General features: G+C 67.0%; 49 protein-coding genes (2 of these 49 cut by a window edge). 15 read left to right on the top strand and 34 right to left on the bottom strand.

What is annotated here, in order from left to right; genetic code table 11:
* From GJG85_RS31710 to GJG85_RS31700, 3 genes are all read left to right on the top strand, one after another.
* A protein-coding gene (locus GJG85_RS31710) for a YadA-like family protein (RefSeq protein ID WP_204384770.1) crosses the window boundary here: on the top strand, window positions 1-2,897 show its 3' portion. 976 nt of this gene lie to the left of the window's left edge; only the last 2,897 of its 3,873 coding nucleotides appear in the window; the start codon falls outside the window, past its left edge; it ends in the stop codon at window positions 2,895-2,897.
* Window positions 2,898-2,956: 59 nt separating this feature from the next.
* Entirely contained in the window at window positions 2,957-3,799 is an 843-nt protein-coding gene (locus tag GJG85_RS31705; protein WP_239469034.1) for an OmpA family protein, read from the top strand.
* A gap of 279 nt (window positions 3,800-4,078) precedes the next feature.
* Window positions 4,079-4,888, top strand: a complete 810-nt coding sequence (locus GJG85_RS31700) for an NYN domain-containing protein (protein WP_179233193.1) — start codon at window positions 4,079-4,081, stop codon at window positions 4,886-4,888.
* 37 nt (window positions 4,889-4,925) lie between these two features.
* Here GJG85_RS31700 and GJG85_RS31695 read toward each other — a convergent pair whose 3' ends face one another.
* Window positions 4,926-7,064: a HAMP domain-containing sensor histidine kinase gene (locus GJG85_RS31695; protein ID WP_239469033.1), complete on the bottom strand. Its 2,139-nt coding sequence runs from the start codon at window positions 7,062-7,064 to the stop codon at window positions 4,926-4,928.
* 663 nt (window positions 7,065-7,727) lie between these two features.
* On the opposite strand from GJG85_RS31695, the gene GJG85_RS31690 reads away from it, so the two are divergent.
* Entirely contained in the window at window positions 7,728-8,528 is an 801-nt protein-coding gene (locus GJG85_RS31690) for an EAL domain-containing protein (RefSeq protein WP_204384767.1), read from the top strand.
* Between the two features lie 322 nt (window positions 8,529-8,850).
* On the opposite strand, the gene GJG85_RS31685 is transcribed toward GJG85_RS31690, so the two are convergent.
* From GJG85_RS31685 to GJG85_RS31665, 5 genes are all read right to left on the bottom strand, one after another.
* Window positions 8,851-9,843, bottom strand: a complete 993-nt coding sequence (locus GJG85_RS31685) for a beta-ketoacyl-ACP synthase III (RefSeq protein ID WP_089490075.1) — start codon at window positions 9,841-9,843, stop codon at window positions 8,851-8,853.
* Window positions 9,844-9,909: 66 nt separating this feature from the next.
* Entirely contained in the window at window positions 9,910-10,239 is a 330-nt protein-coding gene (locus GJG85_RS31680; protein WP_050013525.1) for an acyl carrier protein, read from the bottom strand.
* 81 nt (window positions 10,240-10,320) lie between these two features.
* Window positions 10,321-14,199 carry a type I polyketide synthase gene (locus tag GJG85_RS31675; RefSeq protein ID WP_204384765.1) on the bottom strand — a complete coding sequence of 1,293 codons (3,879 nt, stop codon included), beginning with the start codon at window positions 14,197-14,199 and terminating at the stop codon, window positions 10,321-10,323.
* A 32-nt stretch (window positions 14,200-14,231) separates the two neighbouring features.
* Window positions 14,232-15,509, bottom strand: a complete 1,278-nt coding sequence (gene ccrA / locus GJG85_RS31670) for a crotonyl-CoA carboxylase/reductase (RefSeq protein WP_050013527.1) — start codon at window positions 15,507-15,509, stop codon at window positions 14,232-14,234.
* A gap of 74 nt (window positions 15,510-15,583) precedes the next feature.
* Window positions 15,584-16,342, bottom strand: coding sequence for a glucose 1-dehydrogenase (locus GJG85_RS31665; protein WP_176015979.1), 759 nt, complete (start codon window positions 16,340-16,342; stop codon window positions 15,584-15,586).
* Between the two features lie 253 nt (window positions 16,343-16,595).
* On the opposite strand from GJG85_RS31665, the gene GJG85_RS31660 reads away from it, so the two are divergent.
* Together GJG85_RS31660 and GJG85_RS31655 are read left to right on the top strand one after the other, a co-directional pair.
* Window positions 16,596-17,687 (top strand): carboxymuconolactone decarboxylase family protein, encoded by a 1,092-nt coding sequence (locus tag GJG85_RS31660; RefSeq protein WP_204384763.1) that lies wholly within the window; start codon window positions 16,596-16,598, stop codon window positions 17,685-17,687.
* Window positions 17,688-17,745: 58 nt separating this feature from the next.
* The gene (locus tag GJG85_RS31655) at window positions 17,746-18,216 is read left to right on the top strand and encodes a MaoC family dehydratase (protein ID WP_124555073.1); all 471 of its coding nucleotides are present in this window, start codon (window positions 17,746-17,748) and stop codon (window positions 18,214-18,216) included.
* Window positions 18,217-18,467: 251 nt separating this feature from the next.
* Here GJG85_RS31655 and GJG85_RS31650 read toward each other — a convergent pair whose 3' ends face one another.
* From GJG85_RS31650 to GJG85_RS31610, 9 genes are all read right to left on the bottom strand, one after another.
* Window positions 18,468-18,785, bottom strand: a complete 318-nt coding sequence (locus GJG85_RS31650; protein ID WP_124637480.1) for a high-potential iron-sulfur protein — start codon at window positions 18,783-18,785, stop codon at window positions 18,468-18,470.
* Window positions 18,786-18,841: 56 nt separating this feature from the next.
* On the bottom strand, window positions 18,842-19,183 hold the full coding sequence (locus GJG85_RS31645) for a cytochrome C oxidase subunit IV family protein (RefSeq protein ID WP_050013531.1): 342 nt from the start codon (window positions 19,181-19,183) through the stop codon (window positions 18,842-18,844).
* Between the two features lie 8 nt (window positions 19,184-19,191).
* Window positions 19,192-19,911: a heme-copper oxidase subunit III family protein gene (locus tag GJG85_RS31640; protein WP_050013532.1), complete on the bottom strand. Its 720-nt coding sequence runs from the start codon at window positions 19,909-19,911 to the stop codon at window positions 19,192-19,194.
* On the bottom strand, window positions 19,908-20,519 hold the full coding sequence (locus GJG85_RS31635; RefSeq protein ID WP_124637479.1) for a cytochrome c oxidase subunit 3: 612 nt from the start codon (window positions 20,517-20,519) through the stop codon (window positions 19,908-19,910). Before GJG85_RS31635 ends, GJG85_RS31640 begins: the two co-directional genes overlap by 4 nt.
* Window positions 20,516-22,270: a cytochrome c oxidase subunit I gene (gene ctaD / locus GJG85_RS31630; protein WP_089490081.1), complete on the bottom strand. Its 1,755-nt coding sequence runs from the start codon at window positions 22,268-22,270 to the stop codon at window positions 20,516-20,518. Before ctaD ends, GJG85_RS31635 begins: the two co-directional genes overlap by 4 nt.
* Window positions 22,271-22,283: 13 nt before the next feature.
* Entirely contained in the window at window positions 22,284-23,435 is a 1,152-nt protein-coding gene (locus GJG85_RS31625) for a c-type cytochrome (protein ID WP_050013535.1), read from the bottom strand.
* A 104-nt stretch (window positions 23,436-23,539) separates the two neighbouring features.
* On the bottom strand, window positions 23,540-24,055 hold the full coding sequence (locus GJG85_RS31620) for a hypothetical protein (RefSeq protein WP_089490082.1): 516 nt from the start codon (window positions 24,053-24,055) through the stop codon (window positions 23,540-23,542).
* Window positions 24,056-24,269: 214 nt separating this feature from the next.
* Window positions 24,270-24,779 (bottom strand): hypothetical protein, encoded by a 510-nt coding sequence (locus GJG85_RS31615; protein ID WP_050013537.1) that lies wholly within the window; start codon window positions 24,777-24,779, stop codon window positions 24,270-24,272.
* Window positions 24,780-24,927: 148 nt separating this feature from the next.
* Window positions 24,928-25,143: a DUF3820 family protein gene (locus GJG85_RS31610; protein WP_204384761.1), complete on the bottom strand. Its 216-nt coding sequence runs from the start codon at window positions 25,141-25,143 to the stop codon at window positions 24,928-24,930.
* 311 nt (window positions 25,144-25,454) lie between these two features.
* On the opposite strand from GJG85_RS31610, the gene GJG85_RS31605 reads away from it, so the two are divergent.
* Complete coding sequence (locus GJG85_RS31605) at window positions 25,455-25,643, top strand: hypothetical protein (protein ID WP_050013539.1); 189 nt, start codon at window positions 25,455-25,457, stop codon at window positions 25,641-25,643.
* Between the two features lie 266 nt (window positions 25,644-25,909).
* Here the strand turns inward: GJG85_RS31605 and GJG85_RS31600 are convergent, their stop codons facing one another.
* From GJG85_RS31600 to GJG85_RS31585, 4 genes are all read right to left on the bottom strand, one after another.
* The gene (locus GJG85_RS31600; protein ID WP_204384759.1) at window positions 25,910-26,227 is read right to left on the bottom strand and encodes a hypothetical protein; all 318 of its coding nucleotides are present in this window, start codon (window positions 26,225-26,227) and stop codon (window positions 25,910-25,912) included.
* A gap of 316 nt (window positions 26,228-26,543) precedes the next feature.
* Entirely contained in the window at window positions 26,544-27,206 is a 663-nt protein-coding gene (locus tag GJG85_RS31595) for an OmpA family protein (RefSeq protein WP_050013647.1), read from the bottom strand.
* Window positions 27,207-27,337: 131 nt separating this feature from the next.
* A complete protein-coding gene (locus tag GJG85_RS31590) occupies window positions 27,338-31,564 on the bottom strand; it encodes a YadA-like family protein (RefSeq protein ID WP_204384757.1) in 4,227 nt (1,408 codons plus the stop codon).
* Window positions 31,565-31,974: 410 nt separating this feature from the next.
* Window positions 31,975-32,391: a hypothetical protein gene (locus tag GJG85_RS31585; protein WP_179233194.1), complete on the bottom strand. Its 417-nt coding sequence runs from the start codon at window positions 32,389-32,391 to the stop codon at window positions 31,975-31,977.
* Window positions 32,392-33,033: 642 nt separating this feature from the next.
* Between GJG85_RS31585 and GJG85_RS31580 the strand changes: the two genes are divergently transcribed.
* Both GJG85_RS31580 and GJG85_RS31575 read left to right on the top strand, forming a co-directional pair.
* On the top strand, window positions 33,034-33,867 hold the full coding sequence (locus GJG85_RS31580) for a response regulator (RefSeq protein WP_050013542.1): 834 nt from the start codon (window positions 33,034-33,036) through the stop codon (window positions 33,865-33,867).
* The gene (locus GJG85_RS31575; RefSeq protein ID WP_204384755.1) at window positions 33,860-36,211 is read left to right on the top strand and encodes a sensor histidine kinase; all 2,352 of its coding nucleotides are present in this window, start codon (window positions 33,860-33,862) and stop codon (window positions 36,209-36,211) included. Before GJG85_RS31580 ends, GJG85_RS31575 begins: the two co-directional genes overlap by 8 nt.
* A gap of 34 nt (window positions 36,212-36,245) precedes the next feature.
* Here GJG85_RS31575 and GJG85_RS31570 read toward each other — a convergent pair whose 3' ends face one another.
* Genes GJG85_RS31570 through GJG85_RS31550 form a run of 5 tightly spaced genes read right to left on the bottom strand, consistent with a single transcriptional unit; the run spans window position 36,246 to window position 41,229 of the window.
* Complete coding sequence (locus GJG85_RS31570; RefSeq protein WP_235356196.1) at window positions 36,246-36,551, bottom strand: hypothetical protein; 306 nt, start codon at window positions 36,549-36,551, stop codon at window positions 36,246-36,248.
* A 15-nt stretch (window positions 36,552-36,566) separates the two neighbouring features.
* Window positions 36,567-37,655 (bottom strand): galactofuranose ABC transporter, permease protein YjfF, encoded by a 1,089-nt coding sequence (yjfF, locus tag GJG85_RS31565; protein ID WP_050013544.1) that lies wholly within the window; start codon window positions 37,653-37,655, stop codon window positions 36,567-36,569.
* Window positions 37,652-38,695 (bottom strand): ABC transporter permease, encoded by a 1,044-nt coding sequence (locus GJG85_RS31560; protein WP_050013545.1) that lies wholly within the window; start codon window positions 38,693-38,695, stop codon window positions 37,652-37,654. Before GJG85_RS31560 ends, yjfF begins: the two co-directional genes overlap by 4 nt.
* Window positions 38,692-40,206 carry a sugar ABC transporter ATP-binding protein gene (locus GJG85_RS31555; RefSeq protein WP_069619852.1) on the bottom strand — a complete coding sequence of 505 codons (1,515 nt, stop codon included), beginning with the start codon at window positions 40,204-40,206 and terminating at the stop codon, window positions 38,692-38,694. Before GJG85_RS31555 ends, GJG85_RS31560 begins: the two co-directional genes overlap by 4 nt.
* Window positions 40,207-40,266: 60 nt before the next feature.
* Window positions 40,267-41,229 carry an ABC transporter substrate-binding protein gene (locus GJG85_RS31550; protein WP_006481192.1) on the bottom strand — a complete coding sequence of 321 codons (963 nt, stop codon included), beginning with the start codon at window positions 41,227-41,229 and terminating at the stop codon, window positions 40,267-40,269.
* Between the two features lie 373 nt (window positions 41,230-41,602).
* Here GJG85_RS31550 and GJG85_RS31545 point away from each other — a divergent pair, with 373 nt between their 5' ends.
* Both GJG85_RS31545 and proP read left to right on the top strand, forming a co-directional pair.
* Window positions 41,603-42,631, top strand: coding sequence for a DNA topoisomerase IB (locus tag GJG85_RS31545; RefSeq protein WP_089490088.1), 1,029 nt, complete (start codon window positions 41,603-41,605; stop codon window positions 42,629-42,631).
* A gap of 277 nt (window positions 42,632-42,908) precedes the next feature.
* Window positions 42,909-44,378: a glycine betaine/L-proline transporter ProP gene (gene proP / locus GJG85_RS31540; RefSeq protein ID WP_089490089.1), complete on the top strand. Its 1,470-nt coding sequence runs from the start codon at window positions 42,909-42,911 to the stop codon at window positions 44,376-44,378.
* A gap of 148 nt (window positions 44,379-44,526) precedes the next feature.
* On the opposite strand, the gene GJG85_RS31535 is transcribed toward proP, so the two are convergent.
* A complete protein-coding gene (locus GJG85_RS31535; RefSeq protein WP_050013549.1) occupies window positions 44,527-44,760 on the bottom strand; it encodes a flagellar transcriptional regulator FlhD in 234 nt (77 codons plus the stop codon).
* Window positions 44,761-45,127: 367 nt separating this feature from the next.
* On the opposite strand from GJG85_RS31535, the gene galU reads away from it, so the two are divergent.
* The 4 genes from galU to GJG85_RS31515 all read left to right on the top strand — a co-directional run bounded on the left by galU (window position 45,128) and on the right by GJG85_RS31515 (window position 49,341).
* Window positions 45,128-46,012 (top strand): UTP--glucose-1-phosphate uridylyltransferase GalU, encoded by an 885-nt coding sequence (gene galU / locus GJG85_RS31530; protein WP_050013550.1) that lies wholly within the window; start codon window positions 45,128-45,130, stop codon window positions 46,010-46,012.
* A gap of 23 nt (window positions 46,013-46,035) precedes the next feature.
* Entirely contained in the window at window positions 46,036-46,623 is a 588-nt protein-coding gene (locus GJG85_RS31525) for a phosphatase PAP2 family protein (RefSeq protein WP_050013551.1), read from the top strand.
* 325 nt (window positions 46,624-46,948) lie between these two features.
* Window positions 46,949-48,142, top strand: a complete 1,194-nt coding sequence (locus tag GJG85_RS31520) for a hypothetical protein (RefSeq protein WP_089490090.1) — start codon at window positions 46,949-46,951, stop codon at window positions 48,140-48,142.
* Between the two features lie 62 nt (window positions 48,143-48,204).
* Window positions 48,205-49,341, top strand: a complete 1,137-nt coding sequence (locus GJG85_RS31515) for a sialidase family protein (protein ID WP_239469037.1) — start codon at window positions 48,205-48,207, stop codon at window positions 49,339-49,341.
* A 24-nt stretch (window positions 49,342-49,365) separates the two neighbouring features.
* Here the strand turns inward: GJG85_RS31515 and GJG85_RS31510 are convergent, their stop codons facing one another.
* The 9 genes from GJG85_RS31510 to GJG85_RS31470 form a co-directional block, all read right to left on the bottom strand.
* On the bottom strand, window positions 49,366-50,301 hold the full coding sequence (locus GJG85_RS31510) for a KpsF/GutQ family sugar-phosphate isomerase (RefSeq protein WP_124630067.1): 936 nt from the start codon (window positions 50,299-50,301) through the stop codon (window positions 49,366-49,368).
* Complete coding sequence (gene kdsB / locus GJG85_RS31505) at window positions 50,279-51,085, bottom strand: 3-deoxy-manno-octulosonate cytidylyltransferase (RefSeq protein ID WP_050013555.1); 807 nt, start codon at window positions 51,083-51,085, stop codon at window positions 50,279-50,281. Before kdsB ends, GJG85_RS31510 begins: the two co-directional genes overlap by 23 nt.
* Window positions 51,069-51,608, bottom strand: a complete 540-nt coding sequence (locus GJG85_RS31500) for an HAD-IIIA family hydrolase (RefSeq protein ID WP_204384810.1) — start codon at window positions 51,606-51,608, stop codon at window positions 51,069-51,071. Before GJG85_RS31500 ends, kdsB begins: the two co-directional genes overlap by 17 nt.
* 8 nt (window positions 51,609-51,616) lie before the next feature.
* Window positions 51,617-52,462, bottom strand: coding sequence for a 3-deoxy-8-phosphooctulonate synthase (gene kdsA, locus GJG85_RS31495; protein ID WP_050013557.1), 846 nt, complete (start codon window positions 52,460-52,462; stop codon window positions 51,617-51,619).
* A gap of 100 nt (window positions 52,463-52,562) precedes the next feature.
* The gene (locus GJG85_RS31490) at window positions 52,563-53,645 is read right to left on the bottom strand and encodes a glycosyltransferase (RefSeq protein ID WP_050013558.1); all 1,083 of its coding nucleotides are present in this window, start codon (window positions 53,643-53,645) and stop codon (window positions 52,563-52,565) included.
* A gap of 51 nt (window positions 53,646-53,696) precedes the next feature.
* Window positions 53,697-54,689, bottom strand: a complete 993-nt coding sequence (locus tag GJG85_RS31485) for a glycosyltransferase (protein ID WP_204384751.1) — start codon at window positions 54,687-54,689, stop codon at window positions 53,697-53,699.
* A complete protein-coding gene (locus GJG85_RS31480) occupies window positions 54,686-55,216 on the bottom strand; it encodes a DapH/DapD/GlmU-related protein (RefSeq protein WP_050013649.1) in 531 nt (176 codons plus the stop codon). Before GJG85_RS31480 ends, GJG85_RS31485 begins: the two co-directional genes overlap by 4 nt.
* Window position 55,217: 1 nt before the next feature.
* On the bottom strand, window positions 55,218-56,417 hold the full coding sequence (locus GJG85_RS31475) for a capsular biosynthesis protein (RefSeq protein WP_204384750.1): 1,200 nt from the start codon (window positions 56,415-56,417) through the stop codon (window positions 55,218-55,220).
* A 28-nt stretch (window positions 56,418-56,445) separates the two neighbouring features.
* Window positions 56,446-57,671: the 3' portion of an oligosaccharide flippase family protein gene (locus GJG85_RS31470; RefSeq protein ID WP_204384748.1), read on the bottom strand. Its footprint extends 7 nt past the window's final position; the window shows 1,226 of its 1,233 coding nt (coding positions 8-1,233); its start codon lies beyond the right edge, outside the window; the stop codon is at window positions 56,446-56,448.

The following is a 57,671-nucleotide window of genomic DNA, read 5'->3' as shown; positions in this document are numbered from 1 at the left end:
CCTCCAGCAATTCCGCGACGGCGCTCGGCGCCGGCAGTACGGCATCGGGCGATCATTCGACCGCGTTGGCGACGATGTCCACTGCGGCGGGCACCTATTCGATCGCCGCGGGTTTCGATGCGATCACCACCAACACCGCCGACGCCGGCATCGCGTTGGGTTCGGGCGCGTCGGTCAGCGGCGCGTCCGGCGTCGCGATCGGCGTCAACAGCGGCGCGTCGGGCGTCAACGCGGTCGCGCTCGGCCCGGGCGGCACAGCGGGCGTGCCCGGTTCCGGCACGCAGGCGACGGGCGCCCAGGCCGTATCCATCGGCTACAACGCGCTCGCGAGCAACACCTACGCACAGGCGTTCGGCAGCCAGGCGACGGCGAGCGGCACGAGTTCGATCGCGATCGGCAACACGGCCACGGCGTCCACCCTGTTCGGCATTGCGCTCGGCAACCTGGCGACGGCTTCCGGCATTTCCGGCGTCGCGCTGGGCGCCGGCGCGACCGCAGGCGGCGACAACTCGGTGGCCCTTGGCGTGAATGCCGGGGTATCGGCATACGGCGGCGTCGCGATCGGCACCGGCTCGCAAGCGCTGGCCGGTTCTACCGTCGCGTTCGGCGACACCAGCACGGTGGCCGCGGCCGCAGGCGCGGGTTCCATTGCCGGCGGTCACAACTCGCAGGTAACCGGCGGCACCGGTGCGGTCGCACTCGGCGAAGGGCAGACCGCGAACGGTAACGGCGCGGTGGCGATCGGCGATCCGAACACGGCCACCGGCAACGGCGCGGTAGCCGTAGGCGCCAACAACACCGCGAACGGCAATGGCGCGATCGCGCTGGGCAATACGAACGTCGCGACCGGGCAGGGCTCCGTCGCGCTCGGCAACGCATCGCAGGCCAATGTCGCGGGCGCGATCGCGATCGGCGATTCGGCCAACGTCCAGGCCGCCGCAACCGGCGGCGTCGCGATCGGCACGGGCGCGATCGCGAGCGTGGCCAACAGCGTCGCGCTCGGCGCGAATTCGTCGACCGTCGCCGCCACGCCGACTTCGAGCGCCGTCATCGGCGGCGTGACCTACAACTTCGCGGGCGCGGCACCGGCCGGTGTCGTGAGCGTCGGCGCGCCGGGCGCGGAGCGCCAGATCCAGAACGTCGCGGCCGGCCAATTGAGCGGCGCCAGCACCGACGCGGTCAACGGTTCGCAGTTGTTCGCGACCAACCAGCAAGTAACGGCGAACACGACCGCGATATCGAACATCAACAATGGCGCAGGCATCAAGTACTTCCACGCGAACTCGACGCTGGCCGACAGTCAGGCGACCGGGACGGACAGCATCGCCGTCGGCCCTCAGGCAGTCGCGAGCGCAGCCAGCAGCCTGGCAGCCGGCACCGGCGCGCAGTCGAGCGCGGCGAACGGCGTGGCGCTCGGCGCGCAGACGGCCGTTTCGATAGCCGGCGGCGTCGCGATCGGCTCGGGCGCCGTATCGGATCGCGCCATCGCGGCCGGCAGCGGCACGATTCCGGCCGGCAGCCACACCGTCCCATTCAACACGTCCGACGCGACGCTGCTGGGCGCCGTGTCGTTCGGCAGCGCGTCGGGCAACACGTACCGCCAACTGATCAACGTCGCCGACGGGACCGACGCGCACGATGCGGTCACGGTCCGGCAGTTGACCGGTGCGCTGCAATCGTTCGCCGTCACGCCGACGATGTACTTCCATGCCAACTCGACCGCCGCCGATTCGCTCGCGGTAGGCGCCGAGTCGATCGCGGTGGGGCCGACCACCGTCGTCAACGGAGACAACGGCGTCGGGATCGGCAACGGTGCGATCGTCCAGCAAACGGCGCCCGGCGGCGTGGCCATCGGCCAGGCCGCGAACGCCGGGCAGGCCGATGCCATCGCGCTGGGCAGCGGCGCGAACGCGACCGGGCCGCAATCGATCGCGCAAGGCGCGAACGCGGTTGCCAGCACGTCCGGCGGTATCGCGATCGGCTCAGGCGCGAACAGCAGCGCAGCCGACGCCATCGCTCTGGGCTCGGGCGCCAGCGCGAGCTTCGCGAACAGCATCGCGCTCGGCGCCGGCTCCGTCACGACGGTGGGCGCGCAGTCCAACTACATTGCATACGGCTTGAGCAGCCCACAGTCGTCGGCCGGCGAAATCAACGTCGGCAACCGCAAGATCACCGGTCTCGCAGCCGGGTCGGCCGGGACCGACGCGGTCAACGTCAGCCAGCTCGACGCGGTCAACCAGAACCTGACGACGTTGATCCAGAACCTCAGCAATACCGGCGGTACCGGCGGCTTCCCGTCGACGCCGGGTTCGTCGACCCCGCCGGCATCGACGGGCTCGAACTCGTCGGCAGGCGGCAACGGCGCGGTCGCGTCCGGTTCGAACAGCACGGCGGTCGGCAACGGCTCGACCGCATCGGGCACCGGCTCGACGACGATCGGCGCGGGTTCGACGTCGTCCGGCAACGGCTCCGTGGCCATCGGCTCGGGGAGCGACGACGGCGGGCGCAACAACGTCGTATCGATCGGCACGGCGACTTCGACACGGCAACTCACGAACGTCGCGGCCGGCACCGCGCCCACCGATGGCGTCAATGTCCAGCAACTGAATGCCGCGGTCGGCAACGCGAACGCGTACACCGACGCGAAGATCCAGTCGCTGCGACGCGACGCGGACGGCGGCACCGCGAGTGCGATGGCCGTCGCGGGCCTGCCGCAACCGTCCGGGCCCGGCAAGAGCATGGTCGCGATCGCCGGCAGCGTCTATCGCAGCCAGTCGGGACAGGCGATCGGCATCTCGACGATCTCCGAAAACAATCACTGGATCTATAAGGCCGCCATCACGACCAACACGCGCAACGACTACGGCGCCGTGATCGGCGCGGGTTATCAGTGGTGATGGCGGAATAAACGGCTGCACTGCAGCGATAGGCGGCGGCTGCGCGTAACGATCGATCGTTGCCGCAGCGCCTGATACGCGGCTCCTTATACGATGAGAGACTGATCATGAAAATCCAATGGGCACTTGCGCTGTCCGTCAGTGTGCTTTCCGTTGCATCCCTGGCAGGTTGTGCGGCCGACGGGCCGCCCCGCTTCCCGGATCCGCAATCCGCCAGCCCGAAGGGTGGCACGTTCGTGAACGTGGCGAACCTGCGTAACGTCGGGCCCGGCCTGAACAAGGACCAGATGTTCGATCTGCTCGGCCCTCCTCACTTCAACGAGTGGTTCGTCGGCAGCCACACGTGGAACTACCTGTTCGACTTCCGCCGCGGCAACGAAGTCGTCTCGTGCCAGTACCAGGTGCGCTACGACGAGCACATGAAGGTGAGCAACACCTACTGGCGCGACCCCGCGTGCGCGGACTTCGTGCGCACGCCATCCGCCGCGCCGGTGGCCGCGGCAGAACCGCCGGCCGCGCCGATCGAGCAATTCACGCTGCAGAGCGATGCACTGTTCGCGTTCGGCCAATCGAGCCTCGAATCGATGCAGCCCGGCGGCCAGGCGCAGCTCGACGATGCGGTCGAGCGGATCAAGCGCCACAAGGCGATTACGCGGATCGTCGTGGTCGGGCACACCGACCGGATCGGCACCCCCGCGGTGAATGACCCGCTGTCGCGCGCGCGGGCCCAAACGGTTCGCCGTTATCTGATCGCGCATGGCCTGGACGGCAACGTCATCGAGGCGGACGGCGTGGGATCGCGCGAACCCGTCACGCATTGCCCGCCCGGCCAGAGCCGCGCCGTGATCGCGTGCCTGCAGCCCGATCGCCGGGTCACGATCGCGGTCAGCGGCCGCGACTGACGGGCCGCGACGCGGGTGGCGTCATTCACGCGATGCCCGCGTGACAGGCGCCACCGTTGACCGACCGGCAAACCGGCAGCGCGCACCGGCTGGCGGCGACGCGCGCGTCGTGCTTCCCGGCAGCGCGCGCGGCATTCCGTTTCCCGCCGTATCGGCGCCGGGCCGGCACGATCGTGCGGCCGCCAACCGCCGTACCCGTGCAGAAAGCGCGCGACGCGGCACGACGGCGCTTGATTCGAACACCTGAGCGACGAGCTACCAGCAATCCGGATGACGACGATGAGAAGGGTCGGGGTGTACGTGGATGGAAGCAGCATGGACGCGAATGGCGGCCACCTGATGCGATACGACGTGCTGCGCGCGCTCGCCGGTCGGGCCGGCGCCACGATTCAGCGGCTGCACGCGTACCTGAGTTTCGACGCGCGCCGCGCCGCGCGCTCCGCCGATTACGACGCGCGGATCAAGGGCTATCAGGCGGCGCTGCGCGACAAGGGATTCCGCGTCACGGTCAAGCCGCTCAGACACTTCGCCGACGAGGACGGCACCGAAACCGTCAAATCGAACTCGGATCTCGGCATGGCCATCGACGCGCTATCCGAATCGGACCGGCTCGACACCGTGCTCGTCGCCACCAGCGACGGCGATTTCGTCGAAGTCGTGCGCGCGCTGCAGAAGAAGGGATGCCGGGTCGAAGTCCTCGGTTTCGACAACGTGCCGCTCGAGTTGCGCGATGCCGCCGACCAGTTCATCAGCGGCTATCTGGTACCGGGCCTGCTGCCGGTCCGCGATGCGGCCGCCGGCTCGCCAGCCTGGGGCCAGGTCGGGTCCCGCGTGCGCGGCGTCTGCAACCGGTTCGAGCCGGACGACGGATACGGCTTCATCGCGTTCTGGGCCGCGTTGCCCGATACGCCGCTGCTTGCGGCAGCCGAGACCAGCCCTGCCTACTTTCGCGCCAGCAGTTTTCAGGATCCGTCGATCCTCGCCCGGCTGCCGTCCCGCAGCACGATCCTCGAATTCGACCTCGCAACGCCCGCGAAACACGCGGGCGCGCCGGAAGCGCGCCGGATCCAGATCGTGTCCGCTGCATAGCCGGCGATCGGTCGGCGGCGGCCGAATCAGCGGCGCATCAGTGCCCCAGCGCCGCGTCGTGATCGTGCTTCGACAGCAACATGAGGAAGGTCGTCCCTTCGCCGAGCTTCGAGCGGACCTGCAGCTTTCCGCCGAGCGAATCGACGACCGTCTTGACGAACGCCAGGCCCAGACCATGCCCGGACATCGACGCGCCGCCGTCCAGTTGCGTGAATTCGCGAAACAGCTTTTCCTGATCGCGCTCGGAGATGCCCGTTCCGTAATCGGTCACGGCGATCTTCACGTGCTGGTCCGTGGCCGACAGCTCCACGTCGACCGTGGACGCTTCGCGACCGAACTTGATCGCGTTGCCGATCAGATTGACGAACGCCCGCCGCAGCAATTGCACATCGGCGATCGTGCTGAGCCCGGGCTCCGCCGTCAGGTTGACGATCGTCGATTTCGCGCTCGCCTGCGGCAGCAGATCGTCGACGGCATCGCCGAGCACCAGCGCGGGATCGACCGCGGCCAGCTTCGGCGGCAGATTCTCGGCCCGGGCAAGAAAGAGAAAATCGTCGGACAGGCTGAGTGCGCGCGTCGCATACTGTGATACCAGTTCGGCGAAGCGCTGCGGCGTGTACCGCGACGGCTCCCGCTGAATCTGCGAAACGAGCGCGAGAATCGACGCCTGCGGAGACCGCATGTCATGCGACAGGAATCGCAGCGCCATGTCGCGCTGCCGCTCGGCCATCCGGACGGACGAGACGTCCGCGACATGAAAGACCAGCGCACGCTCGCCGTAGACGGACGGGCGGATCGGCGCGCACTTGATCAGCAGCGAACGACCGCACCGGGCATTGGCGATCTCGATCCCCTGATCGAGTTGGGATTTCGTCTGGGCCGACAGCGCGTCGCCGTCAGACCAGTGATCGAGCGACGTCAACGCCTGCGCGGCGAATTCATTCGCCCGATGCGAAGCGGTGATTTGAAACAGCACGTCCGAAACCGGACGCCCCACCGGCGCCCGCCCAGCCCCAGGATGCTCGTCGGGCTCCGCGCACCACGCGGCAATCCGCTGGTTCGCCAGCAGCACCACGCCGGCAGCCGACGCAATCAACGTCGCTTCCGGAAGACTGTCGACCCATGCGTCGATCAGCGCACGATAGCGACGTACCTGCGCATCCAGATTCGCAGTCCTCTCCAGTTGCCGCCGAACCGGGTCGATGTACGGCGCGGTGTTCGCCGATTCCGCATGCAGCGACGGATCGGCCGCCATCCGGTCGCCCAAGAGGCCGATGAAGCGCAACGACACTTCGGTACGCCGCCAGAACACCAGCAGGCAGGCGAGCACGCACATCAGCATGCCGATGGCGGGCGGCAGCGCCTCGCCGCCGACCGCGAACATCACATACGCAATCGCTGCAACCGCTGCTGCCACGACGAGCGATGCAACGAGGCCTGCGCGCGGACCGAACCGGTAGAGCAACGCGCAGATCACGCAGACGACGGTCTCGTTGAACAACAGCGCCCATGCGACACCGGTCGGGTGAAGCGGTGCCGTCATGGCCAGCCCAGCCGATGCATTCGCTGTCGCGGCCCAGTCTCCGCTCGGCAGCGTGCCGGCCGACGACACGCCGGGCCGGCCGTGCCCGAGGTCGACCGCCGCGCGAATCAGGACCGCGCGGCCGCTCAGCCGGCTCGACGGCACCGCGCCGTCCAGCACATTGACGTACGAGTAGCGCTCGCAAGGCCCATTCCAGCGAAATGCAGCATCGCGCGCGCAGGCTTGGCCGGTATTGCCGACGTTGCCGGTCCCCGCCTCCATGCGTGCAGTGCCGCGGCTTGCCGTCTCGCCGGCTGCCCGGCGCCCGGCGCGCGTGCGCGCGGCGTCCCGCAAACCGGTCAGGTCGATACTGACGACTGCGACGCCACTTCTGGCAAGCCGCTCCATCATCCGTTCGCGTGTTTCGATGCTGAACGGCCAGTTGCCCAGACGCGCGGTCGTGCGTTCGTCGACCACGATCATCGCCAGCGGCTTGACGGGCCCGCGGCGAACCGACTGCGAAACGAACTCGAACCACGCGCGGTCGACACGATGCAACGCCTCTGTCGCCGTGAGCACCGCGCAGACCAGCACCAGCGCAAACGTCAGGCGTATCCAGTCGGTCGCACAATGCGCGGACACGTTCCCGGCCATCTGTCTGCCCTCGTCACATGAACGGCGCCGCCACAGCCCCAAAAATCTTCCGAACATGTCGATCAGATGATGCTCCATCGATATCGCATTGATCGGCATCTGCAATGCCTGCATCAAACACCGCAACCTACTTCAGACAGCGTTGACGGGCGCCTCAGGCGTCGGCCCCCTTCACCTGCCGATCGCCCGTCCTGCATACCCACGCCGACGTACCGGGCAAATCGGCCCGCCACAATGAACCGGAATTTAAGATGTAGAAATTATACTGCAATTTTTATATGAATAATGTAAGGCATCTATTGTAATTGCACTTGCATTCATTTCGAATCCGAGCCCGCCTTTCTCACCAGCAAAAATTACCGCCTCAATGCCATTTCCGTCATTTATTCGGATGATTCGCACCCGCCAGCGGCTGGCATACCCGCGGCGCAAGACCGACATCACCGAAATGATTAATGATTTGGATTTTCCAATATGGAAATACAATAACCTGATACGATTTTCACGAAATAACCGCCAACATAAATCCACAACCAATATACAAATCAATATACGAATTTACATTTGTTTGTTTTTCGCGAGTTGAAAATTTGCGTTCCGCTCCATAGAATCGATCAATCAGAGACATGCGGCCGACATTTCACTCGGCTTACTCCGATATTCATGAATGCCCCCTTTGCGTCACCCGATCCGCTCGACGATGCCGAACGCGGACTTCGCCAGGACGAGTTCTTTTTCCTCCTGCAACCCAAGTTCGCACTCCGGGGAATTCGTCTGGCCGGGTTCGAATGTCTGATGCGCTGGCATCATCCGGCGCGCGGCATCCTGGAGCCGGCGTCGTTCATCAGCCTGATCGAGGATTCATGCCTGGCCACCCGCTTCACGGACCTGCTCACCCGGCGCGCGGCGCACCTGCTCGCGCAGTGGAAGGCAGCCGGTCGCGGCGAGTTGTCGCTCGCGATCAATCTGTCTCCGTCGGAGCTGGGCCACCCGGATTTTCCCGCGCAGCTTTCCGCGCTGCTGACGTCGCTCGCGCTCGAACCGGCTCGCGTCGAAATCGAGCTGACCGATGTCGTTCCGCCTGCCCGGCTCGACTGGCTCGTGGAGGCCATCCACGCGACGCAGGCAATCGGCGTGCGCGTCGCGCTGGACGACTTCGGCGCAGGCTTCAATTCGCTGACGCTGTTGCAGCAGTTGCCGGTGGATATCGTCAAGTTCGATCGCTCGCTGATCCGCGATGTCCTGCAGAACAGCGAATCCATGCGGGTCGTTGAAACCCTGGTGCAGATCGCGCAAGGTCATGGCAAGCATATCGTGATGACCGGCATCGAAACCGCCGAGCAGTTCGAGTGGGCTGGCACGCTGCCGGACGTCGACGGCCAAGGCTTCTACCTCGGCGAGCCGCTGCACGAAGCGGCGGTCGCGACGTTCATCACCGATTACCATGCGCGGATCCCCTCGTAGCCCTGCGTGCACCGGTCGCGCCATGGGCGACGGGTAGGCGCCATTCGTGCTTCAGGCTCGCGGCTGCATGCGTCATGCGCCGGGCCGGCATGCCGGACGCCGCAGCATCCCGGGATTCATCCAGAACATCGACGGCCATCTACGCTCCGATCGGGCTGTTTGTTCGCGCCGCCGTGTGCGACATGCAGCCAGCATAGAACGGCGGCCCGAGCGCTCAAAGTGAACTTTTGTCACTTTCGCGAGCATTTCCACAGCGCGCCCACATTTCGGGAAAGGCGCCGATCGGCCGCGCACCGGCGCGCGCCGGTGCGTCGCGCGTGAATCACCAGCGAATCAACGCCGAGCCCCACGTGAAGCCCGAGCCCATTGCGGGCGTCAGGACGAGGTCGTTCTCCTTGATGCGCCCGTCGGATACCGCTTCGCTGAGCGCGAGCGGAATCGACGCCGCCGACGTGTTGCCGTGTTTGCTGACGGTAAGCACGACCTTCTCCATCGGCAGATTCAACTTCGTGCCGACGGTTTGCACGATGCGCTGGTTCGCCTGATGCGGAACGATCCAGTCGACGTCGTCCCGGCTCAGGCCATTCGCCTCCAGCGCTTCCTGCGACGCGTCGGCGAGATTGACCACCGCATGCAGGAATACGTCGCGGCCCTCCAGATGCATCTTGCCGGCGCTCTGCGTCGACGATACCCCGCCGTCCGTGTGAATCTTGTCCCAGTACCGCCCGTCCGAATGCAGATGCGTGGAGAGCACGCCGCGCGGCTTGTCGCCTTCGCGCCGTTCGCCGCGCAACACCAGCGCGCCCGCACCGTCGCCGAACAGCACGCAGCTGTTGCGGTCCTGCCAGTCGACGATACGCGACATCGTTTCCGCGCCGATCACCAGCGCTGTGCGCGCCTGGCCGAGCCGGATCATGTTGTCGGCGACCGAAAGCGCGAAAACGAAACCGGAACAGACGGCCTGCACATCGAACGCGGCGCCGCGCGGCATGCCGATCGCCTCCTGAACACGCACGGCCGTCGCGGGCATCGTGCGGTCCGGCGTGCAGGTCGCGAGCACGATGAGATCGACGTCCGTCGCGGCGATCCCGGCGTGACTCAGTGCGGCGCGGGCCGCGCCGATCGCGAGATCGGACGTGTTCTCGCCGGGCGCCGCGATCCTGCGCTCCTTGATGCCGGTGCGCTGCGTGATCCACTCGTCCGTGGTGTCGACCCTGAGCGCGATGTCATGATTCGTCATGCGGTGTTCGGGCAACGCGGAACCGCAGCCGACGACGCGCGACGTCCAGTGGCCCGCGCGATTGATTTCCACCATCTTCGGTACTCCGATCAAAGTCGATGACGCGCCGGCCGCCCGATCTCTCGAACCGGCGCCGTGGCGTTACCAGCTTCCGACGCTCGCGTCTTCGCCCGGCCTGGCGGCAGCGCTCGTGTCCTGCCGTTGCAGCGAGACGAGATGCTCGGCCAGCGCATTGAAGGTCGGATAGTCGTAAAGGACGGTATCGTCGATCTTGATGTTGAGCCGCTCTTCGAGGAAGAACGCGAGTTCGACGGAATGCATCGAATCGAAACCGGCGTCGGCGAAGGTCTGTTCGAGATCGGTCGGCACCTGCAGATTGTTCGCTTCGGTCCACTCCTGGATCCACGCGAGAATGGTTGCGGCGGTGACCGTCGGCGCGTTGACGGTGGCGGCTTGAATGTGATCGCTCATGGCATCGATTCCTTGAAGTCGGGTTGAGAACGATGAAGGCGCGGCGGCGACGCCGCACCGGGGAAAACGGCAAGGGAGCGTCTATGCGGGCGTCGCGCGCATCAGCGGTTCTGGCTCGGCATGCGGCTCATCGGTATCGCGTCCACCGAAAAGGTGCGCCAGGCGCCGCGCCGAAGGTTCACGCACGATGGAGTTGTGGTCGTCATCGAACACGCTGACCGTGACGCCGCCGTGCCCGAGACGGCCCAGTTGCTGCTCTGCCAGCGTGCTCGACATCCCGCGCTTGTCGCGTGCAGCGAGCGCGTATCCGATGCGCGTTTGCACCTGTTGCGGGTAATGGCGTGCGAGCGCCACCGCGCTCACGGCATGCAGCCGCGCGATGTGGTCGAACATCGCGGGCTGGGCCCGGCGGCGCACGTCGGCGAGATAGAAGTCCTGGTCGAGCATTGCATCGAAACGCGGGTCGGCCAGCCATCGCTCGACTGCCTGCGCGCCGTCGTCCGGCGCAAGATCAGCGGCCAGTGCGCGCAACCGCGTGGCGAATTCGCCGTCGTGGAGCGGGCTGTCGACGATCATCAACGGCGGGGCGCTCTCGCCCTCCGACTCCCACTGCGCGGCCATTTCGTGCGCGACGATCCCGCCGAACGACCAGCCGCCGAGCAGATCGGGCTGCCTGCCGTGCGTCGCGAGCAGCGCCGCGCGATAGCGCGACGCCAGTTGCGCGATCGAAAGATACGCTGGCGCATGGCCCTGGTCCGCGTACGGATGACGGATCGCGACGACCGTCGGATCCCCCGGCCATGAGGCGGCCAGTTCCTGATAACACAGCACGTTTCCACCGACCGGATGCACGAGCGCCACGAGCGGCCCGCCCCCCTCGCGCAGCGTCACGACGAGGCCGGCGTCACCGCCCGCTCCGGCCGGTCGTCGCGGATCGGGCGCGAGGACTTCGCGAGCAGGCGCGTCACCGTCCGTCGCGGCGAACCACGCCGCCAGCGTCTGGAGCGATGCGCCGCGCGCCAGCATGGCGATCGGCGGCATCTTGCCGAGCCGTTGATGCAGGCGGACCCGCAGCTCCGTCAGCGCCAGCGAGTCGAGCCCCTGGCCGACGAGCGAAAGCCCGTCGTCGAGCACGACGGTATCCGGGGCGACCGCTGCCGCGATCGTGCGCAGCGTCGCGACCATCTGCGCCGCGCCCGCCGGTGCCGCGTCGGCGCGATTGGCCGCACTCGAATGCGGCGGCCGGGCCGCCTCGCTCGATGCGACGCCGCTTCGTTGGCGCACCGGGCCGCGCCCCGCTTCGGCGAGATCGGGGAACGGCAGCTCGAAACGCTCGGTGTCGAACGCGTAACCCGGCGCTTCGGCCGGCTGCGGCGCATTGCCGTACAGCTTGTGCCATGCGATCTTCTGCCCTTCGCCGTAAAGACGTGCGCAGCCATGGGCAAAGCCGGTCGCTTCGGTTTCCTCATCGCCTTCCGGGCCGTCCGCGAGCGACGCGATCGCGCATTGCCATTCGCCGCCCGCGGCGGCGCGCGCGAGCTTCGACAGCGCCGCGCCGGGTCCCACTTCGACGAAGAGCGTCTTGCCGTCCGAGGCCGCGAGCAACGCGTCATGAAAACGCACCGGCTGTTCGACGAGATCGAGCCAGTGCTCGACGCCGGCGATCGCATCGGTCGCGACGGCGCCCGTGAGGGTGGAGACGAGCGGAATCGACGGCGGCGCGAACGTCAGCGGTTCGAGCGCACGCCGGAACGCTTCGCGCATCGAACGCAGCATCGGCGAATGGCCCGGCGTGTCGTAGGTCTTCAGCAGCGACACGCGTTTGCCCGCCGCGACCATCGCGTCGTGCACGCGCGCCACCGCTTCCTGCGTACCGCTCACGACGGTCTGCCCCGGCCCGTTGATGCCGGCAATGAACAGATCCGTCCCGAACGCGAAGCGCGTGGAGAGTTCGTCGGCCGCGGCAGCCACCGCGAGCATCGCGCCGGCCGGCGTCGCGGTGTCGAACAGTCGGCCACGTGCCTCCACGGCGGCGAGGCCGTCGGCGAGCGACATCACGCCGCCGATCACGGCGGCCACGTGCTCGCCGAGCGAATGCCCGATCAGCAGGTCGGGCTGTACGCCGAGTTCCATCCAGGTACGCGCGAGCGCATAGCACGCGACGAAGTGGGCCAATTGCCCCGGATGATGACGCACCGCTTGCGCGCTGCGGCCGACGATCGCATCGAGCACGTCGCGCGCCGTCTCGCCGCCCAGCAGGCGCAGGCACGCGTCCGCGTGTTTGCGGAACAGGCCGTTGCCGTGGTAGAGATTCCCGCCGACGCCCGGCTGCCATGCGCCCTGACCGGGCACGAGAAACGCGACGCGGGGCTTGCGCGGCGGTTCGCCCGCATGCCAGTTCCCGGACGGATCGTCCGCGAGGAAGGCGTCGAGCGCGTCGATGAAATCCGCTTTCGTCGTGCCGACCAGCGCGACGCGATGATCGAAATGATCGCGCCGGACGTTCGACGTGTGACACGCATCGCGCAGCGGGACGGACGTGCCCGCAAGCCACGCCCGCCATGCCGCCGCGACACGCCGCCGCGCGTCCGGCGAGCGCCCGGAAAGCGTCAATACGCGTTCGCGCTCGATCGGCGAACCGGCGTCCGATACGAGCGCCGGCGCGGACAGAATCAGGTGGACGTTGGTCCCGGTGATGCCGAAACCGCTCACGCCGACCAGCGTCTCGCCTTCGCCGAGCGGCGTGCCTTCGCGCGGAATGGCGAGCTGCGCGCCTTCCCAGTGAAACCGCGGGTTCGGCGTCTCGAAGTTCACCTGCGCGGGCACGTGCCGGTGCCGCAGGATCAGCATCGCCTTGATGAAGCCGGCCATGCCCGCGGCGCCCTCCAGATGCCCGAGCTGCGACTTCACGGAGCCGACGAGGATCGGCTTGTCGCGTGCGACGGCACGCGCATAGACGTTACGCAGCGCGGAAAGCTCGATCGGATCGCCAAGCGCCGTGCCCGTACCATGCGCTTCCACGTACGCAACCGCTTCCGGCCGAACGCCCGCCCGCATCATCGCCCGGCGAATGACGGCTTCCTGGGCCGCGCCGTTCGGCGCGGTGAGACCGTTGCTCGCTCCGTCGCTGTTGACGGCCGACCCGATCAGCACCGCATCGATGCGGTCGCCATGCGCGAGCGCGTCGTCATGCCGCTTCATCACGATCACGCCGCCGCCTTCGCCGCGAATATAACCGTCGGCGCTCGCGTCGAACGGACGACATTGCCCGGAGATGGACATCGCCTGGAGCCGCGCGATGCCGATCGTTTCCTCCGGCCCGAGGATCAGGTTCACGCCGCCGGCGATCGCGACGTCGCATTCGCCGCCCTGCAGGCTCTGCGCGGCGAGATGGATCGCGACCAGCGACGACGAACAGGTCGTATCGACGAAGATCGCGGGCCCGCTCAAGCCCAGTATGTGCGCGACGCGCCCGGGGGCCATCGCGCGCAGGTTGCCGAGCTTCGAATAGGTGGTGATGCGCGATGGATCGCCGGACCAGACGGTGCGCCGGCCATAGTCGGCCTCGCCGATCGTCATGAAGACCCCGACGTTCCTGCCGCGCAGCCGGCCCGGCGCGATGCCCGCGTTCTCGAGCGCCGCCCATGCGAGTTCGAGCATCCAGCGCTGCTGCGGATCCATCTCCATCGCCTCGGCCGCCGAGGTGCGGAACAACTTACGGTCGAAGCGGAACGGATCGTCGACATAGCCGGCCACGCGCGAATACGTGGTACCGGGCTCGTCCGTATCCGGCGAATAGAACGCATCGACATCGAAGCGTTCGCGCGGCGTTTCGCGGATCGCCGTGCGCCCGGAATTCAGCAGCGTCCAATAGCTCGACGCACAGGACGCGCCGCCCGGAAAGCGGCACGACATGCCGATGATGGCGACCCGTTGCGCTTGCGTGTTTGACTGGTTCATACCGTCCTCTCGGCGGGAAGGGTTCATCCGGCCTAGTGGCCGCTCGCCGCGGCGAGATCGTCGCTGCTGCTCGCCTGGACGAGCACGGCCATGTTGCCGGGCAGGTGCCGGTTCTCGCGGATCTTCGCGTGCGCGTCCGGCAGGCGGCTCCACGGAAACACTTCCGACAGGCACGGGTCGATCTTGCCGCTCATCACGAGCCGGTTGGCCTGCGACGCTTCCTTGAGGTTCGCGAAGTGGCTGCCCTGAATGCGTTTCTGGCGCATCCACACGTAGCGCGCATCGCAGGTCAGGTCGTAGCCGCTCGTCGCCGCGCAGAACACGACCATGCCGCCACGTTTCACGACGTAGCAGGACGGGGCGAACGTATTGCGGCCCGGGTGCTCGAACACCATGTCGACGTCGCGCTTTTCGCCGAGTGCAACCCAGATCGCCTTTCCGAACTTCTTGACTTCATCGACATAGGCCGCGTACTCGGCCTTCGCATCGACGGGCGGCGGCGCGCCCCAGCACGAAAAATCCGAACGGTTGATCACGCCCACCGCGCCGAGCCGCTTGACGAACTCGGCCTTCGACGCATCGGAGACCACGGCGACGGGGCGTGCGCCTGCCAGCGCCGCGAGCTGGATCGCCATCGTTCCGAGCCCGCCCGCCGCGCCCCACACGAGCACCGATTGCCCCGCGGAAAGCACGTGCGGCTTGTGACCGAACAGCATCCGGTATGCAGTCGCGAGCGTGAGCGTATAGCAGGCGCTGGCGGCCCACGTGAGGTGTTTCGGGCGCGGCATCAGCTGCGTCGACTGCACGCGCGCGAACTGCGCGAACGAGCCATGCGAGGTTTCGTAACCCCAGATGCGTTGCGACGGGGACAGCATCGGATCGCCGCCGTTGCATTCCTCGTCGTCGCCATCGACCTGGGAGCAGTGCGCGACCACCTCGTCGCCCACCTTCCACTTCTTCACGTTCGACCCGACGGCCCATACGATGCCCGCCGCATCCGAGCCCGTGATGTGATACGGATCGTCATGCAGGTCCAGCACCGAGAACGGCTGGCCGAGCGCCGCCCACACGCCGTTGTAGTTGACGCCGGCCGCCATCACGAGCACCAGCACGTCGTTCGGGCCGAGCGACGGCACGTCGACGATTTCGTTCGTGAATGCGTGCTGCGGCTCCCCGTGGTTCTCACGGCGAATCGTCCACGCGTGCATTTTCTTCGGCACGACGCCCAGCGGAATCGCGCTGCCGATGTCGAACAGTTCCGGTGCGTTCCTTCTCGTTTCGACAACCAGATCTATCGTTTTGGTATCCATGACAATATTCATGAAAGAGTTGATCCGATAAGCGTTGTACTCGCGCTAGGCCGCCCGTGACGCGGTCGTGCGCATCACGTCGCGGCCATCCCGCCGTCCACCGACAGCGCGGTGCCGGTCATGAACGAGGACGCGTCGCTCGCGAGGAACGCGACCGCCTCCGCGATTTCCTGCTCGGTCCCCAGCCGGCCGACCGGATGAAACGCCTTGATCTGGTCGGTCATGCCGGTTTCATCGAGAAACTTCTCCACCATCGCCGTCGCCACGAACGCCGGGCAGATCGCGTTGACACGGATATTCTGCTTCGCATATTCGAGCGCGGCCGCTTTCGTCAGCCCGAGGATGCCGGCCTTCGACGCGTGATAACTGCAACCACCGAATGCCGATGCCACGAGGCCATACGTGGACGACATATTGACGATCGCGCCGCCGCCCGCTTTCAGCATTTCCGGAATTTCGTATTTCATCGAAAGGAACATCCCTTTCAGATTGATATCCATCACGTAATCCCAGCTCGCCTCGTCGGTATCGGCCACGGCTTTGCCGAATGCCTCCACGCCAGCGCTATTGAACGCGATATCGAGCCGGCCGAATTCACGTACGGTCTGCGCGACCATGTGCGCGCAATCCTCCGCGCTGGACACGTCGGTCTTCACGAACAGCGCCTCGCCGCCCGCGCGGCGGATCTCTTCGACAACGGCCAGACCTTCGTCGATGCGGCGCGACGCGATCGCGACCCGCGCGCCTTCGCCGGCGAACAGCAATGCCGTGGTCCGGCCGATACCCGAACTTCCCCCGGTCACGAGGGCAACCTTTTGATGAAGCTTCAGCATCGTATTCTCCAGTCGCGTTGATATGCAGGCCCCGTCATCACCACCCCAATCTTTTTCAGATCGAATCGCAAATGAATCGTCGGTTCTTGACGGGATGGATTCTAGACGGCGAAAACCCTGCGCCGATGAAAAGTGAAAAAAGTTCAAATTTGATTGTCGGACGGACGAATATCATCGCTGACGTCACGACACTTCACGTTCAACTCATCGGCCTCCTATGCGCGCGAATACGATCACCCGGCATGAACTCGGCATGTCCGTCATTCACGCGATCGGCGACGAAGGCTTCGTCGACCTGAGCGCGGCGCTCGAGCGTCTCGACCCCGATTTCAAGCGATTGCTCATCGAGGGCGCTTATGCCGACATCATCGCGCGCCCCAACCTCTCGCTGAAGCACCGGGAACTCGTCACGGTCGCGGTGCTCGCGACGATGGGCAATACGGATGGTGCTCTGAAATACCACGCGGGCGGCATGCTGAATACCGGCTGGGCGCCGCATGCGGTGCTCGACGCGGCGTTCGAGACGCTCCATTACGCAGGCGTGCCGGTGGCCATGGCCGCGATGCGCCACATCGTAGCGTTGTTGCGCGAGCGTGACATCGATATCGGCCTCGATGTCGATCTTTTCAAGGATTCCGAAGCGGCGATCGCCACGCTGTTGCAACGCCGGCCACGGCCATTCAATGCGCTGACGCCGAAGGAGCGCCGCCTCACCGCGCTCGCGATCGTCATCGCGTGCGAAAACCGGCACGACGCGGTTCGTGCACATGTGAACGCCTGTTTGCACGCTGGCTGGACGCGCAGCGAGCTGACGGAGGTATTGATTCAACTGACCGGCTATATCGGCTGGCCGCTCATCCTGCCCGTGTCCCGCATCGTGCTCGACGTGTTCGATGCGTTCGGTGCGCTCAACGGCGCGCAGGACGGCTCGGCGGAGATCCAGGCGAACGCGCCGACCGAGCAGCATGCGCTGCAACGCGACCTGTGTCCGCCGCCAGCGGTAGGCGGCTTCGCGGACATGTCGTCCGCCATCGCGCGTGGCGTCGACCGGCTGGCCAGTGCGGCATCGGGCGACGAGCCGGTCGAGCATGCGAAAGCGCGCCACCTCACGTCAATCGCGTGCCTGACCTGCCTCGCGCGCAATGCCGATGCCCACTCGCTTACCACGCACATCGGCGACGCACGCCGGTCGGGCGCATCGCGGCACGAGATCGTCGAGACCATCGTCGGCGCACTGCCGCATGCCGGCGTGCTGGCCGTGCAATGGGCGCTCGCCGTGGCGCACCAGTCGTTCGCCTCGGCGGATCGGCACGCGGCGCGCGAGCACGGCAACGTGCTGGCCTGAAGACGAAGGCGCTCCGCCTCCCCCATACCATTCGGCACGAACGACACAGGAAACGACGATGAACGATGAAGGCGGATACGATCTCGAGGATCTCATGCCCGGCATGAACGCGTGCTTTTCGAAGACCCTTTCCGAGCATGACGTGCAGCTGTTCGCGAACGCGACCGGCGACCGGAACCCCGTGCATCTCGACGAGGCCTATGCGCAGCGAACGTTTTTCGGCGGCCGCATCGCGCACGGCATGTTGTCCGCCTCCGTGATATCGGCGGCGATCGCGACGCATCTGCCGGGGCCCGGCTCGATCTACCTGTCGCAGGATCTGCAATTCCGCCGCCCGGTCAAGCTGGGCGAAACGGTTCTCGCGACGGTGACGGTCAAGGAGATTCTCGCGAGCCGGCGTCGGGTCGTGCTGGAAACCCGTTGCGAAGTCGACGGCCTCGTCGTCGTGGAAGGCACGGCGGTGGTAATGCCCACGAATGCGGCGGCGCGCAGGAAGGACGCGGCGAGCGTGCAGGATCAGGCGGTTTGACGTCCGATCGAAGCGGGACTGCCGGCGTCGTCGCGCGCTCGACCCGCGATCACGCGAGCCCGCTTCGTCGCCGATGATCGACGCCTGACGTGCGACATGGGTACGCGCTCGGCAGGCCGCAGCGATCGCATGGGCGACGCACCGGCGGGCCAGCACGTCGCTCGGTATCGTCGTCGACGAGACGATGTTCGCCGGCGCCCCCGTCGACCACGACGATTCAGCCGCACGGCCGCCACGCCGTCCCTGCCGCGCTACGCCTTTTTCGAATAGGCGCTGCACCAGCCTTTAGCATTGACCTGCTTGCCGCCGAAAATGGCGCACGGCCCCATCCCGGCGCCGGCCTTGCCCTGGAAGAACTGGCAGTTCGAGCAGGTCTCGCCCGCCTGGAGTTTCGGGAACTTCGCATGGTCGACCCGGCTGGCATCCGTCTTGTAGCCGAGCGTCTGGGCATTTGCATCGGACTCCTTCACGGCACCGGCACCGGCATCCGCCGCCGCGCGGCGTCCCAAGGCCAGTGCGGATGCCAGAACGGTGGTGGTTGCGATAAAACGTCGGCGTGAAAACTTCATGGCGTCCTCCTCCATGTTTGCGTGAACGGATGTCCGCGAATCGGCCGTCGAATGAATCAGTGGAAGAACAGCGCCCGCATCCCGAACGTGTGATGCGCTTCCGCCGCCATCAGCACCATGAGCACCAGCAGGCACAACGGCGGTATCAGGATCGCATACACGAGTGCCAGCCGCTCCCACATCATGTGCATGAAGATCGACACGATCAGCCCGGCCTTCGCGATCATCAGCACGACGATCAGCACCCAGCGCGGCAAGCCCTGCACGTTGAAGTAGTCGACCAGGTACGACAACGTGCTCAGCACGAACAGCAGGCCCCAGATCTTCAGGTAGAGGCCGATCGGATGCTGCTGGCCGTGTGCGGCGTCGGGTCGATCGGCGGGATCGGTATGCTCCATGGCCTGCCTCACCACAAATAGAACAGCGCGAAGATGAACACCCACACCAAGTCGACGAAGTGCCAGTACAGGCCGGCGATTTCGACGATCTGGAAGTTGCCGTGTTCGGCGAATCCGGGCTGCCGGATCTTGCGTGCGATCAGCAGCAGGTAGATCACGCCGCAGGTCACGTGAAAGCCGTGGAAGCCGGTGATCGTGAAGAAGCACGCGCCAAACTGCGCCGCGCCCAGCGGGTTGCCCCAGGGCCGGATACCTTCGTGGACGATCAGCTTGGTCCATTCGAGGGCCTGCATCGACACGAAGCTCGCGCCCAGCAGCGCGGTCGCGAGCAGCAGCGCGCCGGCGCGCCTGGCGTTGCGCCGGTAGCCGAAGTTGACCGCCATCGCCATGGTGCCGCTGCTGGTGATCAGGATGAACGTCATGATGGCAATCAGCAGCAACGGCACATCCAGGCCGCCCACCGTGAGCCCGAACACCTTGGACGTGTCGGGCCACGGCGCCGTGGTCGACATGCGCACCGACATGTAGCCGATCAGGAAGCTGCTGAAGACGAACGTGTCCGACAGCAGGAAGATCCACATCATCGCCTTGCCCCACGGCACCTTGAAGGCTTCGCGGTCGGCCGACCAGTCGGTGACGATGCCGCGCCAGCCGTCGGGCCGGGCGTCGGCGGGCCGGGCCGCCGGCGATTCGGCAGCGGATTCGGTGTGCACCGTGGGCGAGGTCATGGCGCGGCTCCATACAGCGGCCCGCAGATCGCGGCGACGATCCCGGGGGTAAGCCACCACATCGCCGCCAGCAGCACGAGCCAGACCGCAAGCAGGAAATGCCAGTAAAGCGCGCACAGCGCGATGGCGCGCCGGGCCCGGAATGGATCCGCGCGCCGGAGCTGCGCGATCGTCACGGCCCACGCCACGAGCCCGCCCAGCACATGCAACCCGTGCAGGCCCGTGAGCAGGTAAAGGAAGCTGTTGGACGGATTGACGGTGACGGTCTGCCCGGCCGCCGCCAGCATGTGCCAGGCGGTCAGTTGCCCGATCACGAACACGGCCGCCAGCACGCCGCCGCCCACCAGCCACGCCATGCGGTGCACGGCCGTTTGCCGGGCACGCTGCATCGCGACGCTTGCGAGCACCAACGCACCGGTGTTCCACCACAGCAGCGCCGGATGCGGGATCGGCTGCCAGTCGGGTTCGCGCATGCGCATCGCATAGGCGAGCAGCAGCAGCGAAAACAACGTCGTGGCGACCGCCATGAAGACGATCAGGCCGGTGCGGCCCGCATTCGGCAAGCCGGGCGGCGCGTCGGGAACGAAGGGGCGCGGCAGCGTGGTCATTCGCGTGCCTCGCCGGGGTGAAGCGTCGGATGGACCGGTTCAGGCACCTCCGCAGGCGGCTGGTTTTGCGGCACGAAGTCTTCCCCTTGTCCCGGCGGACTGTATTCGTATGCCCAGCGATAGACGACCGGCAGCGCCGCGCCCCAGTTGCCGTGCACGGGCGGCGTCTGCGGCGTCTGCCACTCCAGCGTGGTGGCGCGCCACGGATTGCCGTCGGCACGCCGGCCGTGCGCGAGGCTCCACGCGAGATTGAACAGGAACAGCAACTGCGCCGCCGCGACGATCAGCGCGACGACGGTGATGAACGTGTTGAGCGTCTGTGCCGAATGCGGAATGAAGCTGTAGCCCTGATAGGCGTAATACCGCCGCGGCATGCCAAGGATGCCGAGATAGTGCATCGGGAAGTAGATCGCATAGGTGCCGACGAAGGTGATCCAGAAATGCGCGCGCCCGAGCCTGTCGTCGAGCATGCGGCCCGTCACCTTCGGGTACCAGTGGTAAATGCCGCCGAACACCACCAGGATCGGCGACACGGCCATCACCATGTGGAAATGCGCGACCACGAAGTACGTGTTCGACAGCGGGATGTCGACGCTCACGTTGCCGAGGTAGAGCCCGGTCAGCCCGCCCAGCACGAAGGTGCTGACGAAGCCGATGGCGAACAGCATCGGCACGGTCAGGTGGATATCGCCGCGCCACAGCGTCAGCACCCAGTTGTAGACCTTGAGGGCGGTCGGGACGGCGATGACGAGCGTGGTCGTCGCGAAAAAGAAGCCGAAGTACGGATTCATGCCGGCGACGAACATGTGGTGCGCCCAGACCACGAAGCTCAGCGCGCCGATGACGACGATCGCCCACACCATCATCCGGTAGCCGAAGATGCTCTTGCGCGCGTGCGTGCTGATCAGGTCCGACGCGATGCCGAAGGCCGGCAGCGCGACGATGTAGACCTCCGGATGCCCGAAGAACCAGAACAGGTGCTGGAACAGCAGCGGGCTGCCGCCGGCATGCTTGAGCGTCTGCCCCATCGACACCACGGCCGGGATGAAGAAACTGGTGCCGAGCGTCCTGTCGAGCAGCATCATGACCGCCGACACGAACAGCGCCGGAAACGCCAGCAGCGCCATGACGGTCGCGATGAAGATGCCCCACACCGTGAGCGGCATGCGCATCAGCGTCATGCCGCGCGTGCGCGCCTGCAGCGTGGTGGTCACGTAGTTCAGGCCGCCCATCGTGGCCGCGACGATGAAGATCGCCAGCGACACGAGCATCAGCACGATGCCCCATTCGACGCCCGGCGTGCCCGGCAGGATGGCCTGCGGCGGATACAGCGTCCAGCCCGCGCCGGTCGGCCCGCCCGGCACGAAGAAGCTCGCCGCCAGCACCAGCACGGCCAGCAGGTAAACCCAGTAGCTCAGCATGTTGAGAAACGGGAACACCATGTCGCGCGCGCCCAGCATCAGCGGGATCAGATAGTTGCCGAAGCCGCCGAGAAACAATGCCGTCAGCAGGTAGATCACCATGATCATCCCGTGCATGGTGACGAACTGGTAGTAGTGGTTCGCGTCGATGAAAGCGAACTTGCCCGGAAAGCCGAGCTGCAGCCGCATCAGGTCCGACAGCACGAGGCCCACCAGGCCGATGGCGATGGCCGTCAGCGCGTACTGCACGGCGATGATCTTGTGGTCCTGGCTCCACACATAGCGGGTCCAGAAGCTGTGCGGGACATGGTCGAGGTGCGCGTGGGGCATGGCATCCGCTCCGTCAGGGTTGGGCTGCGCTGCTTGCGGGGGCCGGCCCGCCTTGCGCCTTGATATAGGCCACCAGCGCGGTCAGTTCCTGCTCGCTCAGGTCGAAGCGCGGCATGATCGGCGAGAAGCCCTTCACGACCCGGGCCGTCGGATCGCGGATGAACGCGCGCAGGTAGGCTTCGTCCACCTTCGCGGTGCTGCCGTCGGCCATCGTTTCGGTCTTGCCGTACAGGCCCTTCCACGTCGGGCCGACGCGCGGCGTGCCGTCCACGGTGTGACAGGCGACGCAGCCCTTGGCGGCCGCGAGCGTCTTGCCCAGGTCGGCAAGCGCCTGCGCGCTGCCGCCGGCCGCGGCGGGGGCGGCCTGCACGCGGGCCTGCTGCTGTTGCGCGAACGTGGTCTGCTGCGCCAGCCAGCGCGAGAACGCGGCTTCGTCTTCCACCACCACCACGCCGCGCATGGTCGAATGCCCGATCCCGCAGAGCTGCGCGCACAGGATGTCGTAACGCCCAGCCTTGGTCGGCGTGAACCAGAAGGTCGTCACCATGCCCGGCACCATGTTCATGCGCGCCCGGAACGGCGGGACGTAGAAGTCGTGCAGCACGTCGCGCGACCGTGTCAGGACCTGCACCGGCCGGTTGAGCGGCAGGTGCACCTCGGGTGTCTCGATCAGGTAGTTGTCGCGGCCGTTGGGGTCGGCGGGGTTCATGCCGAACGGGTTGTCGTTGCTGATGTAGCGCACGTCCGTCGTGCCCAGCTTGCCGCCGGGGCCGGCGAAGCGGAAGCGCCATTGCCATTGCTGGCCGAGCACTTCCATCTGCAGCACGTTGCGCGGCGGCCGGATGTAGTCGGCGTAGACGAACAGGCCCGGCGCCAGCAACGCCGCCACGCCGACGGCGGTCAGGCCGATCAGCCACCATTCCAGTGGCCGGTTGTGCGGCTCGTAGGTCGCGCGATGCCCGCTGCGGTGGCGATAGCGCACGAGCGCGACCACGATGAACAGGTTGATTGCGACGAAGAATGCGCCGGTGATGACGAGCGTGATCGTCAGCATGTCGTCCATGCGCACCCAGTTCGACGCGATGGGCGTGATCCACCACGGACTGGCAAAGTGAAACCCCACCGCCAGGATGACGATCAGGACCAGGGCAATCGCAAGGGTCATGGGCCACCTCGCTGCGTGTCGCTCTCCGGAGCCGCCGACACCGGGTTCCGCGTCTCCCGCGGGCGCCGCGTGTTCAAGGTCGGCGCGGCGGGAAACGCGATGCGTCAGTCGTCCACGTTCCGCTTGCGCAATCGTTCCAGCCTGCCGTAGGTGATGGCCGCAACCACGCCGAACAACAGGTTGGCCAGCAACGGCCCGGCCCCCCGCTCGGAGACGAACCACGGGAACACGGCCGTCATGACGTAGAAGTTCCACCCATACGCGACGATCCCGAACGCCAGCCCGATGGCGGCTTCCATGCCCACGCTCGAATCGAGGCGGAACGGCGCCATGACCGCGGCGAGCATCATCCCCATGATCGCGCCGAGCACGTAGTGCAGCAGCAGCGCCATCGCCACGATTTCAAGGTTGAATTGCGTCATCTGGCTGAGCGCGCTGCGGCCCATCACCATCGCCGCGATCTTGTGTGTCGGTTGCCAAGGGCTTGCGCCGAGCACGAGCGTCGACCAGACGAATTCCAGCGCGATCACCAGCGCACCGCCCGCGAGACCCGCCACGGCAGCGGCGACCCAGTCGGGCGTACGACGCGCCCAATGGTGCGATCGAATGTGCAGTTCCATACGACCTCCTTGTCGACGATTCGACGTCGACGCTTCGGTTCCGACGGCGTCACGCGCATCGGGCCGGCGCCCTGCGCGATTCCGAATGGCGGGCAGGGTTGCCGGCACGACGTGCGAACGGCCCGCTGCGCGCGCGGCCCGCGGTGGCGGCCGTGCGCTCGACGACACGCGTCGCTGAACGCGCGTATCGGGCAGGCCGGCTTGCTGTCGCGCGTCAGGGAAAGATCGGTGTCGTCGGCTCGGCGCCTTCCAGGTCCGCGTTCGGAAAATGCCGCGCGACCATCTCTTCGATTTCCTGCTCTCGCGATGCCGGCACGTCGGCCATGATCAGGATCTGGCCTTCCTGAATGGCGTCGCGAAATCGCTGGAGTCGCGCATTCGGCTCGGAGATGCCGATCATCGCGGCGGTCCACGCCCCGAAACCCGCTCCTGCCAACGTCAACCCGACGACGGCGCCGCCCGCGATCACGAGCTCCGCCGGGGGAAATACCAGCGCGACGAGGCCGATCAGCGCACCGGCCGCACCGCCGAGCGCGACGCCGCGCTCGAGCGCATGCACGACATCGCTGCTTTGCAGCAACGATGCTTCGGGCAACTGATCGAGTGTGACGCTGTGATTCGCGAGGACGTGGATGTGGCGCCAGATGATGCGCGCGCGCAGCAAGTCATCGACGATCGCCTTCGCCGTCAGCGTATCGGGTACGAGGAAATAAAGGCGTCTCATGTTGACACCCCTTTTTGCAATCAATCGCACTTTCCATTCTATGTCAGCATCGGCGGCGCGCCAGGTGCGCGCGGGCCATACGGCGGCGATGCATGCGCGATGCGCCCGCGTGACATGCCAGGGCATGCGCCGCTGATTGAGAGGGGTGCTATCCGTGTTTGCGCAACGGCTCCAACAGGTGCCGCAGGCCGTTGTGATCGATTTCGTGCATCAACGCAAGCTGCCGGCCGATTTCGCCGTGCGGGAACCCTTCGCGGGCCAGCCAATTCAGGTAAGGCCCGGGCAGGTCGGCAATCGGCCGTCCCTTGTATTTTCCAAAGGGCATGGTGACGGTGACGAGTTGTTCAAGGTCTGGGGTTTGCATGCGGGTATTGTGCACGGCTTTCCGCTCGCGTCGGGGGCCGAGCGATCGAAGGCCGGATTCGACCCTTCAAGGGAAGCCGAATCGTGACGCAGTTCCAGCGTGACGGCCATCGATCACCTCCGGCCGGCGGCGCCGGTTGCCCGTCGGATCAAGCCTCGGTGAATCCGGATGCGCCGGCCGGATTGACGCACGGACATTCGACGCGGCCGCCCTTTCGGCAACGACCTCACGGAAAGGCCGCTCCAAACCGCCCGCGCCCCGTTTCCGGCCTGCTAGACTGGAATTTCCCCCTGCAAACGATGGAGGGAATCATGTTGTCCGTCTACGTCGTGAAGACTGGCGAGCAATTCCTGTGTACCGCCGAGGATGGCGATATCGGCATGGCACCGGCGGTTGAAGATGCCACGTCGTTTCTTTCGTACGAAGAAGCGGAAAAGGCAGCGCACGCGCATGCCGATCCCGGATACGAAATCGTCGCCGTCTGCGTGCTCAGGCACTGACATGGCGCCCGCTTCCGGGCGCTCGGCGACGTGATGCGGCTGGCGGCTCCGCTGGCGCCATGTGACATCGGTGGCGCGATCGGCTGCGTACGAAATTCCCTGCGAACGGACGAATTGCGTGTCGTGATTCTCGCGATGGGGTCGCCCTGCGCATCAACAGTCCCACCGTGTACGGCGCACGCGCCTTTCCTGAAACGCCCGGCATCCGGCGCGCACGCCTCGTATGCGGCGCTGCCGGGAACCGGAGCGTCGTTGCTCCGATTTATCTATCGTCTGGGGCCTTTCATGCCCTCCGACTCCATGGCCGCATTCCACTCCTCATTCGCCTCGATCGGGTCCATCGCTTCGTCAACCGACGCCGTTGCGCGCTCGGCCGCCGCGATGGTTTCGCCTGCGTCGGAGGCGACATCGCTGTCGCCGTCGCCTGGGGGATGCAGCATGTCCTCGAGCATCGCGCTCAACTCCGACGTGTCCCATGGCAGCCCACGCCGGGTCCGATCCTTGATGTAGTGCCTCACTTCCGCGTCTTGCTCCACGGTCAGCGGCAGCCCTCGGAAGGTGCTTTGGGGGCCAGCGTCGATCATCGCATTCTCCTGTTTCTACGGCATCCTCAGTTTACTCGTCCATTGCGAACATGCGAGCCGCGATGGGTGCGCGCTTGCGGCGGATCAAACGTATGGGCTCGACAGGCGAACAGCGGCCTGGGCCGGTCATTCAGCGGCTCGGCCAGTTTGTCGGGGAGCCGCGAGCTGTTCATACCACTCATTTCCCTTGGGGAAAACACGTGTCGCTGAACTGGAGAGCGTCGGGACTCACCCGCCTGCGTCTCCGGACGGCGCCTGCCGCAAGCGAGCCGTCCGGTTTCGACGGCCACGCCCGCAGCCATTCGCTGACGACCTCTCACTTCCGCAGCGAAATTTCCACGCGACGATTGCGCGCGCGCCCCTCCGCGGTATCGTTCGACGCCGCCGGATTGGCTTCGCCGTGACCGGTTGCGGCGAACGCATCCGCTTTCAGCCCGTGCTCGCGCAGATACCCCGCGACCGCATCCGCCCGGCGCTTCGACAGCGCCTGGTTGTGCGCATCCGAACCGGTCGCGTCGGTATAGCCGTCCACTTCCACGCGCGAGAAATGCCGGTCGCCCTGCCGGTTCAGCAGCGTGTCGAGCGCGGCGGTGGCCGCGGGCGTCAGCACGGCCGAGTCGGTCGCGAAATACGCATCGCCGGTCAGGCTCACCTTCTCGGCCGACACGGGCGCCGGCGCAACGACCGCGGCGGCCGGCGCGAGCGCCGCACCGCACTGGAACACGATCGAATGCGGATCGGCGCCGTCGCGGTACGGCGTGGTGGTGTCGACCAGGCGCACGGGCTCGTTGCCGCACATGCGCGTCGCGACCTTCATGCAGGTCTTCGCGGTCGACAGGATGCCGTGACAGTCGACCTGGAACGTCCGGATGCCGTTTCGCGACTGCAGTTCGTACGCGTTGTACGTCGGCCCCGACGCACTCGAACAACCCGCGAGGGCAACGACGGACGTCAGCAGGGCAAGATGGATGTTTTTCACTTGATTACTCCGAGAATGCGATGGGCGCAGCGTGCGCGGCGCGATGACGCGACCGCACGCGCATGCATTTGCGTTTGCGTTCGGCGCGGCCCGATCCGGCAACGCGTGCCGGAACGAACCGCTGCGCGCGATCACTTCCACTGATACAGCACGCCCGCGCCGACCACGCGCTGGCTGCCGGCGAAACCGCCGTTCAGCGTCGCCTTCAGGTTCTCCGTGACGCGCGCCTGCACGCCGACCGCCATCGCCTTCTGGCCCTGGAACGTCGCCGTGCCGACCCCCATCGCGAAGTTCGAATCGCGGTCCATGTGCGGGATCGACGCCATCGCGGCGGTCGCGGCAATCCCCTCGCGGGCCATCGAGTCGGTCTGCTGGATCTGCTGCTGCATCTGCGTGAGCTGGTTGTTCACCGTGTTCAGCGACTGCGTGAACTGGTTCGATACCGCATTCAGCTGGTTCACGTTCACCGCGTCGGTGCCCTGCGTACCGGCCGCGACGTTCACGACTTGGCGCGCCGAATCCGCCGAGCCGACCGCGACCACGTTCGAGCGCCCGCCGTCGTTGCTGCCAGCGCCGAGCGCCGTCGAGTTGTTGCCCGATGCGGTCGACCCCACGCCGATCGCAGTCGAGCCGTTGCCGGACGCCGTCGAGCTGTTGCCGACCGCCGTGCTGTTCGAGCCCGACGCGACCGCCCCCGATCCGCCCGCCGACGAATTCGAACCGCTCGCCCCCGGCGGCACGTTGCCGCCGGGCGGGTTCGTCGTGTACTGCCCGCCGAGGTTGGTCGTGCGCTGGTCGATCAACGTCGTCAGCTGGTTCGCGACCGAATCGAGCTGCGACACGTTCACCGCGTCCGTGCCGTTCTTGCCGGCGGCCAGCCCGGTGATCTGCCGGTTGCCGACGTTCACTTCGCCGGCCGACGACTGCGGGCTGCTCAGCCCGTACGCGACGTAGTTCGTCAGCGCGCCGACGGTGGTCAGCGAACCGGCGCCGAGCGCGACGCTGTTCGCGAACGTCGCCGAGGCCCCTGCGCCGAGCGCAAGCGCATCGGTCGCGCTGCCGCGCGCCCCCGAGCCGAGCGCGACGCTGCCCACGCTGACCGCCACCGCGTTGGCGCCTTGTGCGACCGACTGCGCGCCGGTCGCCGTCGCGCCGCTGCCCAGCGCGATCGCATCGGCCTGCGCGGCACTCGCCGCCTGCCCGATCGCGATGCCGCCCGGCGCGGTCTGGTCGACGATCGCGCCGTTGCCGATGCCCACGCCGTTGTCGCCGTTGACGACCGTCGTCGGCCCGACCGCGACCGATTCCGCGCCGACCGCGAGCGAATCGCCGGCCGTCGAATTCGCGTGGAAATACTTCTGGCCCGTGACCGCGAACGACTGCAGCGCACCGGTCAGCTGGCGCACCGTCACCGCATCCTGCTGGCCGGTGCCGTCGGCGACGTTGGTGATCTGGCGGTACGTCCGGTTCGTCGCATCGCCGACCGATACCGCGCCGAGCAGCGTCTGGTCGGTCGTGTCGAACGGGATCGACGCACTGCCGTTGCGGATGATGCCGGAGGCGGGCGCCGTCGCGCGGTCGGCCACCGAACCTGAGCCGAGCGCGATGCTGCCGTCCACGCGCGAGATCGCGCTCGGGCCGATCGCGACGCTGTCCAGGCCGCGCGCCTGGCTGTCCGGCGCGGTGGAGTTCGCGTGGAAGTACTTGATGCCGTTCGCGTTGATGTTGTCGATCGCCGAGCCGACGTTGTTGTTGATCGTGGTGGAGCCGTCGCTGTTGTACGTCACGTACGACGGCGCGGAGATGGTGCCGGTGGCCGGATCGTAGGTGGCGCCGCCGCCGATCGCGCCGGCCGTGCTGTTGCCGAGGTTCGTGTTGTTGTTCGTGATCGAGCTCAGGCTGGTCGACAGCGAACCGATGCCGGTCGACGTGGCGGTGGACAGCGAAGTCAGGTTGCTGTTGGTCGAACTCAAGCCGGTGGACAGCGAGCCGACGACAGTCGAGGTCGACGTGGACAGCGACGTGATCGTGCTGTTGGTCGAGCTCAAGCCGGTGGACAGCGAGCCGACGACGGTCGACGTCGACGTCGACAGCGACGTGATCGTGCTATTGGTCGAACTCAGGCCGGTCGACAGCGAGCCGACGACGGTCGACGTCGACGTGGACAACGACGTCAGGTTGCTGTTGGTCGAGCTCAGGCCGGTGGACAGCGAACTGATGCCCGTGGACGTCGACGTGGACAGCGATGTTACCGTGCTATTGGTCGAGCTCAGGCCGGTCGACAACGACGACACGCCGGTGGACAGCGACGTGATGCTCGATGCAGTCGACGTCGACAGCGAATCGAGCGCCGTGTTCGTCGCGGCGAGCTGCGACCCGTTGATCGCGTCCGTGCTCGACGCATCGACACGCCCGGCCGCGACGTTGGTGATCTGACGTTCGGCGTTCGGCGCGCCGACGCTGACGACGCTGGTCGGATTCGTGCCCTTGTAGTTGTAGATGACGCCGCCGAGCGTTCCGGTCGCAGTCGGATTCGGCGCGGCCGTCACCGACCCGGAGCCGAGCGCGACGTCGCCGGCACGGGTCGCCGCCGTCGCGCCGTCACCCAACGCGATATTGCCGGCCATCCCCGCCGCGCCCGCCGTCGAACCGTTGCCCAACGCGATGCTGCCCTGACCGATCGCCTTGTTGTTGTTGCCGATCGCCACCGCGCCATTGGCTTGATTGGTGACCGTCGCAGATGCGGTGCCGTCGCTATTGGCAATGTTGTTCGCACCACCCGTGAAAGCACCGGTGCCGCTGGCGTAGCTCGGATCGCCGATCGCTACCGCACCGTTGCCGACGGCAGTGTTGCCCGCGCCGATGGAAACCGCCGTGCCGCCCGTCGCGGTGGCGCCTGTGCCGATCGCGACGGCGTTGCCGGAATCAGCGGTGGCGCTGCTTCCCATGGCAATCGCGTTGGCGGCCGACGCACTGGCGGCATCGCCGATCGCCACGGCGGCAGTACCTGTCGCGACCGCGGTCGCGCCGAATGCGGACGAGAACTGACCTGTCGCCTGGCTGCCGGTACCGACTGCCGTAGCACGATAGGTTGGCGTGCCGGTGTTGTTGCCGGCGATCGACGAAGCGCCGATGGCAACACTGCCGTCGTCGATCGCGGAAGACGCAGCCCCCAAGGCGACCGTGTTCGTGGCGGCGGACGTGGCCTGCGTGCCCAAGGCGATCGCATTGGTGCCGGTCGCCGTGCTGGAGGTGCCGGCCGCGAACGCGTTGGTCTGCGATGCCGTCGCGCTGGAGCCCAGGGCGGTGCTCCCTACGCCGGTGGCGAGCGCGAGATTGCCCAACGCCAGGCCGAACTGCTGCGTCGCGCTCGATTGAATGCCCATCGCGATCGAACTGACGCCCGATCCAACAGTGTTCACACCGAACGCAAGCGCATTGTTGGCGCTGGCCGTCGTATTCGAGCCCATCGCGATCGAATTGGTGCCGAGCGACTGCGTGCCCGAACCGGGCACGCCCGCCGTGCCGCCCCAGCCGATCGCGATCGACGCGGTACCCTTCGCGCCACTGTTGACGCCCATCGCCACACCCGAATTTCCGGCAGCCAGCGAGCCGCTGCCCACCGCGACGCCGGCCGCTCCCGAACTCGTCGACTGATTGCCGAGCGCAACCGAGCCCGTATTGATTGCATTCGACGCATAGCCGAGCGAGACGCTTTGTGCGCCTACCGCGCTCGCGCCGAGACCGAGCGCCGCGGCATACTGACCGGACGCCAGCGCATTGTTGCCGAGGCCGATGGCCGACACACCCGTCGCGACCGCACCGCTACCCATCGCCACCGATCCGCTTTGCGTCGCACTCGACAGGTTGCCGACGGCAACCGAAAAGGCGCCGCTGCCAATCGACTGCACGCCCATCGCCACACCGTTGAAGCCGGTGGCCTGCGAATTGATGCCGATGGCCGTCGCGCCGTCGGCCATCGCATGCGCGCCCGGGCCGATCGCCGTGGACGACTGACCAGCCGCCGTCGACAGATTGCCGTAAGAGGTAGCGTTCACCTGCGACGCTACGGAACCGTTGCCGATCGCCGTCGAACTGGCGCCACCGGTCGCGGAGCCGCCACCTGCCGAATATTGCGCATGCGCACTGGCCTGGAACAGCCCGAGATACGCGGCCGCCATCATCACGACGAGCCGTCTGGGCGAAAGCGTCGGGTTCGTCCCGATGCCCGCGTCTGCCGCATGCGCGGATGCTCTTCTCGACGACGCAACCCGCTTTCCGCGCGCACGATCGAGCTCCGACGCCGCAACCCAGGCGCCCAGTGCTTCGTTCCAGATCGACTTGAACGACTTGTTCATCTTGTTTTCCCTCGGTTCACATGTGCTGGATGACGCAGCAGCGGGCGCGGTGCCAGGCGAAGTGCTGACCGCTTTGCTTTCGCCTGTATCGCGACGTCCCGCCACTTACTTTGCATGACTAATCAAAACAACGTACGGCGGTGCCCGACACGCGCGACCCACGTCGCGATTGCACGATCGACCGTCGCGCATGCCCGTTCGGCGCGCTGCGCGATCACGATCGTCAGTTATCGATTGATGGACATCGACATCGCCGGCCCGACGGCGACATGACGCACGACGCAGCGCGCATCCGCACGTGCGTACACCGTCGCGCCAAACGGAAGGCGACTTCGACTCTCACTGGAAATGCGTCGCTCGGACGCTGGACGAACGGATACCGACCCGCGCCGCGGGTGGCCCGTCGTGTTTCATTCAGGTGGCGTAAGGCGCCGTGCCGTCCCCGGATCTGAAGCATGCGCCGCCGGATCGCTGACGCTGACAGCCGGCACCGGATCGATCGACCCGGTGCGCTGACCTGCCATGCTTGTCGTATTCATATTGTTCGTATCCGCCTGATTCGAAGAGCGCCGCGCGTGGCCGCCGGCTCGGTCGAACCGCCCGGCCGCCGACGCGAAGTCGCCCACCCCTTTTTCGTCCGACCGGCGACGGCCGTTCCGGATTTCCCCGAACAACCGGCCACGCGCCGAACGACCCCGGCATCGAATTAATCGATCGAATTTGTTTGACGATTTCTTGTTGCCCGATGCCTCAAACACCCGGAAAACCCCACCGCTTCGCGACTCGCCTTTCACATCGAGCGATGGCGCGAATGATGACGTCTTCATTACCTCGTGCCCATTATTTTCGTTGCCTCGTCCCATCATGCGGGAATGCCATTCTTCAATGAAACGTTGAATACTGGATGCCCGGACGGCGATGACAACCGCAATCTTTACAGCAGCCGACGTCCGTGAAAGAACCGACTCCAGCCGCGTCAGGGCTAGTTTGCCGACATTCCCTCAAAAAAACCTTTTCTGCGGCGGACAAACCCTTTTCCAGAGCGGACTGCATTTACATTCATACATATTGGAAGGCAACCCGATTTTCACGACAACGCAATATCGATCCCGAATCGGCCGGAAATTAATCGAACGATTCATGATTTAGCGAACGTCATTACACATCGCCATCGAATTTTCGATAATGCGAGTGCGAATTCATGATTCGGGCCATTTCAACTTCGACAATCATATAATCGGAAATAAAGACCGAAATCAACGAAGTCGACTCGGCATATTTTCCCTGCCCTTTTCCCGGAAAACGGACGACACCGCCGCATACTCGCGACGCCGTGCGACAAGCCCACACGCGCCGCACGGAATCCCGCCACCGGCGCTATTGTCGGCATATAATTTTTTGCAACAATCGTCCAGATAACGATGTTGACGATCTGATCGGCCCCCCTCCCTTCCAACGCGTTCGCAACCATGCCATCCCGCTTGCCCAGTCCGGCGCCGCCTCGCACCACGCCGGATCTCGCTGGCGCACATATTCTGATCGTCGACGATCGCCCGAACGACCTGCGGCTGTTGACGGAAATCCTGCGCGCCGCGCAATGCCGGATCAGCGTCGCGTTCGACGGGTTGCAGGCCTACCATCGCGCACAGGCCATCGCGCCCGACCTGATCCTGATGGACGTGCGCATGCCGCGCATGGACGGTTTCGCCGCGAGCCGGCTGCTGGCGTCGACGCCGTCGACGCAGTCCATTCCGGTGATCATCCTGACGGCCGCGGGCGATCTCGACGATCGCATCGCGGGGCTCGAAACGGGGGCGCTCGACTACATCGTCAAACCGTTCGAACCCGCGGAAGTCATCGCGCGCATCCGCAATCACCTGAAGCGCGTGCGGCGCAGCCAGCCGTTCGCGCACCTGCCCGAACTGCCCGACAGTCCCGACGCGGCCCTCGTGCGCGCGGCGAGCGACGTGCTGCTGCGCGACCTGCGCCATCCGCCGGCGCTGGAGGATCTCGCCAAACAGGTCGGCACGCACGAAAAGCGGCTGTCGCGCGTGTTCCGCGATCATCTCGGCCAGACCGTGTTCGAGTATCTGCGGGACACGCGGCTGCGCGCCGCGATGCACTTCCTGTCGGAAACGTCGATGGGGATCGGCGACATCGCGGAGGAAATCGGCTTCTCCACGCCCGGCAATTTCGCGACGGCGTTTCGCGAGCGCTTCGGCATCACGCCGTCCGACTGGCGACGCCAGCGCCACGCGCTCGACGCGCCGGCCGCACCGGGCGGGCGCCACGGCGATGCGTAGGCGCGGCGCGGCATGGGCGGCGGGTTGTCGCGCGGCGCTCCTGCTTCTGGCGGCGCTGGCCGCCACGTGCGTCACGTACGCCACGGCCCGTGCCGCAACGGCGCCGAATCCCGCGCAACTCGAAGCCGTATCGGTGTTCGAAGACGCCGGCGCGACGATGTCCGCCGCCGAGGTAGCCGCGCAGCTCGCCGAGCCGTCGCGACGCGCGGCCCCGACAACCGCGACCGCGTTCAACGTGTCGTTTTCGCGCTCGGCGTGGTGGGTTCGCGCGACGCTGGTCAACCGCGACAGCGAGACGCGCCCGCTGGTGCTCGCGATTCGCGACGCGCGCGTCGATCGCGCCGACTTCTATGTCGACCGGCACGGCCAATGGATGCTCGAGCGCAGCTTCCCGACCGACCGCGGCGACGCGAGCGGTGCGCCGGCGCGCTACCCGACCCTCGACGTCACGCTGCGCGCGGGCGAACGACTCCCCGTGCTGATCCGCATCACGTCGCGCAAGGAAATGCGGCTTGCGCCGGTCGCGTTCACCCGCGACGCGTGGATCGCGCAGGAATTGCACGCGTCGATGTGGAACTTCGGATTCTTCGGCGGGCTGCTCGCTCTCGTCTGGTGTGCGCTGCTGATCGGCTTCTTCTCGCGCAGCGGCGTGTTTCACGTGCTGGCCGCGCTCACCCTGAACACCGCGCTGTTCGAAGCGGCGTACCGCGGCTATCTCGCGATGCTCCTGTTGCCCGGCGCGCGCGAGTGGTCGACGCGCGGCGAAACGATCTTCGTGTACCTGTCCGTTGCGTGCTTCATCGCCTTCATCCTGATGGTCTCGCATCGCGAGAAGGCGAACATCCCGATGCGCGCGGTGTACATGGTGTTTCTCGCGCTCGAATGCGCGGGGATAATCGGTGCGGCGTTCGGCGATCTGGCGACCTTCGCCCGGTTCTGCCTGTGGCTGAACACCGTGCTCGCGCTCGTCAACATCAGTCTCGCACTGATGCTCGTGATCCGGCGCACCCCGACGGCCCGCGTGATGCTGATCGCGGTCGGGTTCGCGACCTTCAACATGCTGATCCGCATACTCGACGGCCGGGATGCGTTGCCGTCCGTGCTGTCATGGATCCACTCCGACGTCTTTCCGAACCCCGTCATCGCGATCATCGGGCTGGCGACGCACCTGCTGGTGCTGGCCGCGTGGATCCACCACGTGGGCCGGCAGCGCACCGAGGCACGCAAGCGGCTCGAACACTGGCAGCTCACCGAGCAGGACCGGCTGCGCGACGAGGTCGCGCGGCGCACGGTGGCGCTCAACGAAGCGTTGCAGCAATCGAAGACGCACATGCAGCAGAAGATCGAGACGCTCGGCTATGTCAGCCACGACCTGCGCGCGCCGCTGTCGACGATCAACGGTTACGCGAAGCTGCTGCTGCAAGGCGCGACGCGCGGGCAGGAGCGGCTGATCCGGTCGATCGACCGCAGCATCCGCTATCAGCTCGCGTTGATCGACGAATTGCTCGCGTTCACGAAGGCCGAACTCCAGCCGCTCGGCGTCGCGCCCGATCGCACCGACCTGCCCGGGCTGCTGGACGACATCGGCCACTACGCGGCCGCGCTGTGCGAGCAGCAGCACAACCGGTTCGTCTATCGGCCGGTCACGGCGCTGCCGCGCACGGTGCGGATCGACGGCATTCGCCTGCAACAGGTATTGCTGAACCTGCTGTCGAACGCATCGAAATTCACGCGCGACGGCACGGTCGCGCTGTCGGTTCACGCGTCGCGCGAAGGCGATGCATGGCGCCTGCTGTTCGAGGTCGCCGATACGGGCATCGGCATCGACATCGGCGCGACCGATGACATCTTCCGCGCGTACCAGCAGGTGCAGGCGGTGAACGGCGGCACCGGGCTCGGCCTGTTCATCGCGCAGCGCATCGTCGCCGCGATGGGCGGCGAGCTGGCCGTCGCGAGCCAGCCGGGCGTCGGCACGACGTTCTCGTTCGCGGTCGTCGCGCCGGCCCTCGGCCATGCGCTCGCGCCGGCGTCGGGGCTCGTCAGGCGGTTCGATCCCGCCGTCGAAGCGGAACCGGCCAGCGCCGCGCCCGCGATGCGCTGCCCGCCCGCCGACGCGCTCGCCGAGCTGATCGCGCTCGCCGGCGAGGGCCGGCTGACCGATATCGAGGAATGGCTCGGCCAGTATGCGGACGAGCCGGACCATGCGCCGTTCGCGCAGGAAGTGCGCGCGCACCTCGATGCGCTGGACTTGCCGGCGATCGAAAGACTGGCCGGCTCGCTGAAACGCACGCGCGTCGCGGATACGTCGTTCGACACCGAGGCGGACACGACCGGGCCGGCGTGACGGCGCGGACGCAAGCGGCATGCGGCCGCGCGCGTCACTCCACCGCGATTCCCGCGCGCCGCCGATCGGCCCGCTCGACCACGCGGGCCAGCCGAATGATGTCGGTCAAGCCGAATTCGCCGGCATCCGGGCGCGGCCGGCCATGCTCGTCGGCCACGCGCATCGCGAACGCCAGCGCTTCCGAGCGCTCGCGCAGCAGCACCCGCAGCGCGTCGGCCACGATCCGGCAGTCGCGCGCGTCGCCCAGGTCGAGCAGCGGCCGACGGCCATGCTCGACGGCCAGCGCATCGGCCATGCCCGTCGTCAGATCATCGCGCTTCATCGTGTTCTCCTCGCGCAAGGGTAGTCGGTCGCACTACGATCGCCGCATCGTCGATACCAGCCCGATGTCCTCCTTGGGCGGCGCCGGCCGCGCGGGCGCGGCAGCCTGCGTCGGCCGCCGCGCGCCGAGCCCCGTGCCGCCGGTGCGGCGCCGCGTCGCGTGCCGCTCGATGACCCGCTGCAGCACGCAGAACACGCACAGCAGCGCGCCGATCACGATCCGCGTCCACCACGAACTCAGCGTGCCGTCGAACGTGATCAGCACCTGGATCGTGCCGAGGATGCCGACGCCGAACACCGAGCCGATCACGTAACCCACGCCGCCCGTCAGCAGCGTGCCGCCGATCACGGTCGCGGCGATCGCGTCAAGCTCCATCCCCTGCGCCTGCAGCCCGTAGCCCGACAGCACGTAGAGCGTGAACACCACGCCGCCGAGCGCCGAACAGAAGCCGCTCAGCGCATAGACGCCGACCTTCGTGCGCGCGACCGGCAAGCCCATCAGCAGCGCCGAGCGTTCGTTGCCGCCGACCGCATACACGTTGCGGCCGAAGCGCGTGAAATGCGCGACGTAGATCGCGACGGCGAGCGTCGCGAGCGCGATCAGCGCACCGGCGCTCAGCATGCCGCTGCCGAGCGGCACGCTGATGCCCGCGATCGCATGGAACGCCGGCGCATTGATCGTGATCGACTGCGTCGTAATCAGGAAGCACGCGCCGCGCGCGAGAAACATCCCGGCGAGCGTGACGATGAACGGCTGCAGCTTGAAGTAGTGGATCAGCGCGCCCATCGCCGCGCCGTACAGCGCGCCGAACGCGAGCACCAGCGGCACGATCACCCACACGGGCCAGTGCAGCCGTTCGGCGCCGACCGCGCAGAAGATCGTTGTCAGCGCAACGACCGAGCCGACCGACAGGTCGATGCCGCCCGACACGATCACGAACGTCATCCCGATCGCGACGATCAGCAGGAACGCATTGTCGACGAGCAGGCCGGTCAATACCTGCATCGAGAAAAAGCCCGTGTACATCACGGACCCGAAGCCGAACAGCGCGGCGAACAGCACGATCGTCACGACGATCGGCAGCGTGCGCGGATCGGCGAGGCGGCCAAGGAAACGGGTCATCGCGGCGTCGCTCCGGTGGTGGTGGCGCGCGATCGCGCGGAAGGCAGCAGCCGCGACGCATGCCGCACGAGCAGCGCGCGCGCCGCGTCCGACTGGATCAGCGTCACGACGATCACGACGACCGCCTTGACGACGAGCGTCGCCTCCGGCGGCACGCCGATCGAATAGGTCGTGTAGGTGAGCGTCTGGATGATCAGCGCGCCGAGCACCGAGCCCGCGAGGCTGAAGCGGCCGCCGAGCAGCGACGTGCCACCGAGCGTGACCGCGAGGATCGCGTCGAGTTCGAGCAGCAGCCCCGCGTTGTTGCCGTCGGCGCTGCGCACGTTCGAGCTCGCGAGGATGCCCGCGAGCGCCGACATCACGCCCGAGCACAGATACACGCCGAACACGATCGCACCCGAGCGCAGCCCGACGAGCCGCGTCGCGACCGGATTCACGCCGATCGCGCGAATGAACAGCCCGAGCGCCGTGCGGTTCACCAGCAGCGCGATCGCGCCGATCGTCGCCAGCGCGATCCACACCGCGCACGGCACGGTCGCGAGATAGCCGCCGCCGAGTGCGAGGTAGCCGGGCGCGCCGATCGGGATGATCTGGCCGCCCGTCAGCAGTTGCGCGATGCCGCGCCCGGCCACCATCAGGATCAGCGTCGCGATGATCGGCTGCATCCCGACGAAGGCGACGAGCAGCCCGTTCCACGCGCCGGCCAGCAGCCCGACGCCGAGCGCGGCGACCAGCGCCGTGCCGACTTGCGACGGGTCCGCCTCCAGCACGGTCGCGGCCGCCGCGCCGGCGATCGCGACGATCGCGCCGACCGAGATGTCGATCCCGCGCGTCGCGATCACGAGCGTCATGCCGAGCGACACGATCACGAGCGGCGCCGCGCGATTCAGGATGTCGATCGGCGCGCCGAACAGATGGCCGTCGAGCAGCGCGATCGACAGGAAACCGGGACGATGCGCGACGTCCAGCGCGAACAGCAGCACGAGCGTCAGCACCGGCCACGCGAGCGAATGACGAAACAGCGTGCGTAGCCACGTCATGACTGGCCTCCTGCGATCAACCGGTAAACCTGTTCCTCGGACGCATCGGCGCCGCTCAGCTCCGCGACCTTGCGCCGGTCGCGCAGCACCGCGATCCGGTGGCTCACGCGCACGACCTCGCCGATCTCCGACGAGATGAACAGGATCGCAAGCCCCTGCGCGCACAGCGCGAGCACGCGCTCCATGATGTCGAACTTCGCGGCGACGTCGATGCCGCGCGTCGGCTCGTCGAGAATCAGCAGCTTCGGGTCCGTCGCGAGCCAGCGCGCGAGCAGCACCTTCTGCTGGTTGCCGCCCGACAGCAGTCCGATCGGCTGTTCCGCGTCGCGCGCCTTGATGCCGAGCCGCGCGATATACGTGTCCGCGATCTCGCGCTGGCGCGCCCGACCGATCAGCCGCCACCAGCCGCGCCGCGCCTGCAGCGCGAGCACGATGTTCTCGCGGATCGACAGTGCGGCGACGATACCCTCCTTCTTGCGATCCTCCGGGCAGTACGCGATCCCGTTGCGCACCGCGTCGTGCGGCGACGCGAGCCGCTTGCGCGCGCCGTCGATCTCGATCGCGCCGGTATCGGGGCGCGCGGCGGCGAACGCCAGTTGCGCGGTTTCGGTGCGGCCCGAGCCGAGCAGTCCGGCCAGCCCGACGATCTCGCCGGGGCGCACGTCGAGATCGAGCGCGCTCATCATCCCGCGACGGCCGACCTGCTGCATCGACAGGAACGGCGCATCGGCCGCGGCGGTACGCTCGACCGCGGCGGCGCCGGCCTGCAACGTGTCGGACATGCGCTCGCGGCCGGTCATCTTCGCGACCAGCACGTCGACCGGCAGGTCGCGCGCGAGGTACTCGCCTTCGCGCTCGCCGTTGCGCATTACGGTGATCCGGTCGGACACCGCATAGGTCTGCTCGAGAAAATGCGTGACGAACAGGATCGCGATACCCGACGCCTTCAGCCGGCGCAGCACGTCGAACAGCCGCGCGACCTCGCCGTCGTCGAGGCTCGACGTCGGTTCGTCGAGAATCAGCACGCGCGCGTCGACCGACACCGCCCGCGCGATCGCGACCATCTGCTGCACCGCGATCGGATACGAATCGAGCGAACGCGTGACGTCGAGCGCGAGATCGAGTTCGGCGAGCGCGTCGCGCGCCCGTGCGTGGATCGTCTTCCAGTCGATCGCGCCGCGCCGCATCGGCTGCCGGCCCGCGAAGATGTTCTCCGCGACCGACAGGTTCGCGCAGAGGTTCACTTCCTGATACAGCGTCTGGATCCCGGCCGCCTCGGCCTCGCGCGGCGCGGCGAAATTCACCGGCGCGCCGCCGACGCGAATCTCGCCCGCATCGTGCGCATGCACGCCGGTGAGCACGTTGATCAGCGTCGACTTGCCCGCGCCGTTCTGGCCCATCAGCGCGTGGATCTCGCCCGGAAACAACCGGAAGTCCACGCGCTGCAGCGCGCTGACGCCCGGAAACGACTTGTCGATGCCGATCATCTCGACCACCGGCGGACTCTGCATGCATCCTCCCTCGAAGCGTCGCCGGACGGCGGCCGCGACGCCGCCGTCCGAGCGGACAGGTCAGTACTTGCGGGTCGGCAGCACCTGCGCCGCGACGTTCATCGGGAACACCGTCTCGTTGGTCACGATGCGCTTGGGCAACTGCTTGCCGGCGACCACGTCCTTCACCGCGGTCATCAGTTGCGGGCCGAGCAGCGGGCTGCATTCGACGTCGACGTTGATCTTGCCCGCGACCATCGCCTGAAAGCCGCCCTTGGTCGCGTCGAACGACACGACGCTGACGTCCTTGCCGGGCTTGATGCCGGCCTCTTCCATCGCCTGGATCGCGCCGAGCGCCATGTCGTCGTTGTGCGCGTAGACGACGTTGATCTGCTTGCCGTAGGTCTTCGCGAACGCTTCCATCACCTGCTTGCCGCCGGCGAGCGTGAAGTCGCCGCTCTGCGATGCGATGACCTTGAATTTCGGATTGTTCTTGATCACTTCGAGCAGGCCCGCGCGGCGGTCGTTGGCCGGCGCGGAGCCGACCGTGCCCTGCAGCTCGACGATATTGATCGGGCCCGCATCGTTCTTGTAGCGCTCTTCGAGCCAGTGGCCGGCGCGCCGCCCTTCCTCGAGGAAGTCGGAGCCGATCATCGTCACGTACAGCGACGGGTCCTTCACGTCGACGCCGCGGTCGGTCAGGATCACCGGGATATGCGCGGCCTTCGCTTCGGTCAGCACCGGCTCCCAGCCCGATTCGACGACCGGCGAGAACGCGATCACGTCGACCTTCTGCGCGATGAACGAGCGGATCGCGCGAATCTGGTTCTCCTGTTTCTGCTGTGCGTCGGAAAACTTCAGGTTGATGCCGGCGTCCTTCGCCGCGCCCTTCACCGATACGGTGTTCGCGGTGCGCCACGCGCTTTCCGCGCCGACCTGCGAGAACCCGAGCGTGATCGGCTTTTGCTGCGCGTGCGCGCCGCCTGCCAGCACCGTCGCCGCGGCGACGATCGCGCCGGCCGCGAGCTTCCTGATGAATGTCATGGTCCGTCTCCGATGATGTCGTTGTGTGCCGCGGCGCTGTTGTGTTTCTGCGTGGCGCTGGCGCGGATCGGGCTGCCCCGGCCGGCGTGTCGTGCCGGCGCGGTATACAGGCCCCGCATCAGTTTAGGAACAAGTCCGATAACCTTCCAATGAAATATTGGATTGGGGCGATGCCGGAATCGGCATGCGTATAAACACCTAACCACGCGAGCGAGGCCGGGCGCGGCGGCGCACGGTTCTTGCTCCGTCGCAATGGCTGTTCGCACCCCATGCCAGGCGAGCGCCCTTCACGCGAACCCAAGGAGACAAGCATGATCGCTGCCCGTGAGCGCGGGTCGCCGCGCACCGCCGCCGCCGGCCGGCGCGTCGCGACATGAAGCGGCCCGCTTCGAGCGCCGTCGCGGCGCTGCGCCATGTCGACGACCGCCAGCCCGGCTACACGCGCCGCCGGCTGCGCAACGGCTTCGCGTACTACGGGCCGGACGGCATGCGGATTCGCGATGCCGCGGAAATCGCCCGCATCGACGCGCTCGCGATCCCGCCCGCGTACACCGACGTGTGGATCTGCGCCGACCCGCTCGGCCACTTGCAGGCGACGGGCCGCGACGCGCGCGGCCGCAAGCAGTACCGCTATCACCCGCAATGGCGGGAAACCCGCGATGCGAACAAGTACGCGCGGATGGCCGCGTTCGCGCGGGCGCTGCCGCGCATCCGCGCCCGCGTCGCGCGCGATCTGGCGCTGCCGGGTATGCCGCGCGACAAGGTCGTCGCGACGATCGTCCGCTTGCTCGATACGACGCTCGCGCGGATCGGCAACGCGGAATATGCGCGCGAAAACGGCTCGTACGGGCTGACGACGCTGCGCAAGCGCCATTTGAAGATCCAGCCCGGCCAGGTGCGGCTGCGCTTTGCCGGCAAGAGCGGGATCGAGCACGACGTGACGGTCGACGACGCGCGGGTCGCGCGGATCGTCCGGCGCTGCGCGGAGTTGCCCGGGCACGAGCTGTTCCAGTATGTGGACGACGACGGCGTACGCCATCCGGTCGGGTCGTCCGACGTGAACGACTACCTGCGCGAGGCCGGCGGCGCCGATTTCACCGCGAAGGATTACCGGACCTGGGCCGGCAGCGTGCACGCGCTCGGATTGCTGCGGCGCATCGAGCATCGCGGCGTCACGCATGCGCGCAAGCAGATCGTCGAGACCGTGCGCGCGGTGGCCGACCTGCTGCGCAACACGCCGGCCGTGTGCCGGCGCTGCTACATCCATCCGGCTGTACTCGACGCGTTCGAGGCGGGCACGCTCGCCGCGCTCGCGGTCCGGCGTACGCCGCGCGGCCTGCGCGCGGACGAAGCGGCGTTCGTCGCGTTGCTGGTCTCCGCGAGCCGGCGCCCGGCGAGATGACCGTCCACGCCGCGCCTGCGCCCACCGGGGCGCGATCGGCATCGCTGCTTCCCCGCGTGTCGTTTACCACCGGGTTCCGGGCGCATGACCGATAGCCGCTCGCGCCCGTTTCTCTAAACTGGTTCGCACAACACACCTGCCCGGTGTCGTCCGCCGCGCGCGTCACGCCACCGGCATCGAGGCATCCCCGAGACATCCGCCTTCGCTGTCCGTCGGCCCGCACGCCCCCGCTGCATTCCCGCCGGCCGCGCCGCCAAGGCCATTCCAGGAGAGATCATTGAGTTCATCGCAAGCGCGCCCCGCGAAAACCCGGTCTTCGCGCCAGTCCATCAAGCTGGATGACATCACGATCGTCGACCCGGCCGTCCTCAAGCGCGCGGTCGGCGCGATGGCGTTCGGCAATGCGATGGAATGGTTCGACTTCGGCGTCTACAGCTATATCGCCGTCACGCTCGGCAAGGTGTTCTTCCCGTCGAGCAGCCCGTCCGCGCAGTTGCTCGCGACCTTCGGCACGTTCGCGGCCGCGTTCCTCGTGCGTCCGCTCGGCGGCATGGTGTTCGGGCCGCTCGGCGACCGCATCGGCCGCCAGCGCGTGCTCGCCGCGACGATGATCATGATGGCCGTCGGCACCTTCGCGATCGGCCTGATCCCGAGTTATGCGTCGATCGGCATCCTGGCGCCGATCCTGCTGCTCGTCGCCCGCCTCGTGCAGGGCTTCTCGACCGGCGGCGAATACGGCGGCGCGGCGACCTTCATCGCCGAGTTCTCGACCGACAAGCGTCGCGGCTTCATGGGCAGCTTCCTCGAGTTCGGCACGCTGATCGGCTATACGCTCGGCGCGGCCACGGTCGCGCTGCTGACGGCCACGCTGTCGCAGGAAGCGCTGCTGTCATGGGGCTGGCGCGTGCCGTTCTTCATCGCCGGCCCGCTCGGCCTCGTGGGCCTCTACGTGCGGCTCAAGCTCGAGGAAACGCCGGCCTTCCAGAAGGAGGCCGAAGCACGCGAAGCGGACGAGCGCGCGCGGCCGAAGCAGCGCTTCGCGACGCTGCTCGTCGAACAGTGGAAGCCGCTGCTGCAATGCGTCGGCCTCGTGCTGATCTTCAACGTGACCGACTACATGGCGCTGTCGTACCTGCCGAGCTACCTGTCGGCGACGCTGCACGTGCGCGAATCGCACGGCCTCTTCATGGTGCTGCTCGTGATGGTGCTGATGATGCCGATGACGCTGTACGCCGGGCACCTGTCCGACAAGATCGGCCGCAAGCCGGTGATGATGGCCGGCTGCGTGGGCCTGCTCGCGCTGTCGGTGCCGGCGCTGATGCTGATCCGCACCGGCGGCATGCTGCCGATCTTCGGCGGGATGCTGATCTACGGGATCCTGCTGTCGACGTTCACGGGCGTGATGCCGTCGGCGCTGCCTGCCCTCTTCCCGACGCGGATCCGCTACGGCGCGCTCGCGATCGGTTTCAACGTGTCGGTGTCGCTGTTCGGCGGCACGACGCCGCTCGTCGCCGCGTGGCTGGTCGATCGCACCGGCGACCTGATGATGCCCGCGTACTACCTGATGGGCGCGTCGTTCATCGGCATCGTGTCGGTGCTCGCGCTGCGCGAAACCGCGCGCCAGCCGCTACTTGGCTCCGGGCCGTGCGTCGCGAGCCGCGCGGAAGCGTTGAGCCTCGTGCACGGCGGCGCCGACGAAGCGCGGGTGCGCGACCGCAAGTTCACGGCGATCAGCGAGCGCGCGTAACGCGGGCCTCTGCGGGCCGATGCGACGCCGCGCGGCTTGCGCGGGCGTCGCCGTTCGCGCGATCGTTCGAATGGGCAACGGGCTTGCCACGACGCCTCCGCTTCGCGGACGTGGGTCGGACGCCCATGCGCGAAAACCGGACGATGGATCACGCGCGCCCCGGCGCGTTTTCGGCGCGAAATTCGCAGACAAGTTCGCCGCCGACCGCGAGTTCGTCGATCTGATCGGCCGTCAGCGCGACGATCGTTGCGGCACTTTCATCCGAGATGCCCAATTGCCGCTTGCCCTGCTCGTAGTGGACACGCAGTATGCGTTGGGCCAGCACGAGATACGCGCGATTGAATTCCGCGATTGCATCGAAGATATCGCCCTGTTCGGTCATGACCGCTCCTGAGCCGACGGCGGGTCTTGCGGGGCCGCGCGCGGCGCCGCGACCGGCCGTGCAGTAATGAATCCCTGAATCTATGTCAGGCGACGCGCATCATGCGGACAATTCCCAGGTCTGATCCGACATACGCGAAATCGCCGCTTGCAAAGCGATGATTCGCGATTCGCCATGTGTCGCTGTCGGATTCGGCCTAGATTCGGTCACCCCCGGAAAGCGGAACACCCCTACGATTTTCGGACGGCGCGCGGGGCCGGTTGCGCGAGCGCGCACGGTACCGTGCCAACGACGATGGCATTCGCGCATCGTCGCCCTCTATCGGCATCGTCGATGCCTGAACCCGAACGAGTGGAATCCGAAAACCATGTTGAAAGTGACGAAAGCCGTCTTTCCGGTCGCCGGTCTCGGCACGCGATTTCTACCGGCGACCAAGGCCAGCCCGAAGGAAATGCTGCCGGTCGTGGACAAGCCGCTGATTCAATATGCGGTCGAGGAAGCGATCGACGCCGGCATCACCGAAATGATTTTCGTGACCGGCCGCAGCAAGCGCGCGATCGAAGACCACTTCGACAAATCCTACGAGATCGAAGCCGAGCTCGAGGCGCGCGGCAAGGAAAAGCTGCTGTCGCTGGTTCGCAGCATCAAGCCGAACCACGTGGACTGCTTCTACGTTCGCCAGGCCGAAGCACTGGGGCTCGGCCATGCCGTGCTGTGCGCGGAGAAGCTGGTCGGCGACCAGCCGTTCGCCGTGATCCTCGCGGACGACCTGCTCGACGGTCCGACGCCCGTGTTGCGCCAGATGATCGACGTGTTCGATCACTATCACGCGTCGGTGATCGGCGTGGAGGAAATCGCGCCCGAGGCATCGACGTCGTACGGCGTGATCGACGGCAAGCGCTGGGAGGACAACCTGTTCAAGGTGTCCGGCATCGTCGAGAAGCCGGCGCCGGCGAACGCGCCGTCGAATTTCGGCGTGGTGGGGCGTTACGTGTTGAAGCCGAAGGTGTTCGAGCATCTGCGCGCGCTGCGGCCGGGGGCCGGCGGCGAACTGCAACTGACGGACGCGATCCAGTCGCTGCTGACGGACGAACAGGTGCTCGCCCATCGCTACGACGGCACGCGTTTCGATTGCGGCAGCAAGCTCGGGTATCTGAAGGCGACGGTCGAGTTCGCGCTGCGGCACCCGGAGGTGGCCGCGGACTTCGAAAGCTATCTGGCCGCGCGCATGTCGACGCTGCTGGCCGCCTGACCGGCCACACGACGCACCCGGTCATGTGGACGGCCATCAGCGATCTCGGCGACGCGGCGATGACGTTGCCGCTTGCGCTCGTGTGCATCGGCTGGTTGACGTGCTCGGCGACCGGGCGACGTTACGCGGCGTCGTGGGCGCTAATGCTCGCGGCCGGCATGGCGCTGGTCGGCGCCACGAAGATGCTGTACGCCGGCTGCGGGGTCCAGATCCGCGCGATCGATTTCCGCGTGATCAGCGGACATACGATGCTCGCATCGGCGGTCTGGCCGATGACATGCGTGCTGGCACTGAGCAGCGGAACGTCATGGCGGGCGAACACGTCGCTGTCGCTCGGGCTCGCGCTCGGCGCGCTGATCGGCGTGGCGCGCGTGTTCGACGACGCGCACACGCCGGCGGAAGTCGTCGCCGGCTGGCTCGTCGGCTCGGCCGTCGCGCTGGCGTTCGTGCGGCGGCATGGCGCACCGCGTGTCGATGCGCGGTATCGCGCGCTCGTCGCCGGGTCGCTATTGGCCGTGTCGGCCGTCGCCTATGGTCGACACGCGCCGATTCAGGCGGCGATCGACAACTATTCGCCGTTTTTGTGCGGGCGGTTCGCGCTGCGGCCCTGACGGGCGCGGGTCGGACGACGCGGCGTGCGATGGCCGGCGCTGCCCCTCGCCAGCGCCGGCGCGCGCAGACCGCTTCGTCGACCCCGCCGGAAAAAGACGGAATGCCGCCCGGATCGGACAACGCCGCTCGCCCGCTCGTCCGACCGCCTATGCTTGATCGCCGGAATCGAGTCGTCCCGAACGACGACCCCGTATTCCTCGTGCGAACCGGCGAGCAAGCGAGCCCTGCCCGACAGGCACCTTGCCCGCGTCGCGACGCACCTCGCCGTACGGCGCCGGAACGGCCGGCGCGTGGCGAATCCGGAGTCTCCGATCGGGCGCACGCATGTCGACCTTGCTCTTTTCAGCCAGCGTACTGTTCTTCTCCCTCAACGCATTCAGCGTACGGGCAACCTTCGCCGCCTATTTCCTGCTCTGCGCGCTCGCCTTTCTTCGCGCGCCGACGCTGATGAACCGGCAGCGTCACCTGTTTCCGGTCTGCGCATACTGGCTGATCAGCATCAGCATCGCGTTCGTTCTGTCCGCGTTTGGCGACTTCTACGTGAACTTCTACGTCAAGTTCATGCTGATCCAGACGTATATCGCGCTGTGCTACTGGATGTTTGCCGGCGGCGTGCTCACGCGGGATACGCTCGACACCGCATGCCGGATGCTCATCTACGTCCACGCCGCGTTCTTCACGTTTCAGCTCGTCTATTACCTCGGCACCGGTACCTTCATCGATTTCGACAGCTACGTGCGCGAAGCCGACTCCGAAGCGCTCTACGCCACCAAGGCGCTGACCGACAGCCTGATTTCGATTCGTGCGCTCGGCCTGTATTCCGAGCCGTCGTTTTACGCGATGACGGTCGTGCCGAGCGCGGTGGTCCTGCTGCTGTCGCAGCGGCGCATGACGCTCGCGCCCGCGGTCGGGTTCGCGACGGCGCTGCTCAGCTTCTCGGTCGCGTCGATGGCCGTGTGCGCCGCGTTGTGCGGGCTGCACGTACTCATCGGGCGCGGTCGGCTGCGGACCCGGATCGCCGTCGTCGTCGTCGCGCTCGCCTGCGTGCCCTGGCTTTACAGCGTGTACGACCAGCGGGTGAACCAGTCCGTCGACTACGATGCGGTCGGCAGCCGTACGCTCGTGCTGACCGAGCTGACCGAGCGCGACGTCGTCGCGGGCGCGTTCGGCGACGGCCTCTTCTGGGACGAGCGCAACAACGTCGGCAAGACGCATCTGCGCGGCTATCAGGTGCGCGACAGCTCGTTCTACATCTACCTCGTATTCGCCGCGGGCGTCGCCGGTTTCATCGTGTTCTTCGGTACGCTGGTCATGCTGTTTCGCCGCAAGGGTCGACGCAAGTATCTGCTCTATCTGCTGCCGATCCTGCTGTTCAAATATCACGTGCTGTATGGCATGCTCTGGCTCACCATTCTGCTGTTCGTCGTGCTGGCCGACCAGGATGCGCCGCGGCGGCGCGCGGTCGTCCGCCCGCTTCCCAACCTGTCCGGCGACGAGCCCGTCGCGCATCCGACATGACATCACTCCGACATGCGTCGACGTTTCGCACGTTGAAACGATTGCTTATCGCGGCGCTGTGCATGACCTGCGCGATGACGGCAGCGAACGCCGACTCCGTACCCGCGCCGCCCGGCGAAGTCATCGCGCACAGTCCGGCCGCCACGCGCGTGTATCTCGGCTCCCCGTCGCTCGCCCTGCTGCCGAACGGCGACTATGTCGCGAGCTTCGACACGTTCGGCGCCGCAGCGGCACAGAACCGCGTGTCCGTGTTCGCGTCGCACGACAAGGGCGCGACCTGGTCGCGGCTCGCGGACGTGCCGGACCAGTACTGGTCGTCGCTGTTCGTGCTGAACGGCGCGCTGTATCTGATGGGCACCAACCGCTCGATGGGCACACCGTCGATTCGCCGCTCCGACGACGGCGGTGCGTCGTGGACCACGCCGATCGATGCGTCCACCGGTCTGCTGCCGTATTCCGGGCGTTTCATCACCGGGCCGGTTCCGGTGCTCGTCGATCGCGGGCGCGTCTGGCGCGCGTATGAAAGCGTCGACGGCGGCGACCTGCGCGCGACGGTGCTGTCCGCCCCCGTCGACCGCGATCTGCTCGACGCGCGCAACTGGCGCATGTCCGCGCATCTGCCGTCGGACAAACGCTGGCTCGACGGCACATTCCAGTCGTGGGAAGAAGGCAATGTCGTCGGCAGGCAAGGCGCCGCGCCCGTCGTCATGCTGCGCGTGAATACTGAGAACGGGCCGGAGAAAGCCGCATTGGTGACGACGAGCGACGACGGCCGAACGCTGTCGTTCGACCCGACGCGCGATTTCGTCGACCTGCCCGGCGCGGGCAAGAAGTTCACGATCCGCTTCGATCCCCAGTCGAAGCAATACTGGACGATCACGAATGCAGTGCCGAAGAGCGTCGGGCCGATGAACCTCGAGCGCGTGCGCAACACGCTGGTGCTGCTGTCGTCCCCCGATCTGCGGCGGTGGACCGCGCGGCGCATCCTGCTGCAACACGCGGACAAGAAGCGGCACGGCTTCCAGTACGTCGACTGGCAATTCGACGGCAGCGATCTCGTTGCCGTGCTCCGCGTCGCGTTCGACGACCCGGAAGGCGGCGCGGCCAGCCAGCACGACTCGAATTTCATCACGTTCCTGCGCGTACGGCGGTTCCGCGACAACGCCACATCCACTGCGCTGACACAAGAGTTGCAGTAGCCCCGGCCGAGGCCCGCCGCTCGTCTATTTCTTGAACACGCCGACGACGTCGCTGCCGTCGACCACCAGCAACGCGCCGATGCGCTGCGTCTGCATCAGCAGCAGCGCATCCTCGACCCGCGTACCCGGCCGTACCGTACAGGGCTCGATCGACATCATGTCGGCTGCCGTGCGCCGCAATACGCCGTCGCCATACCGCTCGATCGCGCGGCGGATGTCGCCGTCGGTCACGATGCCCCAACCCGTGTCGCGCTTCACGATCGCGAGCCCGAGACGCCCGCGCGTCATCGCGTCCAGCACGTCGAGCGTCGACATGTCTTCCGTCACGATCGGCAGGTCTCGGCGCGCCATTTCGTCGTCGACCGTGGACAGCAGCCGGCGGCCGAGCGAGCCGCCCGGGTGGAAGCGTGCGAAGTGCTCCGGCTGGAAGCCGCGCGCCCGCATCAGCGTGACCGCCAGCGCATCGCCCATCGCGAGCGTGGCCGTCGTCGACGCGGTCGGCGCGAGTTGCAGCGGGCACGCCTCGCGTTCGACGCCGACGTCGAGATGGACCCGCGCGGCGCGTGCGAGGGTCGACGCAGGATCGCCGGTCAGCGCGATCAGGTCGTTGCCGTTGCTGCGCAAGAACGGGATCAGCTTGATCACCTCGTCCGTTTCCCCGGAATTCGAAATCGCGAGAAACGTGTCGTCCGGCGTCACCATCCCCAGATCGCCGTGATAAGCCTCGCCCGGATGCATGAAGAAGCCGGGCGTGCCGGTGCTCGACAGCGTCGCGGCGATCTTCCTGCCGACGATCCCGGACTTGCCCATCCCGCACACGACGACCCGCCCGCGCGAGCCGAGCATGATCTCGATCGCACCGTCGAAGTTCGCGTCGAGCCGCGCGGCCACGCTGGCCAACGCCCGCGATTCGATCTCGAAGACCTGCCGGGCGGATTCAATATGGTTCTGTCGCATCATCAGTTTGCCGTTTGAGAAGGGAGACGACGCGCGCGACGTCGTCGGGCGTATCGATGCCGGCCGGCGGCGCATCGGGCCATTGCATCACGTCGATCGGCATGCCGAGCCAGAGCACCCGCAACTGCTCGAGCCGCTCCAATCGTTCGAGCTCGCACGGCGCCGCGGCCGCCAGCGACTGCAACGCCGTATTCGCGTAGCCGTAGAGGCCGATGTGCCGCAGAAAACCGCCGCCGTTCGGACCGCTCGTTTGCGCGGGCCGGCCGTCGCGGCAGAATGGAATCGCCGCGCGCGAGAAATACAGCGCACGGCCGCGGCCGTCGACGACGAGCTTGACGATGCCCGGCTCGTCGAGCAACGCGGTGTCGCCGACCGGGCAGGCCACCGTCGCGACACCGAAGTCCGGCGCCGCGCTGCAGAAGCCGGCGAATGCCCGCAGCAGCGCCGTGGGCACGAGCGGTTCGTCGCCCTGTACGTTGAGCACGGCATCGGTGTCGCGCCAGCCGAACGCACGCGCGACTTCCGCCGCGCGATCGGTGCCGGACTCATGCCCGGCGTCGGTCATCGCGAAACGGATGCCGCGCGCGGCGAGCACGTCGGCGATACGCGGATCGTCGATCGCGACGACGATGTCGGTATCGGGCAGCGCACGGCTCACGCGCGCGTGCACGCGGACGATCATCGGTTCGCCGTCCAGATCGACGAGCGGCTTTCCCGGCAGTCGCGTCGAGCCGTATCGTGCCGGAATCACGACGTGCACCGGCCGCCCGTTATTGAATGACGTCATGGCTGCTCCATGCGTCGAACAACGGCCGGTACGCGTCGTCGAGCGACAGCCCGGCGCCGGTCAGCAGATGCTCGGCCACCTCGCGCGCCACGCCGCGGCCTCCGACCGTGCGTACGACATGATCGACGCGTGCGCGGACGAGCGGATGCGCGTCGGCCGGCGCATACGACACGCCGACGCGTTCGATGACCGCGAGATCGTTCACGTCGTCGCCGACGTACGCGATTTCGGGGTCGCCCATCCGTTGCCGCGCCTTGATGTCCGCATAACCGGCGGCCTTGTCGTCGCAGCCGGTCACCAGCACGTCGACGCCGAGCTGGGCCGCCCGCCACGCCAGCGCGCCGCTATGCTTGCCCGACAGGATGCCGACGCGAATCCCGTGCGCGCGCAGCAGTGCGACCGCGACGCCGTCGTGCGCATGAAAGCTCTTCATGAACTCGCCGTCGGCCGTCACGTGGAGCAGGCCGTCCGTCAACACGCCGTCGACGTCGAACAGCACCAGGCGCACGGGCCCGCGATACATCGCGCCGCTCACCGGATATCGAGCGGCGCGAGCCGCTTGACCAGATCGTCCACCGCCTTCGTCTGCTGCAGGAACGCGTCGAGCAACGCGAGCGGCAGCGCACTCGGGCCGTCGCAACGCGCGTGGTCGGGATCCGGATGCGCTTCGAGGAACAGCCCGGCCAGCCCGACCGCCATCCCGGCGCGCGCGAGATCGAGTACCTGACGCCGCCGGCCGCCCGACGCGGCGCCGTGCGGATCGCGCATCTGCAGGCTGTGCGTGACGTCGAAGATCACCGGGCAGTCGCCCGTCGCATCGCGCATCTGGCGAAAACCGAGCATGTCGACGACGAGATTGTCGTAGCCGAACGAGGAACCGCGCTCGCACAGGATCACGCGATCGTTGCCGGCCTCGCGGCATTTCGATACGACGTGCTCGATCTGCGTCGGGCTCATGAACTGCGGCTTCTTGATATTGACCACGTTGCCGGTCTGCGCGATCGCGACCACGAGATCGGTCTGGCGCGCGAGGAATGCCGGTATCTGCAGGACGTCGACGACCTGCGAGACCGGCCCGACCTGCCACACCTCATGCACGTCCGTGATCACGGGCACACCGAACCGGTGCCTGACTTCGTCCAGGATCCGCAGCCCCACGTCGAACCCCACGCCGCGATACGAGTGGATCGACGAACGGTTGGCCTTGTCGAAGGACGCCTTGAACACCAGCGGAATGCCGAGGCGGCGCGTGACCTCGACGAACGTGCCGCAGACGTCGAGCGTGAGCCCGAGGCTTTCGAGCACGTTGAGGCCGCCGAAGAGGACGAACGGCAGGTCGTTGCCGACCGTGACGTCCGGCGTGATGGTTACATTCATATGGATCTCCACGAAATGAGGACGATGGTGTTCGCGTCGTGCTGCGGCCGCGACCGCCGCCGCGCGAAACGCGGAGGTCGACCGCCGCTGTTTGCCGACGTCAGCGCTCCCCGCTCGTCGCATAGAGCGGCGCAAGCTCGCCGAACAGGCGTTCCTCGCCGAAACGCTGCCGCGCCTCGCGGTTCGCCCGCCGGCCCAGTTCTGACCGCAATGCAACGTCGCCAGCGAGGCGCTGCAGCCACGCGGCCGCGTCGGCTGCCGTCGCATAGATCACGCCGGTCTGCAAATGACGGACGACATCGACGTTGCCCGCACAGTCGGACACGACGACGGGTCGGCCGGCCAGCATCGCCTCGATCACCGACACCGGCATCCCTTCCCACGACGAGGTCGACAGGTACACGTCCGCGCATCCGAGCCGACGCTCGACCTCGTCGCGCGACAGCCATCCGGTCACTTCGACGCCGGCCTTCGCCAGTTCCGCCTTCGCACCATCGTCGCCGTCGCCGATCCAGACGAAACGCGTACCGCGCGCGCGCATGCCGTACGCGATCTGCGCGAACAGGCCCGGATTCTTTTGCGCGCGGATGCCGCCGACCGTCACCACATAGGCGGGACCGTCCGCGGGCCGCGCGGCGTCGCCCGAATGCGCGGTCGACGCAGCCTCGACCACCGCATTCTCGACCACCACCACCGGCTGACGAAGCCAGGTGCGAATCGCCCGACCTTCACTCTCCGAGCACGCGACGTAAAGGCACTTCCGCACGCACGCGATTCTCTCCAGGCCGACGAACGCCAGGCGCTTCACGCGCGAGATGTCGCGACGCATGAAAGAAATGCAGTGCGGACTGTAGAAGAACGCCGCCTTCGGCAACGCAAACAGCGTCGACAGCCGCCCTAAAAAACCGGCAAACGACGAATGCATGTGCACGACGTCCGGGCCGATCCCGTTGAGTGTCGCGCGCAGGCGCATCACGGTCTGCAACAGGCCCGCGCCTTTCATCTGAAGGTGGCGCAACGACACCCTCGCGTCGAACATCGCGGCCAGACCCGGCGGCGTATCGGGCCGCACCGAATAGACGACGTGCACGTCGTGCCCTTCGCGAGCGAAGCGATTGGCAATCAGGCACACCATCGACAACGTGCCCGTCGCGCTGGATTCGACTATGTGGACGATTTTCATCGGGTCCGTTCCATGAAAAATGAGCCGTCGCGCACCGACGCCGAACGACCGTCAAACACGCGGGCCGCGCCCCGCGACCGCATCGATATACGCGAGCACGCCGGACCCTTCGATTACGCGCCCCCATTCGAGCGACTTCATCGCAGCCGGATCGGGACGACGCACACGGATCCGCGACAACGGAAACACTTCGTCGAAGATCGCCGCGCCGGTGACGTGACACGGGATACCGAGTTCTTTCGCGGTGCGTACGTTCGACGGCGCGTCGTTGCAGACGATCTTTTTTCCGAGCGACGCGTATTCGAGCAGCTTCGTCGGCGTCTGGAAGCAATGCGGTCGGTGATACGGAAAGAAGCACACCGCGTATTCGCTGTCGCGCACGATCCGCAGCGCGTCGCGTTGCGGTACGCGGCCGACGAAGCGGATGCCCGGCGTGTCGGCGAAAGCCGCGCGGATTTCGGGCTCCGGATGGCCGACCAGCACGAGCGTGTCCGCTGCGTCGCGCCGCGCGTCGCGGTAGGCGGCGAGCACCTTGTGAAAGCCGCGTTCTCGGCTCATCTCGCCGATATAGCAGAACCTTCCGGACGGCGTTTGCACGGTATCGGCGTCACCCGCGGCCGCGACGTCGGCACCGGCACCGGCACCGGCACCGGCATCCACCGGATCGAAGATCCAGTCCGGCACGCCCATCGGCAACAGCAACGCGCGTACGCCGTCGCCAAACGCCATCGCGTCCCGCATCCGCGCGTTCTGGAAGATGCGCAAATCGGGCCGTACGTTCAGCACGCGCTTCACGCGGTCCTTGACGGCCGCGAGCCGGCCCACCGATAGCGACCGATAGTCGTGAATCACGAACCGCGCGGGCGGCAATGCCCGATAGAAACCCATGATGCACCAAAGGATGCAGACGTCCCGGTCCGGAAAGCGCACATACGCATCGAGATCGCCGTCGAACACCTCGAACCCGTGCGCTCTCAGCCGACGGCCGTAGGCGGCGATCTCGGGATAGTTCGCCTTGCCGGGATGCAGAATGAACACTTTCATTTCGATTCCTGTCCGTTGTCGACAACGCGCGCCGGCACACCGACCGCGACGCCGCCGTCGGGCACGTCGGTCAGCACGACCGCCCCGGCGCCAATCCGCGCGCGGTCGCCGATGCGAACCTCGCCGAGCACGACGCTGTGCGCGCCGAACTCGACGTGATCGCCGATCGTCGGCACGCCGCCGAGCGTGCCGTCCTTCCGGATCGTGTTGCCGACGGTCACGCCGTGCCGCAGCGTGCAGTACGCGCCGATCGTCGCGTATCCGTTGATCACGAGGCCGGTGCCGTGATAGATCGCGAGCCCCCTGCCGATCTTCGTCTTCGCCGGAATCTCGATGCCCATCAGCCAGTCGCACAACACGATGTACAGCAGGATCAGCGGCGCGCCGGCCAGCAGCGTGAACCGGTTCCGGCACGCGAGGTAGTGCACGATGCGGTAGAAGATCACCACGCTGCGCGTCTTCACGAACGCATTGCGGCGGCAATCTTCGGCGATCGCGTCGGCGGTCTGTCTCAACGTGACGGTCATGTCAACGCTGCCCCGCGAAAACGCGCCGCGCCGCATCGGCCGGGATACGCGCGGTGCCGAAGTAGTCGATGCCGTCGACCAGAAACGAATGGATGTACTTCAGCAGGCGCTCGCGGTCGAACTCCTTGTAGAAACACCGGCCGAGCGACACCACGCGCTTGCCGTACAGCATCGCCTCCAGCCCGACCGTCGAATTGATCGTGACGACCGCATGCGCATGCCGCAGCAGCTCCGTGGTCGGCGTCGTGACGATCTCGAAGTGATACGTCTGCTGCAGGCGCACGATCGCGTCGATCTCGGCCGCATCGGTTTCCGCCGGATGGAGTTTCACGAACAGGTCGGCGCTCTCGTTCGCCGCGAACTCGAACGCATGGCGAATCGCGTCGAGATTGCCGACGTCAGAGTGCAGCTTGATCTGCGTATCGCCGGCCACCTGAAGCGGCAGGAATACATAGCGGCAGGTCGACAGCGTGTCGGGCGACATATAGGTGGCCTGGCGCGGCGCCGGCATGCCGTTGCGCGCGCGCACGCTTGCCAGACGCCGCCGGCCGACACCGCGGCTGACCAGCTTCAGCACATAATTCGTCGCGGACGTCGCCTTGCGTCCGAACGACGTCCGCGCCTGCGGCAGCGGCTTGCGCTTGTCGCGTTCATAGGTCGACAGCCAGCGCGCATGCGTGTCCTCGTCGGGTAGCGGCAGGCGATCGATGACCTCGGGGTAGCGGCTGATCGTCGACAATGCATTGACGCCCAGCGAATCGACGAACAGCTTGCCCGGCAGATTCGAGATCTCAATGAAGCGGGTCGCCACGCCCTGCACCGTGCACGCCTGCCGCACCGCGCGGCACACGAGCTGCTGCCCGTTCCACATCACGCACTGCTCGACCCGCAGGCCGCGCAGCACTTCCGACGCGATATGGAAGATCGCCGCCGACTCGCGCTTCGCACGCGCCTCGGTCATCTGCCCGTTCATCACTTCGATCGACAGTTGATACGGCGTGCGGTCGGCCGCGCCGCCGTCGGGCACGTCGATCGGCATCAGCCGGTTCAGGTACACCGACCGGAAGCCGCCCAGCAGCAGGCCGAGATGCGCGACCGGTTCACTCGTCAGGAATGCGAACTCGTATTCGTGCCGGACCGCGCTCACCAGACGGGTGGCGAAGTAGTAGCGCTCGAGGGAGTCGATGACTATCAGGATCATGGTGTACTCGTTCGTCGTATCGGCGTTCTCACGCCAGCGCCCCCGACCGGGACAGGTTCGCGTCGAGGACCCGGTACGTCAGCGCGATGCCCGCCGCCATCAGCGCCGCGCCGGTCAATGAAAAAATCAGGACGCTCGTCTGGGCCGACAGGTTCGCCAGCCGCGCGATGCCCAACGCGCCGACGAGGCCCATCCCGCAGGTCAGCTGAAACAGGAAATCGGTGCGCTGCGCGCGCGTGGCCAGGAAGATCTGCGACAGCGGCACGTAGATCAGCTGCAGCGCGAACAACGGCATCAGGCTGTAATAGAAGCCGACCGAGCCGCGCCAGCTTGCGCCGAAGAACAGGTCGACGAGCGGCGCGAACAGCAGCAGCCCGCCGGCCATGTACGCGACGGCGAGGCCCGCGAGTGCACGCGCGTAGGTGCGGTACACCCGATGCACCGCCGAGCCGGCATCCGGTCGCGCCATCGCGCCGATTGCGTCGCGCCGAAACACGCCGCCCACGCTCTGCGCGATCAGCGAAACCGGAAAGAAACCGAGCCGGTAAGCCGCGGCGAAGTAGCCGGCACTCTGCGCATCGAACCAGTGCGGAATGGCGATCGCCAGCGCGTAGGTCAGCACCGACGCGCACAGCGTCGACGGCAGGATGTACAGCGCGAACCGGCGATTCCTGACGAAGAAACCCGGCGACAACCTGAACGCATACCCTGCGCGATAGCCGCTCAGCACGATCGCACCGGCCATCACGACCGACACTGCGGCGGTCACCCACGCGTACAACGCGAATACGTCGACCTTGCCGCATGCGGAGCAGGCGAGCGACAGCACGAGACCGATCAGGAACGCACCGTTGACGACCATGCGCGACAGCGCGATCCATCCGTAGCGCCTGAGGCTGTTCAGGTAGGCGCCGGCAGCCAGCTGGATGAACGATGCCAGCGCATAGACGGCGACAGGATAGAGATCCGCCCGGCCGGCGATCGCGATCAGCATCCCGCCCGCGGCGGCGACCATCAGGCCCAACGCCGTCACGTTGACCAGCGCATTGAACGATTCGCGCGGCGAATCGTCGACGCACGCGAGCTCGTAGCGCAATGCGAGCAGCGTGCCGACGAAAGACGCCAGCGCGAGCAGATAGTTGAAGTGGCCCAGCGACTCAGGCCCGAACCGACGTCCGATCACGAAGATGCTGACGAACAGCGCGATCTGTCCCATCACGACGCCGGCCAGCGAAACGATCGAATCCCGCGGAT

It is taken from the genome of Burkholderia sp. MS389, assembly GCF_016899425.1.
Classification (GTDB): Bacteria; Pseudomonadota; Gammaproteobacteria; order Burkholderiales; family Burkholderiaceae; genus Burkholderia; species Burkholderia sola.
This window is presented reverse-complemented; position numbering and strand designations above follow the sequence as displayed.

Coding starts and splice junctions, on each gene's coding strand:
- GJG85_RS31700 (WP_179233193.1), top strand. CDS start 4,079: ATGAGAAGGGTCGGGGTGTACGTGGATGGAAGCAGCATGGACGCGAAT.
- GJG85_RS31695 (WP_239469033.1), bottom strand. CDS start 7,064: ATGGCCGGGAACGTGTCCGCGCATTGTGCGACCGACTGGATACGCCTG.
- GJG85_RS31690 (WP_204384767.1), top strand. CDS start 7,728: ATGAATGCCCCCTTTGCGTCACCCGATCCGCTCGACGATGCCGAACGC.
- GJG85_RS31685 (WP_089490075.1), bottom strand. CDS start 9,843: ATGGTGGAAATCAATCGCGCGGGCCACTGGACGTCGCGCGTCGTCGGC.
- GJG85_RS31680 (WP_050013525.1), bottom strand. CDS start 10,239: ATGAGCGATCACATTCAAGCCGCCACCGTCAACGCGCCGACGGTCACC.
- GJG85_RS31675 (WP_204384765.1), bottom strand. CDS start 14,199: ATGAACCAGTCAAACACGCAAGCGCAACGGGTCGCCATCATCGGCATG.
- ccrA (WP_050013527.1), bottom strand. CDS start 15,509: ATGGATACCAAAACGATAGATCTGGTTGTCGAAACGAGAAGGAACGCA.
- GJG85_RS31665 (WP_176015979.1), bottom strand. CDS start 16,342: ATGCTGAAGCTTCATCAAAAGGTTGCCCTCGTGACCGGGGGAAGTTCG.
- GJG85_RS31660 (WP_204384763.1), top strand. CDS start 16,596: ATGTCCGTCATTCACGCGATCGGCGACGAAGGCTTCGTCGACCTGAGC.
- GJG85_RS31655 (WP_124555073.1), top strand. CDS start 17,746: ATGAACGATGAAGGCGGATACGATCTCGAGGATCTCATGCCCGGCATG.
- GJG85_RS31650 (WP_124637480.1), bottom strand. CDS start 18,785: ATGAAGTTTTCACGCCGACGTTTTATCGCAACCACCACCGTTCTGGCA.
- GJG85_RS31645 (WP_050013531.1), bottom strand. CDS start 19,183: ATGGAGCATACCGATCCCGCCGATCGACCCGACGCCGCACACGGCCAG.
- GJG85_RS31640 (WP_050013532.1), bottom strand. CDS start 19,911: ATGACCTCGCCCACGGTGCACACCGAATCCGCTGCCGAATCGCCGGCG.
- GJG85_RS31635 (WP_124637479.1), bottom strand. CDS start 20,519: ATGACCACGCTGCCGCGCCCCTTCGTTCCCGACGCGCCGCCCGGCTTG.
- ctaD (WP_089490081.1), bottom strand. CDS start 22,270: ATGCCCCACGCGCACCTCGACCATGTCCCGCACAGCTTCTGGACCCGC.
- GJG85_RS31625 (WP_050013535.1), bottom strand. CDS start 23,435: ATGACCCTTGCGATTGCCCTGGTCCTGATCGTCATCCTGGCGGTGGGG.
- GJG85_RS31620 (WP_089490082.1), bottom strand. CDS start 24,055: ATGGAACTGCACATTCGATCGCACCATTGGGCGCGTCGTACGCCCGAC.
- GJG85_RS31615 (WP_050013537.1), bottom strand. CDS start 24,779: ATGAGACGCCTTTATTTCCTCGTACCCGATACGCTGACGGCGAAGGCG.
- GJG85_RS31610 (WP_204384761.1), bottom strand. CDS start 25,143: ATGCAAACCCCAGACCTTGAACAACTCGTCACCGTCACCATGCCCTTT.
- GJG85_RS31605 (WP_050013539.1), top strand. CDS start 25,455: ATGTTGTCCGTCTACGTCGTGAAGACTGGCGAGCAATTCCTGTGTACC.
- GJG85_RS31600 (WP_204384759.1), bottom strand. CDS start 26,227: ATGATCGACGCTGGCCCCCAAAGCACCTTCCGAGGGCTGCCGCTGACC.
- GJG85_RS31590 (WP_204384757.1), bottom strand. CDS start 31,564: ATGAACAAGTCGTTCAAGTCGATCTGGAACGAAGCACTGGGCGCCTGG.
- GJG85_RS31585 (WP_179233194.1), bottom strand. CDS start 32,391: ATGAAGACGTCATCATTCGCGCCATCGCTCGATGTGAAAGGCGAGTCG.
- GJG85_RS31580 (WP_050013542.1), top strand. CDS start 33,034: ATGCCATCCCGCTTGCCCAGTCCGGCGCCGCCTCGCACCACGCCGGAT.
- GJG85_RS31575 (WP_204384755.1), top strand. CDS start 33,860: ATGCGTAGGCGCGGCGCGGCATGGGCGGCGGGTTGTCGCGCGGCGCTC.
- yjfF (WP_050013544.1), bottom strand. CDS start 37,655: ATGACCCGTTTCCTTGGCCGCCTCGCCGATCCGCGCACGCTGCCGATC.
- GJG85_RS31560 (WP_050013545.1), bottom strand. CDS start 38,695: ATGACGTGGCTACGCACGCTGTTTCGTCATTCGCTCGCGTGGCCGGTG.
- GJG85_RS31555 (WP_069619852.1), bottom strand. CDS start 40,206: ATGCAGAGTCCGCCGGTGGTCGAGATGATCGGCATCGACAAGTCGTTT.
- GJG85_RS31550 (WP_006481192.1), bottom strand. CDS start 41,229: ATGACATTCATCAGGAAGCTCGCGGCCGGCGCGATCGTCGCCGCGGCG.
- GJG85_RS31545 (WP_089490088.1), top strand. CDS start 41,603: ATGAAGCGGCCCGCTTCGAGCGCCGTCGCGGCGCTGCGCCATGTCGAC.
- GJG85_RS31535 (WP_050013549.1), bottom strand. CDS start 44,760: ATGACCGAACAGGGCGATATCTTCGATGCAATCGCGGAATTCAATCGC.
- galU (WP_050013550.1), top strand. CDS start 45,128: ATGTTGAAAGTGACGAAAGCCGTCTTTCCGGTCGCCGGTCTCGGCACG.
- GJG85_RS31525 (WP_050013551.1), top strand. CDS start 46,036: ATGTGGACGGCCATCAGCGATCTCGGCGACGCGGCGATGACGTTGCCG.
- GJG85_RS31520 (WP_089490090.1), top strand. CDS start 46,949: ATGTCGACCTTGCTCTTTTCAGCCAGCGTACTGTTCTTCTCCCTCAAC.
- GJG85_RS31515 (WP_239469037.1), top strand. CDS start 48,205: ATGACCTGCGCGATGACGGCAGCGAACGCCGACTCCGTACCCGCGCCG.
- GJG85_RS31510 (WP_124630067.1), bottom strand. CDS start 50,301: ATGATGCGACAGAACCATATTGAATCCGCCCGGCAGGTCTTCGAGATC.
- kdsB (WP_050013555.1), bottom strand. CDS start 51,085: ATGACGTCATTCAATAACGGGCGGCCGGTGCACGTCGTGATTCCGGCA.
- GJG85_RS31500 (WP_204384810.1), bottom strand. CDS start 51,608: ATGTATCGCGGGCCCGTGCGCCTGGTGCTGTTCGACGTCGACGGCGTG.
- kdsA (WP_050013557.1), bottom strand. CDS start 52,462: ATGAATGTAACCATCACGCCGGACGTCACGGTCGGCAACGACCTGCCG.
- GJG85_RS31490 (WP_050013558.1), bottom strand. CDS start 53,645: ATGAAAATCGTCCACATAGTCGAATCCAGCGCGACGGGCACGTTGTCG.
- GJG85_RS31485 (WP_204384751.1), bottom strand. CDS start 54,689: ATGAAAGTGTTCATTCTGCATCCCGGCAAGGCGAACTATCCCGAGATC.
- GJG85_RS31480 (WP_050013649.1), bottom strand. CDS start 55,216: ATGACCGTCACGTTGAGACAGACCGCCGACGCGATCGCCGAAGATTGC.
- GJG85_RS31475 (WP_204384750.1), bottom strand. CDS start 56,417: ATGATCCTGATAGTCATCGACTCCCTCGAGCGCTACTACTTCGCCACC.